At 58.4% G+C, this 56569-nt stretch carries 51 protein-coding genes and 4 pseudogenes; 29 read left to right on the forward strand and 26 right to left on the reverse strand.

The features are described from left to right. Positions 1-441 precede the first annotated feature (441 nt). From ABLV52_RS21200 to ABLV52_RS21215, 4 genes are all read right to left on the reverse strand, one after another. Positions 442-813: a plasmid partitioning/stability family protein gene (locus tag ABLV52_RS21200; RefSeq protein ID WP_348890904.1), complete on the reverse strand. Its 372-nt coding sequence runs from the start codon at positions 811-813 to the stop codon at positions 442-444. 9 nt (positions 814-822) lie between these two features. Beyond that, positions 823-1779, reverse strand: coding sequence for a plasmid segregation protein ParM domain-containing protein (gene parM, locus ABLV52_RS21205; RefSeq protein ID WP_080901628.1), 957 nt, complete (start codon positions 1777-1779; stop codon positions 823-825). A gap of 275 nt (positions 1780-2054) precedes the next feature. Then, positions 2055-3470, reverse strand: coding sequence for a melibiose:sodium transporter MelB (gene melB / locus ABLV52_RS21210; protein ID WP_044525156.1), 1416 nt, complete (start codon positions 3468-3470; stop codon positions 2055-2057). 93 nt (positions 3471-3563) lie between these two features. Then, positions 3564-4916 carry an alpha-glucosidase/alpha-galactosidase gene (locus tag ABLV52_RS21215; RefSeq protein ID WP_065813067.1) on the reverse strand — a complete coding sequence of 451 codons (1353 nt, stop codon included), beginning with the start codon at positions 4914-4916 and terminating at the stop codon, positions 3564-3566. A gap of 239 nt (positions 4917-5155) precedes the next feature. On the opposite strand from ABLV52_RS21215, the gene melR reads away from it, so the two are divergent. Further along, entirely contained in the window at positions 5156-6094 is a 939-nt protein-coding gene (gene melR / locus ABLV52_RS21220; protein ID WP_004206385.1) for a transcriptional regulator MelR, read from the forward strand. 49 nt (positions 6095-6143) lie between these two features. Here the strand turns inward: melR and proP are convergent, their stop codons facing one another. Beyond that, entirely contained in the window at positions 6144-7646 is a 1503-nt protein-coding gene (gene proP, locus ABLV52_RS21225) for a glycine betaine/L-proline transporter ProP (protein WP_023291673.1), read from the reverse strand. Positions 7647-8190: 544 nt separating this feature from the next. Here proP and ABLV52_RS21230 point away from each other — a divergent pair. From ABLV52_RS21230 to phnP, 12 genes are all read left to right on the forward strand, one after another. Continuing rightward, on the forward strand, positions 8191-8526 hold the full coding sequence (locus ABLV52_RS21230; protein ID WP_023291672.1) for a zinc ribbon domain-containing protein YjdM: 336 nt from the start codon (positions 8191-8193) through the stop codon (positions 8524-8526). Between the two features lie 227 nt (positions 8527-8753). Continuing rightward, the gene (gene yjdN / locus ABLV52_RS21235; RefSeq protein ID WP_023291671.1) at positions 8754-9188 is read left to right on the forward strand and encodes a VOC family metalloprotein YjdN; all 435 of its coding nucleotides are present in this window, start codon (positions 8754-8756) and stop codon (positions 9186-9188) included. A 155-nt stretch (positions 9189-9343) separates the two neighbouring features. Then, positions 9344-10069, forward strand: a complete 726-nt coding sequence (phnF, locus tag ABLV52_RS21240; RefSeq protein ID WP_348890905.1) for a phosphonate metabolism transcriptional regulator PhnF — start codon at positions 9344-9346, stop codon at positions 10067-10069. After that, positions 10070-10522: a phosphonate C-P lyase system protein PhnG gene (gene phnG, locus ABLV52_RS21245; protein WP_032454588.1), complete on the forward strand. Its 453-nt coding sequence runs from the start codon at positions 10070-10072 to the stop codon at positions 10520-10522. Beyond that, positions 10519-11103 (forward strand): phosphonate C-P lyase system protein PhnH, encoded by a 585-nt coding sequence (gene phnH, locus ABLV52_RS21250; protein WP_348890906.1) that lies wholly within the window; start codon positions 10519-10521, stop codon positions 11101-11103. Before phnG ends, phnH begins: the two co-directional genes overlap by 4 nt. Further along, on the forward strand, positions 11104-12168 hold the full coding sequence (locus tag ABLV52_RS21255; RefSeq protein WP_023291667.1) for a carbon-phosphorus lyase complex subunit PhnI: 1065 nt from the start codon (positions 11104-11106) through the stop codon (positions 12166-12168). Next, positions 12161-13009, forward strand: coding sequence for an alpha-D-ribose 1-methylphosphonate 5-phosphate C-P-lyase PhnJ (locus tag ABLV52_RS21260; RefSeq protein ID WP_002885202.1), 849 nt, complete (start codon positions 12161-12163; stop codon positions 13007-13009). Before ABLV52_RS21255 ends, ABLV52_RS21260 begins: the two co-directional genes overlap by 8 nt. After that, the gene (gene phnK, locus ABLV52_RS21265) at positions 13006-13764 is read left to right on the forward strand and encodes a phosphonate C-P lyase system protein PhnK (RefSeq protein ID WP_023291666.1); all 759 of its coding nucleotides are present in this window, start codon (positions 13006-13008) and stop codon (positions 13762-13764) included. The genes ABLV52_RS21260 and phnK overlap by 4 nt, the downstream gene beginning before the upstream one ends. 107 nt (positions 13765-13871) lie before the next feature. Beyond that, positions 13872-14552, forward strand: coding sequence for a phosphonate C-P lyase system protein PhnL (gene phnL, locus ABLV52_RS21270; RefSeq protein ID WP_023291665.1), 681 nt, complete (start codon positions 13872-13874; stop codon positions 14550-14552). Beyond that, a complete protein-coding gene (gene phnM, locus ABLV52_RS21275; protein WP_044525153.1) occupies positions 14549-15685 on the forward strand; it encodes an alpha-D-ribose 1-methylphosphonate 5-triphosphate diphosphatase in 1137 nt (378 codons plus the stop codon). The genes phnL and phnM overlap by 4 nt, the downstream gene beginning before the upstream one ends. Continuing rightward, positions 15685-16248, forward strand: a complete 564-nt coding sequence (phnN, locus tag ABLV52_RS21280) for a ribose 1,5-bisphosphokinase (RefSeq protein ID WP_004206368.1) — start codon at positions 15685-15687, stop codon at positions 16246-16248. Before phnM ends, phnN begins: the two co-directional genes overlap by 1 nt. 15 nt (positions 16249-16263) lie before the next feature. Then, the gene (gene phnP / locus ABLV52_RS21285) at positions 16264-17022 is read left to right on the forward strand and encodes a phosphonate metabolism protein PhnP (protein ID WP_023291662.1); all 759 of its coding nucleotides are present in this window, start codon (positions 16264-16266) and stop codon (positions 17020-17022) included. Positions 17023-17044: 22 nt separating this feature from the next. Here the strand turns inward: phnP and yjdP are convergent, their stop codons facing one another. After that, positions 17045-17401, reverse strand: coding sequence for a DDRRRQL repeat protein YjdP (yjdP, locus tag ABLV52_RS21290; protein ID WP_032429059.1), 357 nt, complete (start codon positions 17399-17401; stop codon positions 17045-17047). 70 nt (positions 17402-17471) lie between these two features. Continuing rightward, entirely contained in the window at positions 17472-19757 is a 2286-nt protein-coding gene (locus ABLV52_RS21295) for an ATP-binding protein (RefSeq protein WP_102002454.1), read from the reverse strand. 179 nt (positions 19758-19936) lie between these two features. Here ABLV52_RS21295 and ABLV52_RS21300 point away from each other — a divergent pair, with 179 nt between their 5' ends. The 4 genes from ABLV52_RS21300 (at position 19937) to ABLV52_RS21315 (ending at position 24515) form a co-directional block, all read left to right on the forward strand. Then, positions 19937-21457, forward strand: a complete 1521-nt coding sequence (locus ABLV52_RS21300; RefSeq protein WP_048296446.1) for a sugar ABC transporter ATP-binding protein — start codon at positions 19937-19939, stop codon at positions 21455-21457. After that, positions 21454-22452 carry a ribose ABC transporter permease gene (locus ABLV52_RS21305; RefSeq protein WP_023291658.1) on the forward strand — a complete coding sequence of 333 codons (999 nt, stop codon included), beginning with the start codon at positions 21454-21456 and terminating at the stop codon, positions 22450-22452. Before ABLV52_RS21300 ends, ABLV52_RS21305 begins: the two co-directional genes overlap by 4 nt. A gap of 30 nt (positions 22453-22482) precedes the next feature. After that, entirely contained in the window at positions 22483-23424 is a 942-nt protein-coding gene (locus ABLV52_RS21310; RefSeq protein ID WP_032454582.1) for an ABC transporter substrate-binding protein, read from the forward strand. Positions 23425-23498: 74 nt separating this feature from the next. Further along, positions 23499-24515, forward strand: a complete 1017-nt coding sequence (locus tag ABLV52_RS21315; RefSeq protein WP_348890907.1) for a carbohydrate kinase family protein — start codon at positions 23499-23501, stop codon at positions 24513-24515. Positions 24516-24555: 40 nt separating this feature from the next. Here the strand turns inward: ABLV52_RS21315 and ABLV52_RS21320 are convergent, their stop codons facing one another. After that, positions 24556-25284, reverse strand: coding sequence for a response regulator transcription factor (locus tag ABLV52_RS21320; RefSeq protein WP_023291655.1), 729 nt, complete (start codon positions 25282-25284; stop codon positions 24556-24558). A gap of 273 nt (positions 25285-25557) precedes the next feature. On the opposite strand from ABLV52_RS21320, the gene fdhF reads away from it, so the two are divergent. Continuing rightward, entirely contained in the window at positions 25558-27705 is a 2148-nt protein-coding gene (fdhF, locus tag ABLV52_RS21325; protein ID WP_077598907.1) for a formate dehydrogenase subunit alpha, read from the forward strand. 197 nt (positions 27706-27902) lie between these two features. Then, on the forward strand, positions 27903-28589 hold the full coding sequence (locus tag ABLV52_RS21330; RefSeq protein WP_032454575.1) for a tetratricopeptide repeat protein: 687 nt from the start codon (positions 27903-27905) through the stop codon (positions 28587-28589). 34 nt (positions 28590-28623) lie between these two features. Here ABLV52_RS21330 and gltP read toward each other — a convergent pair whose 3' ends face one another. Continuing rightward, positions 28624-29937, reverse strand: a complete 1314-nt coding sequence (gene gltP / locus ABLV52_RS21335) for a glutamate/aspartate:proton symporter GltP (protein WP_004206354.1) — start codon at positions 29935-29937, stop codon at positions 28624-28626. Between the two features lie 111 nt (positions 29938-30048). After that, positions 30049-30249 (reverse strand): annotated as a pseudogene (locus ABLV52_RS21340) (hypothetical protein). A gap of 100 nt (positions 30250-30349) precedes the next feature. Between ABLV52_RS21340 and acs the strand changes: the two are divergent. The 3 genes from acs to actP all read left to right on the forward strand — a co-directional run bounded on the left by acs (position 30350) and on the right by actP (position 34456). Further along, positions 30350-32308 (forward strand): acetate--CoA ligase, encoded by a 1959-nt coding sequence (acs, locus tag ABLV52_RS21345; protein WP_348890908.1) that lies wholly within the window; start codon positions 30350-30352, stop codon positions 32306-32308. Positions 32309-32492: 184 nt separating this feature from the next. Beyond that, positions 32493-32804: a DUF485 domain-containing protein gene (locus ABLV52_RS21350; protein WP_004206350.1), complete on the forward strand. Its 312-nt coding sequence runs from the start codon at positions 32493-32495 to the stop codon at positions 32802-32804. After that, positions 32804-34456 carry a cation/acetate symporter ActP gene (gene actP, locus ABLV52_RS21355; protein WP_348890922.1) on the forward strand — a complete coding sequence of 551 codons (1653 nt, stop codon included), beginning with the start codon at positions 32804-32806 and terminating at the stop codon, positions 34454-34456. Before ABLV52_RS21350 ends, actP begins: the two co-directional genes overlap by 1 nt. Positions 34457-34508: 52 nt before the next feature. Here actP and ABLV52_RS21360 read toward each other — a convergent pair whose 3' ends face one another. From ABLV52_RS21360 to ABLV52_RS21390, 7 genes are all read right to left on the reverse strand, one after another. Further along, positions 34509-35606, reverse strand: a complete 1098-nt coding sequence (locus tag ABLV52_RS21360) for a type 1 fimbrial protein (RefSeq protein ID WP_348890909.1) — start codon at positions 35604-35606, stop codon at positions 34509-34511. A gap of 20 nt (positions 35607-35626) precedes the next feature. Continuing rightward, positions 35627-36178, reverse strand: coding sequence for a fimbrial protein (locus tag ABLV52_RS21365; RefSeq protein WP_348890910.1), 552 nt, complete (start codon positions 36176-36178; stop codon positions 35627-35629). A 36-nt stretch (positions 36179-36214) separates the two neighbouring features. Then, the gene (locus ABLV52_RS21370; RefSeq protein ID WP_348890911.1) at positions 36215-38806 is read right to left on the reverse strand and encodes a fimbria/pilus outer membrane usher protein; all 2592 of its coding nucleotides are present in this window, start codon (positions 38804-38806) and stop codon (positions 36215-36217) included. After that, complete coding sequence (locus ABLV52_RS21375) at positions 38760-39449, reverse strand: fimbrial assembly chaperone (RefSeq protein ID WP_032454572.1); 690 nt, start codon at positions 39447-39449, stop codon at positions 38760-38762. Before ABLV52_RS21375 ends, ABLV52_RS21370 begins: the two co-directional genes overlap by 47 nt. Positions 39450-39508: 59 nt before the next feature. Beyond that, complete coding sequence (locus tag ABLV52_RS21380) at positions 39509-40066, reverse strand: fimbrial protein (protein WP_348890912.1); 558 nt, start codon at positions 40064-40066, stop codon at positions 39509-39511. A gap of 509 nt (positions 40067-40575) precedes the next feature. Continuing rightward, positions 40576-41265, reverse strand: a complete 690-nt coding sequence (locus ABLV52_RS21385; protein ID WP_004206338.1) for an LrgB family protein — start codon at positions 41263-41265, stop codon at positions 40576-40578. After that, positions 41262-41669 carry a CidA/LrgA family protein gene (locus ABLV52_RS21390; protein ID WP_004206336.1) on the reverse strand — a complete coding sequence of 136 codons (408 nt, stop codon included), beginning with the start codon at positions 41667-41669 and terminating at the stop codon, positions 41262-41264. The genes ABLV52_RS21385 and ABLV52_RS21390 overlap by 4 nt, the downstream gene beginning before the upstream one ends. Positions 41670-41773: 104 nt before the next feature. Between ABLV52_RS21390 and ABLV52_RS21395 the strand changes: the two genes are divergently transcribed. Further along, positions 41774-42655 (forward strand): LysR family transcriptional regulator, encoded by an 882-nt coding sequence (locus ABLV52_RS21395; RefSeq protein WP_017900105.1) that lies wholly within the window; start codon positions 41774-41776, stop codon positions 42653-42655. Positions 42656-42780: 125 nt separating this feature from the next. Here ABLV52_RS21395 and ABLV52_RS21400 read toward each other — a convergent pair whose 3' ends face one another. The 4 genes from ABLV52_RS21400 to soxR all read right to left on the reverse strand — a co-directional run bounded on the left by ABLV52_RS21400 (position 42781) and on the right by soxR (position 47701). Beyond that, positions 42781-44427, reverse strand: coding sequence for a Na+/H+ antiporter (locus tag ABLV52_RS21400; protein WP_004206334.1), 1647 nt, complete (start codon positions 44425-44427; stop codon positions 42781-42783). A 147-nt stretch (positions 44428-44574) separates the two neighbouring features. Next, entirely contained in the window at positions 44575-45924 is a 1350-nt protein-coding gene (locus ABLV52_RS21405) for an NCS2 family permease (protein ID WP_004206333.1), read from the reverse strand. Between the two features lie 390 nt (positions 45925-46314). Next, positions 46315-46983 carry a glutathione S-transferase gene (locus ABLV52_RS21410; RefSeq protein ID WP_023291647.1) on the reverse strand — a complete coding sequence of 223 codons (669 nt, stop codon included), beginning with the start codon at positions 46981-46983 and terminating at the stop codon, positions 46315-46317. Positions 46984-47242: 259 nt separating this feature from the next. Continuing rightward, positions 47243-47701 (reverse strand): redox-sensitive transcriptional activator SoxR, encoded by a 459-nt coding sequence (gene soxR, locus ABLV52_RS21415; protein WP_004206331.1) that lies wholly within the window; start codon positions 47699-47701, stop codon positions 47243-47245. 84 nt (positions 47702-47785) lie between these two features. Here soxR and soxS point away from each other — a divergent pair, with 84 nt between their 5' ends. Then, on the forward strand, positions 47786-48115 hold the full coding sequence (gene soxS / locus ABLV52_RS21420) for a superoxide response transcriptional regulator SoxS (protein ID WP_023291646.1): 330 nt from the start codon (positions 47786-47788) through the stop codon (positions 48113-48115). Here soxS and ABLV52_RS21425 read toward each other — a convergent pair. Then, a complete protein-coding gene (locus ABLV52_RS21425) occupies positions 48100-49704 on the reverse strand; it encodes an EAL domain-containing protein (RefSeq protein WP_023291645.1) in 1605 nt (534 codons plus the stop codon). The genes soxS and ABLV52_RS21425 overlap by 16 nt on opposite strands. Positions 49705-50212: 508 nt before the next feature. Here ABLV52_RS21425 and ABLV52_RS21430 point away from each other — a divergent pair. Further along, positions 50213-50494 (forward strand): YjcB family protein, encoded by a 282-nt coding sequence (locus ABLV52_RS21430; protein WP_002885064.1) that lies wholly within the window; start codon positions 50213-50215, stop codon positions 50492-50494. A gap of 46 nt (positions 50495-50540) precedes the next feature. On the opposite strand, the pseudogene ABLV52_RS21435 reads toward ABLV52_RS21430, so the two are convergent. Further along, positions 50541-50780 (reverse strand): annotated as a pseudogene (locus ABLV52_RS21435) (ABC transporter permease); the annotation flags it as partial. Here ABLV52_RS21435 and ABLV52_RS21440 point away from each other — a divergent pair. Next, a pseudogene (locus ABLV52_RS21440) lies at positions 50780-50884 on the forward strand (LacI family transcriptional regulator); the annotation flags it as partial. The pseudogenes ABLV52_RS21435 and ABLV52_RS21440 sit on opposite strands and share 1 nt — an antisense overlap. 9 nt (positions 50885-50893) lie before the next feature. Next, positions 50894-51151: pseudogene (locus tag ABLV52_RS21445) on the forward strand (inositol monophosphatase family protein); the annotation flags it as partial. Positions 51152-51178: 27 nt separating this feature from the next. On the opposite strand, the gene iraM reads toward ABLV52_RS21445, so the two are convergent. Together iraM and ABLV52_RS21455 are read right to left on the reverse strand one after the other, a co-directional pair. Further along, complete coding sequence (iraM, locus tag ABLV52_RS21450; protein ID WP_032454568.1) at positions 51179-51532, reverse strand: anti-adapter protein IraM; 354 nt, start codon at positions 51530-51532, stop codon at positions 51179-51181. 269 nt (positions 51533-51801) lie between these two features. Beyond that, positions 51802-52749 carry a LysR family transcriptional regulator gene (locus tag ABLV52_RS21455; RefSeq protein WP_182962812.1) on the reverse strand — a complete coding sequence of 316 codons (948 nt, stop codon included), beginning with the start codon at positions 52747-52749 and terminating at the stop codon, positions 51802-51804. Between the two features lie 122 nt (positions 52750-52871). Here ABLV52_RS21455 and ABLV52_RS21460 point away from each other — a divergent pair, with 122 nt between their 5' ends. Continuing rightward, positions 52872-54038, forward strand: coding sequence for an L-dopachrome tautomerase-related protein (locus ABLV52_RS21460; RefSeq protein ID WP_348890913.1), 1167 nt, complete (start codon positions 52872-52874; stop codon positions 54036-54038). Between the two features lie 287 nt (positions 54039-54325). Further along, on the forward strand, positions 54326-55906 hold the full coding sequence (locus tag ABLV52_RS21465) for a lytic transglycosylase F (RefSeq protein WP_032454565.1): 1581 nt from the start codon (positions 54326-54328) through the stop codon (positions 55904-55906). 128 nt (positions 55907-56034) lie between these two features. Here the strand turns inward: ABLV52_RS21465 and ssb1 are convergent, their stop codons facing one another. Continuing rightward, a complete protein-coding gene (ssb1, locus tag ABLV52_RS21470; protein ID WP_251327838.1) occupies positions 56035-56559 on the reverse strand; it encodes a single-stranded DNA-binding protein SSB1 in 525 nt (174 codons plus the stop codon). Positions 56560-56569: the final 10 nt, after the last annotated feature.

Raw genomic sequence — 56569 nt, forward strand, 5'->3', positions numbered from 1 at the left:
AGGCCCACCATTGCACTGGATCCGTAGGCCCGCGCAAGCGTAGCGCCGCCGGGCAAGGCCACAGCCAGGGAGCCGCCTGTATGCCGGGTGGCGGCTACGCCTGACCCGGCCTACAAACTAAGCACAGCGCAAGCCGGGGAATTTCCCGGGTCGCGGCGTTCCGCCTTACCCGGGCTACCGGACCAGGCCCACCATTGCACTGGATCCGTAGGCCCGCGCAAGCGTAGCGCCGCCGGGCATGGCCACAGCCAGGGAGCCGCCTGTATGCCGGGTGGCGGCTACGCCTTACCCGGCCTACAAACTAAGCACAGCGCAAGCCGGGGAATTTCCCAGGTCGCGGCGTTCCGCCTTACCCGGGCTACCGGACAGTGTAAACAGTAGCCCGGCTAAGCGCAGCGCAAGCCGGGGAGTTTCCCGGATAGCGCAAACCGCGAATAGCGCTTAGTCCGGCAGCGAACCGGCGAGGTTGCGCGCCGAAACGCTCTCGCTGACCGGCACGGGCGGCTCCGGCGCCTTAGCCGGGGCGGCCGCTGGTGCGGCTGTCGGGGCGGAAGAGGCCGGCTGGATCTCAAGGAACGAGGCCAGCATCTTGCGCAGCGTTTCCGGTTTAGTGTCTTCCGCCAGCAGCGCCGCCAGCATCGACGGCAAGCGGCTATCGACTTCCCCTAACGCCAGCCCCGCCAGCAGCGCCGTGCGCGACATATCGCCGCGGTCGCCGCGATGGTGGGCTTCAATTTTTGCGTCCGCGAAGCGCTCGCTGGCGCTGATATCCGGGCGCAGGTAAATCAGCACTTTTCTGCGTTCCAGAGTCATAGACGCTCCTTAGCCAATAATTTTCAGACCACGCACCAGGGCGAACTGCGGCTCTTCAGCCACCACGAAACGGTCCTCACGCAGGCCCATACGTTCACGAATGGCATCGGCAACCAGCGGCGCGCCGCCGCCAATCACGATGGCATGCGAGTAGCCTTTAAAGCTATCGATAGCCGTCAGGACGCGGGTGGTCAGACGTTCGATGCTGTTAGTGATCACCTTTTTCACCTCAGAAACCGCATCCGGATCGTTGATGTTATCGGTCAGGTACGCTTCGTCATGGCGATTGATAATGATCTGGTCGACGTTATAGCTTGAGGTATCGGTATTCGCCCGCGCCAGCGCCAGCTTAACGGCGTCGGTCACCAGCGATACGCCCAGCTTCGGGTCGCCGTAAATGCGCGAAACCGAGGTCATCTGCCCGGCGACCATCGAGATATCGAGCGTGGTGCCGCCGAGGTCGACAATCAGCACCGAATGGGAGGGCTTGAGTTCATCGCACAGGCTAATGCCCGCCGGAATCGATTCCGGGCGCACGGTGACTTTGGTGATGTTGAACACCACGCCTTTATTCAGTTTAACTTCGCGCAGCAGGCTCTTTTTCTTACGCTCAATGTTGTCGAGGCGATATTGCGCATCCTCGTCATAAAATTCAGTCAGCGGCAGCGTCACGACTATTTCGACGTCCTGTGGCTCAAGACCGCTGGTCAGCAGCGCGTGATGGACAGCGATGGAGTTCAACGGGCTGTACTGCCAGTCAATATTATTGGTCGGGAGCGCGTCGGGAGTGATCAGGTCGAATGAGTACTTTTCATCATCCACGGTGTAGTTAAAGGGCTTCCCGGAACCGAAGGTGGCAGACCAGCCGCGTTTAAAACTATTGGGGCTGATATGGGTGAAAGTTTCGCCATCTTGCTCCCACAGCATTTTGATATTGGTTGAACCATCATCGATAAAAATGCGCATCGCATTGCTCCATCACTGAGACAAATAAGAGAAAAATGTAACACCCAAAAAGAGTAGCAAGAGTTAAAAAGCAGCGCAAGAGCACGAAAAAGAGACAAATATGAGTTTTAATTGAGAACAATTAGAGCAAATAACAACTTCACGAACCTAAAGAGAGAATATTTTGAGACAAATTAGAGAAATGCGATTTCTCTTTTCGTCCGCTTTCAACGCTCATTTTTGTCCAAAAAAGAGAGCATCCCTCCCCTCTTTCGTCAGCTGTTTTCGAACGCTTTTTACACCTGGTTGGGTACCACAATGGGCCGTTCCGGCTCAGCCACATTTTCCGGTACCCGACGATATTTATCCAGCAGGTGAATCTGAATGCGACGCAGCATATCGCCGTTGAGCTTGTAATAGCGGAAATAGAGAAACAGCGTCAGGGCAAAAAAGAGCGTCGGCAGCGCAATCATAATCGCCTGCATCCCCAGCAGCGTCTGGGACGACTGGGCCACATTCGGCACATAACCGATGATACCGAGCACGATGGCGATAAACCAGGCCGCGAACGCCGAGCCCGCTTTCACCACCAGCGTCTGCACCGAATAGGCGATACTTTCGCAGCGGATGTTCATCGTATATTCGCCGTAGTCGACGGTATCGGCCACCATAATAACCTGCAGCACCCAGAACAGCGCGGTGCCGATATTCAACAGCACGCCGGCCAGCGAAATCAGCGCGACGTTGTAGACCCCGCTCAGCGCCATCAGCAACAGCACGCCGCAGCCCAGCACCGGCATGATCGAAGCGCCCGCCCACAGAATGCGCCGCGACAGCCCTTTCACCAGCCGCGGAAACAGCACTAACGTCAGGAGGTTCGCCGCGCCGGCGTAGGACATGTAATACGGGAACATCTCCGCGCTGCCAATCACGTAGGTAAAGTAGTAAATCGCAAAGCCAGCGATAATATTCGCCGCCGTGTTATAGGCCAGCGCCATGCCCAACAGACAGGCCAGCTGATCGTTTTTATAGATCAGCGCCACCATCTGGCGCAGTGAGAGATGGCTGGCATCCTCGCTCACGCCGCTATCCGAGGAGTAAACCTCGTGGACGTTGCGCAGCGTGACGAGGGTGGAAACCACGAAGAAGGCGATCAACACCAGGGTGAACATCTGGAAACCGAAACCGCGGTCGGCGCCGCCCACGGCGCTGACAAACGGCAGCGTGACGCCGGCAGTGACGAATCCCGCCAGGCTGGCGAAAAAGCGTGGATACGGCACCAGCTGTTCACGTTCGCGTTTATCAAGGGTAATGGTCGGCACCAGCGACCAGAACGGCACATCCATGATGGTGTAGGTGAACCCCCACAGCAGGTAGGTCAGCCACACCCATGCCAGCAGCGCCCCGCCGGAGAAGTGATGGGCGCTGAACAGCATATACAGCACCACCGAGTTGGTTATCGTGCCAATCAGGATCCACGGTTTGAATTTCCCCCATCGCGATCGCGTACAGTTGACGATCCACCCCATGATCGGATCGGCTATCGCATCGAGGATCCGCGCCACCAGAAACAAGGTGCCGACCACCCCAACCGACAGTCCAACAATATCGGTGTAGTAATACATCAGGTACATGTAGACGATACCGATAGCGAAATCTTTACCAAAGGCACCAAATCCGTAGCTGAGCTTTGTTGTCATTGAAATACTCATAGGGTACAGGTCGCTGTCGCCAGCGCCTCCTTCAGTGTTTGATAGAGCATGCAGGACGCCGCCGGGGTCGTTGCCCCCGGCGGCATGAGAAGATTAACGATGCAGCCAGGACGGCAGCCAGTCGCCGTGGCTGGCGATCAGATCGTCCACCAGCGCGTAGATCTCTTCGATCCCCAGCACCGCGGCGGTGTGCGGATCCATCATCGTGGCGTAATAGACGTAATCGCGATTTTCGGTGAGGATCGCCTCCGTGAGCAGCGTCTGCACGTTGATGTTGGTCTGCATCAGCGCCGCCAGATGCGCCGGCAGCGCGCCCACTTTGGTCGGCTGAATGCCGTTGGCGTCCACCAGGCAAGCCACTTCCACGCAGCAGCCCTGCGGCAGGTTGTCGATAAGGCCGTCATTGCGTACGTTGCCATACACCACGCTTGGCTCGCCGGTCCAGATGGCGTTCATGATGGTGCTGGCATACTCACGGGATGGCTTCACCTCGATGCGCTCGCCGCGCTGATAGCTCTCCAGCTCCTGATGCCAGTTGGCCAGTTGCTCGACGCAGCGTTTCGGGTATTCGTCCAGCGGCACTTTATAGCGGGCGATAAGGTCCTCGCGGCCCGGCTTGATAAACCATGGCGTGTATTCGGCAAAATGCTCCGATGACTCGGTCACAAAGTAGCCGAGCTTTTTGAACATCTCATAGCGGACGATATTTTCGCAGCGTGGGTTGCCGTGCAGGTTAGGCTTCGGCGCGCGCCCATCGGCGTAGGCCTGCAGCAGGTCGGGATAGAGGCTGACATAGCTGCCGTCGGCGAGCTTTTTCTCCAGCGAGAGATAGAACGCCATATGGTTAATCCCGGCGCAGCGGTAGCGTAAATCCGCCGGGTTGAGGTCAAGATCGCGCGCCAGTTCTTCCGCCGTTCCCTGCACCGAGTGGCACAGGCCAACCTGTTTAATATGCGGGTAGCGGGCGTACATGGCCCAGGTGTTCATCGCCATTGGGTTGACGTAGTTAAGCAGGGTGGCGTCCGGGCAGACCTCGGTCATGTCGTCGCAGATAGCCCACAGGTGAGGTATGGTGCGCAGGGCGCGCATAATGCCCCCCGGACCCAGCGTATCGGCGATGGTCTGCTCCAGGCCATGGTGTTTACAGACCTCAAAATCGGTGACGGTACAGGGCTCATAGCCGCCAATCTGGAAGGCGACCACAACGAAATCAGCGCCCTGCAGGGCGGTTTTGCGATCGCGATGGCAGCTGATTTCGCCCTTCGCGCCGACGGAATCCATCAGCTTGCGCACCACGGTATGCGACTCTTCCAGCCGGGTGTCATCGATATCCATCAGCGCGACATGCGCCGATTTCAGCGCCGGGCGCTGGAAAACATCACCGAGAATATTTTTAACGAACACCGTCGAACCGGCGCCGATAAAGGTAATTTTTGGGGCGGTCATTACGCTCTCTCCATCTGGTCATTGAACCCTTGCAGAGTGGCACGCCGTTCAGCGTTGCGCTGCCCTGTTCCCACCGGAGCATTCCCGAAAGCTCAGATCGGCCATTAAGCGCCACAAAATCTGAGTTTTCGGGAACAGATTGCGCAAAAAGGAGAGAAAATGGGCCGATTCTTCCGCTAAGCTGTCGTCAGTTCTGGCGAAAAATGCAGCCACTCTGACAATTCAGGAATACGCTAACGATGGAATACCGCTTCACCTCCCTGCCCCCCGATCCCTTTATGTGCAGCAGCGATGAAAAGCAGAGCCGCAGCCCGCTGGCGCTCTACTCTGAGTATCAGCGTATGGATATCGAGCTGCGCCCGCCGCACGCCATGCCTACCAGCCACTGGCATGGCCAGGTGGAGGTCAACGTGCCGTTCGATGGCGACGTGGAATATTTGATTAATAACGAAGTGGTGCGCATAGAGAAAGGCTATATCACCCTGTTCTGGGCCTGTACGCCGCATCAGTTGACCCGCCCGGGGGATTGCCAGCAGATGGCGATCTTTAACCTGCCGATGCATCTGTTTCTCTCATGGCCGCTGGACCGGGAGCTGATCAACCACGTCACTCACGGGATGGTGATTAAATCCCTCGCCGCCCAGCAGCTGAGCGCCTTCGAGGTGCGCCGCTGGCAGCAGGAGCTGAACCACGACAATGAACAGATTCGCCAGCTGGCGATCGATGAAATCGCCCTGATGCTGAAGCGGCTGAGCCTCGCCGGCTGGCAGCCGATTCTGGTCAACAAAACCTCGCGCACCCATAAGAACAGCGTCTCGCGCCATGCGCAGTTTTATGTCAGCCAGATGCTGGAGTTTATCGCCGCCCACTACGACCAGGCGCTGACCGTCAATGCCGTCGCCGAGCACGTTAAGCTCAACCCGAACTATGCGATGGGGGTATTCCAGAGAGTGATGCAGCAAACCATGAAGCAGTACATTACCGCCATGCGCATCAATCACGTGCGGGCGCTGCTGAGCGATACCGACAAGACCATCCTGGATATCGCCCTCACCGCCGGTTTCCGCTCCAGCAGCCGCTTCTACAGCACCTTTACCCGCTACGTGGGGATGCCGCCGCAGCAGTACCGTAAACTCAGCCAACAGCGTCGTCACGGTCTGGCCTTGCCGGAGGCATAAAAAATGCCGCCGGGGTTTCCCCAGGCGGCATGATTAGCAGTGAAAACAGTTAGTCGTTGATACGCGGATGCTGCTGCACCAGACGCGACCGTTTTGCCTGCAGATCGGCGATCTCCTGATCGATATCTTCGATTTTTTGCTCGATATTATCGTAGTGCTCGCCAAGGATTTCTTTCGCTTCCTGAATATCCGACGCCGCCGGGGTCGCCCCTTTCAGCGGACGGTTAGCCGTCTCTTTCATCGACAGACCCGTCGCCATACCCACCACCGCGATCACCATCAGGTAGTATGCCGGCATCATCAGGTTCTGAGTGGTTTCCACCAGCCACGCCGCCAGGGTTGGCGTCAGACCGGCAATTAGCACTGAGATGTTAAAGGCGCTGGCCAGGGCGCTGAAGCGGATATGCGTCGGGAACATCGCCGGCAGCGAGGAGGCCATCACCCCGATAAAGCAGTTCAGCACCACCGCCAGCAGCAGCAGACCGGCGAAGATCAGGCTCGTCACGTTGCTGTTGATCATAATGAAGGCCGGGATCGACAGGGCAAACAGCGCCACGCTACCAATCAGGATAAACGGGCGACGGCCGAAACGGTCGCTAAGCATACCGATAACCGGCTGTACAAACAGCATCCCGACCATGATGGCGATGATGATCAGCACCCCATGGTCTTCCGAGTAGTGCAGGTTATGCGACAGGTAGCTCGGCATGTAGGTCAGCAGCATGTAGTAGGTCACGTTGGTGGAAATCACCAGACCGATACAGGTCAGCAGGCTACGCCAGTGTTTGGTGGCAATCTCTTTAAAAGAGACCTTCGGCCCGTCCTGCAGACCTTCACGGTCGCCCTGCTCCATGGTGTCCACATGCTGCTGGAACGCCGGGGTCTCTTCCAGCGCATGGCGCAGATAGAGGCCGATGATGCCTAACGGCAGCGCCAGGAAGAACGGGATACGCCAACCCCACTCAAGGAAGTTCTGTTCCCCCACTACGCTGGAGATCAGGACCACCACGCCGGCCCCCATCACAAACCCGGCGATGGAGCCAAAGTCCAGCCAGCTGCCCATAAACCCGCGTTTACGGTCAGGGGAGTATTCCGCGACGAAGATCGACGCCCCGGTATATTCACCACCGACCGAGAAGCCTTGCGCCATTTTACACAGCAGCAGCAGGATCGGCGCCCAGATACCTATCGTGGCATACGAAGGAATAAGGCCGATACAGAAAGTACTTATCGACATGATCACGATAGTTATCGCGAGAATTTTCTGCCGACCGTATTTATCGCCCAGCATCCCGAAGAACAGGCCGCCCAGCGGACGAATTAAAAATGGAACGGAGAAGGTACCGAGTGCGGCAATCATCTGCACGCTTGGGTTGGCATCGGGGAAGAAGACTTTACCTAAGGCGTAGGCCACAAAGCCGTAGACGCCGAAATCGAACCACTCCATCGCGTTGCCCAGCGAGGCCGCGGTGATCGCCTTTTTCAGTTTACCATCGTCGATGATGGTCACATCCTTAAGGGTGATGGGCTTTATTTTTTTCCTTTTAAGCATATTTTTCCTCTGCTACTCCGCCTTGAATGCACGTCTCTTCGCCGAATGGCAAAGCCATTCGCAACGTGCGTCAGGAGCGGTGAATTGCTGTGCTCCTCATTTCAAGCGTAGCAGGTTTGCCTGCACTGTCTGCTGACAGAATGTACAACCGAACCTGTTGACGCCTGCTGTGGCTACTGGTGAATAAATGGAGCGGCTCATCGTCATCATTGATGAAATTGACCTGCTCCCCTTTTTTACCCTAACAGTGTTTATATCTGCGATCAACTTCACATAAATTTACCGCCTAATTACAGAGTCCCAGAAAATAAATAAGTTCATTTCCTGCCGATCGCCCGGAAATTATTTCGTCGATGTTGTTCCATCGCCGGCGGTTAATTTCAGCAATTATTCGGTTCTTCCCGGAATAGCGCCCCGGCTATTTTTTAGCAAAAAAACACCCGACAAAAGTGGGTGATTGCGCTATAATCATAGCCACTTTCGGCTCTCAGCCGCTGTTTAAAGGACCAACGTCCTGTTTTTCGACGACATCACGAGGAACGTCATGCAACTGCCACACTGCCCTAAATGCGATTCGACTTACACTTATGAAGACAACGGCATGTACATCTGCCCGGAATGCGCCCATGAGTGGAACCCTGCCGAAGCCACGGAAGAAAACGACGTTCTGATCGTTAAAGATGCCAATGGCAATTTACTGGCCGATGGCGACAGCGTCACGGTAGTGAAAGATCTGAAGGTTAAAGGCAGCTCTTCGATGCTGAAAATCGGCACCAAAGTGAAGAATATCCGCCTGGTCGAAGGCGATCACAATATTGACTGCAAAATTGACGGTTTTGGCCCGATGAAGCTGAAATCGGAATTCGTCAAAAAGAACTGATTTATTTCCGGGCAGGCGACGCGATTATTTTCCCCTATCGCCGTCGCCGCTCCCGATATCCTCACTGCCCTTCGCCTCCCTGCGCATCCGGTTATTTATCCCGCCAGCCGCCGCTATTTACGCTGCCGCCTGCAGCACTATTCCCGCCCCATTTTCGCGCTGCCGTCTGGCTCAATCCCGCTATGGGCGACTACGCTTTACGGGTTACGGTCACTGAGGTATTCACCATGTCCTTAAGTCCCTACCTTGCCTTTGCGGGCAACTGCGCCGAGGCGATCGCCTTCTATCAGCAGACGCTGGGCGCCGAGCTGATGTTTAAAATGACCTTTGGCGAAATGCCGCCTTCGGCGCAGGAAGCCTCTGACGGCTGCCCGTCTGGCCAGAAGATGGCGGATGACGCCATCGCCCACGCCAGCCTGCGCATCGGCAACGGCGAGCTGATGCTAAGCGACAGCGCCTTCGGGCCCGATGTGCATTACGCCGGCTTCACCCTCGTCCTCGATCCCAACGATGTCGCTGAAGGCCAGCGCTGGTTCGACGCGCTGGCGGTCGGCGGGCGCATTGAGATGGCCTGGCAGGAAACCTTCTGGGCCCACGGCTTCGGCAAAGTCGTCGATCGCTTTGGCGTCCCATGGATGATCAACGTGGTCAAACAAGGCTGACCCCGCCAGGGCGGCCTGGCCGCCCTGTCATCCGTCTGGCATTAACTCTTCATCCTTTAGTCATCATCACTTAACAGAACTGCAACATAAACCGGTCAGGATCGGCTCACAACGCGAGGAGGCTCCTCGCCTATGCTGTGTGAGGCTTGATGACCATGCACCTGTCCAGACATCCGACCAGTTATCCCACGCGCTATCAGGAAATCGCCGCCCGGCTTGAGCAGGAGCTGCGCCACCACTATCGCTGCGGCGACTATCTGCCCGCCGAGCAGCAGCTGGCGACGCGCTTCGACGTAAACCGCCATACCCTGCGTCGGGCTATCGACCAGCTGGTTGAGCGCGGCTGGGTACAACGCCGTCAGGGCGTCGGCGTGCTGGTGCTGATGCGGCCGATCGATTACCCGCTCAATGCCCAGGCGCGGTTCAGCCAGAACCTGCTGGAACAAGGCAGCGATCCCACCAGCGAAAAACTGCTGTCGGTACTGCGCCCCGCCAGCGCGCACGTTGCCGAGGCCTTTGGCATTAGCGAGGGCGAGAATGTCATCCACCTGCGCACCCTGCGCCGGGTCAATGGCGTCGCCCTGTGCCTGATTGACCACTACTTTGCCGACCTGCACTTCTGGCCGGTGTTGCAGACCTTCAGCCACGGCTCGCTGCACAACCTGCTCCGCGATCGGCTTGACGTCGAACTGACCCGGGTGCGCACCAAAATCAGCGCCCGTCGCGCGCAGGCGAAAGAGAGCAAGCTGCTGGAGATCCCCAATATGGCGCCGCTGCTCTGCGTGCGCACCCTCAACAGCCGCCAGGGCGAGCAGGCCGTCACCGAATACTCCGTCAGCCTGACCCGCGCCGACATGATTGAATTCACCATGGAGCACTGAATGCACTTCGATACCGCCACCCGCCAGCGCTGGATGTCCGTGCTGGCCCACAGTGAACCGCAAGATCTTCTGGCACGCATGCACGCCCTGCAGCTGGCGCCGGAGTATGAGCTGATCCGCTCTCCCGAGACAGGCCTGGTGCAGCTTCAGGCCCGGATGGGCGGTATCGGCGACCGTTTCTTCGCCGGCGACGCCACGCTCACCCGGGCGGCGGTACGTCTGGCCGATGGTACGCTCGGCTACAGCTGGATCTTAGGCCGCGACCGCCCGCACGCCGAACGCTGCGCGGCCATCGACGCCCTGCTGCAGTCGCCCCGCCATTTTCACAATTTAATGGAAACCCTGATAACCCCGCTGGAAGCGCTACGCAGCGCGCGCATTGAAGCCCGACGCGCCGAAGTCAACGCCAGCCGGGTCGACTTCTTTACCCTGGTTCGCGGAGATAACGCATGACCTTACAACCCGCTTTTACCCTGGCTGTGCAGGATGCCCAACACAGTTTTCGTCGCCTGCTGAAAGCGATGAGCGAGCCGGGGGTGATTGTCTCCCTGCAGCAGTTGCAGCACGGCTGGCAGCCGCTGAACGTCGCCTCCACCAGCCTGCTGTTGACCCTTGCCGATCACGAAACGCCGGTCTGGCTCGCCAGCGCCCTGCATAACGATCTGGTGGGACAGAATCTGCGCTTCCATACCGGCGCGCCGCTGGTGGACCAGCCGCAGCAGGCGATCTTTGCGGTCGCCAATGACGGCATCAGCGCCGAGCAGCTCAACGTCCTCTCCGCGGGCACCGTCACCGCCCCGGAGACCGGCGTCACGCTGATCGTCCAGCTCGCCAGCCTGAGCGGCGGGCGCATGCTGCGCCTGACCGGGGCAGGCATTGCCGAAGAGCGAATGATCGCCCCTCAGCTGCCGGACTGCATCATTGACGAACTGACGGAGCGCCCGCACCCGTTCCCGCTGGGCATTGACCTGATCCTCACCTGCGGCGAGCGCCTGCTGGCGATCCCGCGCACCACCCACGTGGAGGTTTGCTAAATGTACGTTGCCGTCAAGGGCGGCGAGAAGGCGATCCGCGCCGCTCACGCCTTACAGGAACAGAAACGACGGGGCGATGGACGGCTTCCCGAACTGAGCGTTGACCAGATAAGCGACCAGCTCAATCTGGCGGTGGACCGGGTGATGACCGAGGGCGGCATCGCCGACCGCGAACTGGCGGCGCTGGCGCTCAAGCAGGCCAGCGGCGATAACGTCGAAGCGATCTTCCTGCTGCGCGCCTACCGCACCACCCTGCCGCGGCTGGCGGTTAGCGAACCGATCGACACCGCCGGAATGCGTCTCGAACGCCGCATCTCGGCAGTGTACAAAGATATCCCCGGCGGTCAGCTGCTGGGCCCTACCTACGACTACACCCACCGCCTGCTCGATTTTACCCTGCTGGCGAACGGCGACGCGCCGTCTGTGCCGAAAGCCGATAGCGAAGCGCCGACCTCGCCGCATGTTTTCAGCCTGCTCACGCAGCAGGGGCTGGCGAAGGCCGAGGAAGATCGCGGCACACCGCCCGACGATATCACCCGCACCCCGCCGGTCTACCCCTGCTCGCGTTCTTCGCGCCTGCAGCAGCTGATGCGCGGCGATGAAGGCTACCTGCTGGCGCTGGCCTATTCGACTCAGCGCGGCTATGGCCGCAACCATCCGTTTGCCGGCGAGATCCGCAGCGGCTACGTGCAGGTGGAGATTGTCCCGGAAGAGCTGGGCTTTAGCGTCAATATTGGCGAGCTGCTGCTGACCGAATGCGAAATGGTCAACGGCTTCGTCGCCCCGCAGGATGAACCGCCGCACTTCACCCGCGGCTACGGTCTGACCTTCGGCATGAGCGAGCGCAAAGCGATGGCCATGGCCCTCGTCGACCGCGCCCTGCAGGCGGCGGACTATGACGAAGAGATTGCCGGTCCCGCCCAGGATGAAGAGTTTGTGCTGGCCCACGCCGATAACGTTGAAGCCGCCGGCTTCGTCTCGCATCTGAAGCTACCGCACTATGTCGATTTCCAGGCCGAACTGGCGCTGCTGAAACGCCTGCAACGGGAGAACGAACGTGGCTAACCCACTGACTGGCTATAACTTTGCTTATCTCGACGAGCAAACCAAGCGCATGATCCGCCGGGCTATTCTCAAAGCGGTAGCCATTCCCGGCTATCAGGTGCCGTTCGGCGGTCGCGAAATGCCGATGCCCTACGGCTGGGGCACTGGCGGCATCCAGCTGACCGCCAGCGTCATCGGCGAGAACGACGTGCTGAAGGTGATTGACCAGGGCGCCGATGACACCACCAACGCGGTGTCGATCCGCCAGTTCTTTAAGCGCGTGACCGGCGTCGCCACCACTGAGCGCACTGAAGACGCCACCCTGATCCAGACCCGCCACCGCATCCCGGAGACGCCGCTGGTGGAGGATCAGATCCTGATCTATCAGGTGCCGATCCCGGAGCCGCTGCGCTTTATCGAGCCGCGCGAAACCGAAACCCGCACTATGCACGCCCTGGAAGAGTACGGCGTGATGCAGGTGAAACTGTATGAAGATATCGCCCGCTTCGGCCATATCGCCACCACCTACGCCTACCCGGTGAAGGTCAATGGCCGCTACGTGATGGACCCCTCGCCGATCCCGAAATTCGATAACCCGAAAATGCACATGATGCCGGCGCTGCAGCTGTTCGGCGCCGGGCGCGAAAAGCGGATCTACGCCGTGCCGCCCTATACCCCGGTGGAAAGTCTCGATTTCGACGACCATCCGTTTACCGTCCAGGAGTGGGATGAGCCTTGCGCCATCTGCGGCTCGCGCCACAGCTACCTCGACGAAGTGGTGCTGGATGACAGCGGCCAGCGGATGTTTGTCTGCTCCGATACCGACTATTGCCGCCAGCAGAGCGAGGGGCAGAAAAAATGAGCCAGCCGTTACTTGCCGTCAATCACCTGACCCATCTCTATGCCCCAGATAAAGGCTTCCGCGACGTCTCCTTCGAACTGTGGCCGGGGGAAGTGCTCGGCATCGTTGGGGAGTCCGGATCCGGTAAAACCACCCTGCTGAAGGCGATTTCCGCCCGCCTGACGCCGCAGCGGGGCGAGGTGCTGTACCAGCAGCGCTCGCTGTACGCCATGAGCGAAGCCGAACGCCGCCGCCTGCTGCGCACCGAATGGGGGGTGGTGCATCAGCACCCGATGGACGGCCTGCGTCGCCAGGTCTCCGCCGGGGGCAACATCGGCGAACGGCTGATGGCCACCGGCGCCCGCCACTATGGCAACATTCGCGCCACCGCCGAAAAGTGGCTGCAGGAGGTGGAGATCCCGCCCTCGCGCATCGACGACCTGCCCACCACCTTTTCCGGCGGCATGCAGCAGCGTCTGCAGATCGCCCGCAATCTCGTCACCCAGCCGAAGCTGGTGTTTATGGATGAACCCACCGGCGGGCTGGATGTGTCCGTGCAGGCGCGGCTGCTTGATCTGCTGCGCGGCCTGGCGGTGGAGCTGAATCTGGCGGTGGTGATTGTCACCCACGATCTCGGCGTCGCCCGCCTGCTGGCGAACCGACTGCTGGTGATGAAGCAGGGCCAGGTGGTGGAGAGTGGCTTAACCGACCGGGTGCTCGACGATCCGCATCACCCTTACACCCAGCTGTTGGTGTCGTCGGTATTGCAGAACTGACGCTGTTTTGCCGGGCGGCGGCTGCGCCTTACCCGGCCTGCAGATGCGTTATTCGTAGGCCGGGTCAGCGAAGCGCCACCCGGCAACTCAACCCCGTGAGGGCTAACATGATCCGCGTTGAAAACATTCATAAAACCTTTGTTCTGCACCAGCAGCACGGCGTGCGTCTGCCGGTGCTGGCCGACGCCTCGCTGACCGTTAACGCCGGGGAGTGCGTGGTGCTCCATGGCCACTCCGGCAGCGGCAAATCGACCCTGCTGCGCTCGCTGTACGCCAACTATCTGCCGGACAGCGGCCATATTCATATCCGCCACGGCGACGAATGGGTCGATCTGGTCACCGCCACGCCGCGCAAGGTGCTGGAAGTGCGTCAAACCACCATCGGCTGGGTCAGCCAGTTTCTGCGGGTGATCCCGCGCATTTCGGCGCTGGAGGTGGTGATGCAGCCGCTGCTCGACCTCGGGACGCCGCGTGAAGCGAGCGCCGCCAAAGCCGCCCAGCTGCTGACCCGCCTCAACGTTCCCGAACGTCTGTGGCATCTTGCGCCGTCGACCTTTTCCGGCGGCGAACAGCAGCGGGTCAATATCGCCCGCGGTTTTGCGGTCGACTATCCGATCCTGCTCCTCGATGAACCCACCGCCTCACTGGATGCCAAAAACAGTGCTGCTGTGGTCGACCTGATCCACGATGCCAAAGCGCGCGGCGCGGCCATCGTCGGGATTTTCCATGACGAAGGGGTACGCCGCCAGGTCGCCGACCGGCTGCACCCCATGGGAATGACAGCATGATTATCAATAACGTAAATCTGGTTCTCGACGACGACGTGGTACACGGTTCGCTGGAAGTCCAGGGCGGTCGCATTCTCGCCTTCGCGGAAAGCCAGAGCCGGCTGCCGCAGGCGCTGGATGGCGAAGGCGGCTGGCTGCTGCCGGGCCTTATCGAACTGCATACCGATAACCTCGACAAATTCTTTACCCCGCGACCGAAGGTGGACTGGCCGGCCCACTCGGCGATGAGCAGCCACGATGCAATGATGGTCGCCAGCGGCATCACCACCGTGCTCGACGCCGTGGCGATCGGCGACGTGCGCGATGGCGGCGATCGCCTTGAGAATCTGGAGAAGATGGTCAATGCGGTGGAAGAGACGCAAAAGCGCGGCCTCAACCGCGCCGAGCACCGCCTGCACCTGCGCTGCGAGCTGCCGCATCACACCACGCTGCCGCTGTTTGAAAAGCTCATTGACCGCGAGTCAGTGAGCATGGTCTCGCTGATGGATCACTCCCCGGGCCAGCGCCAGTATGCCGATCGCAGCAAGTACCGCGATTACTATCAGGGAAAGTACCATCTGACGCATGACGAGATGGATCGTTTTGAAGCCGAGCAGATGGCCCTGGCCGCCACCTGGTCGCAGCCCAATCGCCAGACCATTGCCGCCATGTGCCGCGCCCGCCGTATCGCCCTCGCCAGCCACGACGACGCCACCGAGGCGCATGTGGCTGAATCCCACCAGTTGGGTAGCGTGATCGCCGAGTTTCCTACCACCCTGGCCGCGGCGCAGGCTTCACGTCAGCACGGGATGCACGTCCTGATGGGGGCGCCGAATATCGTGCGCGGCGGTTCCCACTCCGGCAACGTCGCCGCCCACCAGCTGGCGAACCACGGTTTGCTCGACATTCTCTCTTCCGACTACTACCCCGCCAGCCTGCTGGATGCCGCATTCCGCATCGCCGACGCCGAGGATAACGCCTTCACCCTGGCGCAGGCGATCCGTCTGGTCAGCAAACATCCGGCGCAGGCGCTGGGCCTTGACGATCGCGGCGTCATCGCCGAGGGGAAACGCGCCGACCTGGTGCTGGCGCACCGTCGCGGCGAGCATGTCCACATCGACCATGTCTGGCGCCAGGGAAGGAGGGTCTTTTAATGCCGGGGAAACTGATTTGGCTGGTGGGGCCCTCCGGCTCCGGTAAAGACAGCCTGCTGGCGGCGCTGCGCCAGCGCGAGCACCCGCAGCTGCTGGTGGCGCATCGTTACATTACCCGGCCCTTTAACGCCGGTAACGAAAACCATATCGCCCTCAGCGAACATGAATTTTTTACCCGCGCCGAGCAGCATCTCTTTGCCCTCAGCTGGCACGCCAACCATACTTACTATGGCATTGGCGTGGAGATCGACCTCTGGCTGCACGCCGGCTTCGACGTGGTGGCCAATGGCTCCCGCGCCCATCTGGCGCTGGCGCGGGAACGCTACGGCGAGGTGCTGGTGCCGATCTGTCTCGCCGTCTCGCCGCCGGTGCTGCGCCAGCGGCTGGAGCAGCGCGGCCGGGAAAATGCGGTGGACATCGCCCAGCGTCTGGACCGCGCCGCGCGCTATAAGCCGGACGATTGCCTGACGCTGAATAACGACGGCAGTCTCCGCCAATCGGTCGATGAATTTTTCCGCCTGTTGCGCAGCCACGCGGTGCGCGAAGCGGATCCGCTGGTATAAACACAAGGTGACACGATGAGCCTGACCCTCCGCTTAACCGGCACCGGCGGCGCTCAGCTGGTGCCGGTCTTCGGCTGCGATTGCGCGGCCTGCCGCCGCGCCCGCCGTGAGGAAAGCCATCGCCGCCGCCCCTGTAGCGGGGTGGTGACGTTCAACAGCGCAGTGACGCTGCTGGACGCCGGCAGGCCGGATTTGATGGAACATCATCCCGCCGGCAGCTTTCAGCAAGTGCTGCTAACCCACTATCACCTGGATCATGTGCAGGGGCTGTTTCCGCTGCGCTGGGGCGTGGGCGGGCCGATCCCGGTCTATGGCCCGCCGGACGACGCCGGCTGCGACGATCTGCTCAAGCACCCCGGCCTGCTCGACTTCAGCCATACCGTCACGCCGTTTGTGGTGTTTGAGCTGCAGGGCCTGCGGGTGACGCCCCTGCCGCTCAACCATTCGAAGCTCACCTTCGGTTATCTGCTGGAGTCGGCCCACAGTCGGGTGGCCTGGCTCTCGGATACCGCCGGGCTGCCGGACAAGACGCTGAAGTTTTTACTCAACAATCGCCCGCAGGCGATGATCATCGACTGCAGTCATGAGCCGCGCGCGCAGACCCCGCGTAACCACAACGATTTCACTACCGTTCGCGCCCTTAACCAGGCGATAGGCTGTCCGCGAGTGATCCTCACCCATATCAGCCATCAGTTTGACGTCTGGATGATGGATAACCCGCTACCGGAAGGTTTCGAAGCGGGCTATGACGGGATGGAAATAGTACTGGATTAAGCGTCGGTCTGCAGCGGGGCGATCAATAGTCATCGTCCAGACGACGCTGATCGCTTTCTAACTGACGGCGATCGCGATCGAGCTGGCGCTGGCGTTCATCCAGCTGACGGCGACGATCGTCCAGCTGGCGTTGCCGGTCATCATACTGGCGTTGGCTGTCACGACTCTGCTGGCGGCTCCCTTGATAGCGCCCGTCATCATAACGGCCATCGTCGTTGTCTCTGTCGTCGTCGTCACTGGAACGGCTACTGCCCGGGTTATAGGCGTCGTTAATGGCTTGCTGAATATTGCCGATCGCGTCATCGATAATATCGGCGCGAGCGGCCAGGCTGGTCAGCGACAGAGTGCAAAAGAGCAGTGCGGTTGCGTAACGTTTCATCGGGGCCAATCTCATCAGAGTCCTGCCGCTACCTTAATCAACGGCATGCCGCCCGGGTAGCGGAGGAATCTCAAATCCTCGCGTACGCCGCGCTTAGCGCCTGCGCCAGCTGGGCGCGGGTAAAGGGCTTACGCAGCCACTCCACCTCCGGCAGGGCCGGGTTCTGCGCCGGGCGCAAATCCTGACCGCTGATCAGCAGCACCGGCAGCGCCGGAAAGCGGCGTCGGGCGGTATGGATCACATCGGCGCCGCTCAGCGCGCCGGGCAGCATCAAATCGCTGATCAACAGGGCGATATCCGGCGAGGCCTCCAGCAGCTGCAGCGCCTCTTCCCCGCTGGCGGTTTCCAGCGTCAGCCAGCCCAGCTGATGCAGCTGCTCGCACAGCGTCTGGCGAACATCCTCTTCATCCTCCAGCACCAGCGCCAGCCGCTCTCCCGCCGGGATGGGTTCGTCTTCCACCGGCGCCACCGCCTTCCCGACCTCGGTCATCGCCCGGGGCAGCTGCAGCCGCACCGTCGTCCCCTGCCCCGGCGCGCTCTCCAGCGCCACCCGGCCGCCCGACTGGCGCACAAAGCCATACACCATCGACAGCCCCAGGCCGCTGCCGCTGCCGGTGGCTTTGGTGGTGAAGAAGGGTTCAAACACCCGGGCTTTCACCGCCTGCGACATGCCGCTGCCGTGATCGATCACCTCCAGGGCCACCATATCCTGCCGCTGGCCGCTGCTGCGAGTGACCCGCTGATTCCAGGTGCGAATTTTAATGACGCCCGTGCGCCCGGCCATGGCGTCGCGGGCGTTCATCACCAGGTTGATCAGGGCGTTTTCCAGCTGGCCGACGTCTATCCATGCCGGCCATGCCGGCGACTGCGCCTCAATCTCCAGGCTCAAGGTCGCCGGCAGGGAGTGGCGCATCAGCTCGCTGAGGTTCTCCAGCAGCGGCGCCATCGCCACCGCCTGGGGATGCAGCGCCTGCTTGCGCGAAAAGGCCAGCAGCCGCTGGGTCAGCAGCGCCCCGCGTTCCGCCGCCTTCAGCGCCCTGGTGAGGCGCGGCGCATCCTGCGCATTCGGCTCCACCAGCTCAAGGCTGCCGATGATCACCGCCAGCAGGTTGTTAAAATCATGCGCCAGGCCTCCGGTCAGCTGGCCGACGGCCTTCATCTTCTGGCTGTGCAGCAGCGCCTCCTCCAGCTCCTGGCGCTTAATCCGATCGATCTCCATCTGGGTGGTCTTCTCTTTCAGCAGCCGGGTGGTGTGCTCCAGCGACGCCGTATTGCGGGCGAAAACGTTAAAGGCGCGCGCCAGTTCGCCCAGCTCGTCGCGCCGCTGCAGGGCCGGCACCGAGACGTTCGGCTCTCCCTGAGCCAGCCGCGACATCGCCCGCGAGATAGCGGTCAGATTAGAGCCCAGGTTACGGTAGATGTACCACCCGGCGCAGCCGGTGATCGCCAGCGCCAGCAGCGCGGAAAGCAGAATAAACATGCTGATGGAGCGCAGCTCCCGATGGCTCTGCGCCGCCCGCTGTTCGGAGGCTTCCGCCACCCGGGTCACGTACTGATTGATGTCGTCGTTAAGCAGCGCGACCAGCGCTTTGATGTGGTACATGTACCAGCTGATCGTCAGGTCGCTCTCCTCCAGCTGGGCCGACAGCGGGGCCAGCTTCGCCAGCTCCCGGGTGACGTCGGGGAGAACAAACGCCAGCGCGGGATCGGCGCTATGGGCCGGCAGGTCGCCGCGCAGCTGGTCGAGCTGCAGGACGATCGACCGCGGCGTGACGGTATGGATCGCGGCGACGATCAGCCGGTCCATCTCGGCCAGCCGGCGAGGATCGATCGCCCGCTCCCCGCCGCGATCGTTAAGATCGGCGAGATGGCGCAGGTTGCTCTGATTCTGGTAAAGCGAACTCAGCAGCGCATTGCGCTGCAGATGGCGGCGCTGGCCGCGCTCCAGCATCTCCGCCACGCTCTGCTGCAGCGCGTTGCTGCGGCGAATAATACTGGCCACCAGCGCCTGCTCCTGCTGCGCCAGCGGGGCCGCCGCCAGCTGGGCCAGCGAGTGCTTCAGCGCCTGCTGCGTCGCCAGCAGCCGTTCCGCTTCGCTTTTGTACTCCAGCGCGCCCACCACCTGCGACAGGCGCACCGCCGCCGTGGCGACATTCGCCGTGTCCCGCGCCAGATCCATACTGCCGCGCATATCGTTGAGGGTCTGGCGCTGCACCTGCTCCTGCAGCTGGCTGGCGTGGTGAAAGCCGAACACCGCCACGCCGCTCACCAGCAGGGTGACGACCACCATCAGCAGATTAAAGGAGAGCAGGCGGCCACGGGCGCTGGTGAAAAACGGGTGTCGGCGAGCGGTCATAGCAACTCCGGTGAAGGAACGGTCGGCAGATAAGCGTGACGGTGCAGAAAATGACGCCGCGTAACTGTGATCGCGGTTAACTATTTATCACTATGACAAATATGAATGGATTCTGACATCCTGCATTTATTTTCCGGTGGTGGACTGCAGCTATTGTTCTCGCAGACAGGAGCGCCGTGATGACCGCCACCCCGGTACTGGAAATGCGCCATATCGCCAAAGCTTTTGGCAAATTCTACGCGCTGAAGGGCGTCGACCTGACGGTCTGGCCCGGCGAGATCCATGCCCTGATGGGGGAAAACGGCGCCGGAAAAAGCACGCTGATGAAGATCCTCGCCGGCGCCTATACCGCCACCAGCGGCGAGATCCTGATCGACGGGAAACCGCAAACGATCCGCGGCCCCAAGGACGCGCTGGCCGCCGGGATCACGTTGATCTACCAGGAGATGCAGCTGGCGCCGAATCTGACCGTCGCGGAAAACATTTTCCTCGGCAGCGAGCTGGCGCGCGGTGGCCTGGTGCAGCGCAAAGCGATGCTCAGCCAGGCGCAGGCGGTGATCGACCGTCTCGGCGCCCAGTTCAAGGCCAGCGACCGGGTGATGACCCTGACCATCGCCGAACAGCAGCAGGTGGAGATCGCCCGCGCTCTGCACCGTCAAAGCCGCATTCTGGTGATGGATGAACCCACCGCCGCCCTCTCCTCGCGGGAAACCCAGCGCCTGTTCGACCTCATCCTGCGCCTGCGTGACGAGGGCATGGCGATCATCTATATCAGCCACCGCATGGCGGAAGTGTATGAGCTCTCCGACCGGGTCAGCGTCCTGCGCGATGGGCAGTATGTCGGCAGCCTGGTGCGCGACAAGCTCAATGCGCCGGAGCTGGTGCGCATGATGGTCGGCCGTCCACTCAGCGATCTGTTCAATAAAGAGCGCGATATTCCCCGCGGCCAGCCGCGCCTGCGGGTCGAGGATCTGACCGATGGCGGCAAGGTTAAGCCCAGCAGCCTGGTGGTGCATGCTGGCGAAATCGTCGGCCTCGCCGGGCTGGTCGGCGCCGGACGCTCCGAGCTGGCGCAGCTGATCTTTGGCGTGCGCAAAGCCACCGGCGGGGTGATCGAGATCGACGGCGAGCCGGTGGTGATCCACTCGCCGCGCGAAGCCATCGACCATGGAATCGGCTTTCTGACCGAAAATCGCAAAGAGCAGGGCCTGTTTCTCGAACTGGCGGCCCAGGAAAACATCACCATGGCGACGCTGGAGCGCGACGCGACCTGGGGGATGCTCAATCGCCGTAAGGCGCAAACTATTTCCGATGACGCCATCCAGCTGCTGAACATCCGCGTGCCTCACGCCCAGGTGCGCGCCGGCGGACTGTCCGGCGGCAACCAGCAGAAGCTGTTAATTTCGCGCTGGGTGGCGATTGGCCCACGCATTCTGATCCTCGATGAACCCACCCGCGGCGTCGACGTCGGCGCGAAAAGCGAGATTTACCGCATCATGAACGACATGGCGCGCCAGGGCGTCGCTATTCTGATGATCTCCAGCGAACTGCCTGAAGTGGTGGGCATGAGCGACCGGGTCTATGTGATGCGCGAAGGGACTATCGCCGGCGAGCTGCAGTCCGGCGATATCAGCCAGGAACAGATCATGACGCTGGCCACCGGCGTGAACGATTCTCACCTTAAGGCAGGGCAACTATGAGCATACCGAAAGAGACCTCCGCGCCGGTCGCGACATCCGCTTCGGCGAAAAAAATGCTGATGGGCGACCTGATGCAGACCGTCGGCATTCTGCCGATCCTCATCCTGATCGTCGCCGTTTTCGGCTTTATCGCCCCCAACTTCTTCACGGAAAGCAATCTGCTGAATATCACCCGCCAGGCCTCGATCAACATTGTGCTGGCGGCGGGAATGACCTTCATCATCCTCACCGGCGGCATTGACCTCTCCGTCGGCTCCATTCTCGGCACCACCGCGGTGGCGGCAATGGTGGTCTCGCTGATCCCGGAGTTGGCGTTGCTGTCGATTCCGGCGGCGCTGATGCTCGGCCTGCTGCTTGGGCTGTTCAACGGCGCGCTGGTGGCCTTCGCCGGGCTACCGCCGTTTATCGTCACCCTCGGCACTTACACGGCGCTGCGCGGCGCCGCCTATCTGCTGGCCGACGGCACCACGGTAATCAACTCCGATATCAGCTTCGAGTGGATCGGCAATGACTACCTCGGCCCGGTGCCGTGGCTGGTGGTCATCGCCCTGGCGGTTATCGCGGTGTGCTGGTTTATCCTGCGCCGAACCACCCTTGGGGTGCATATCTACGCGGTGGGCGGCAACATGCAGGCGGCGCGGCTGACCGGCATCAAAGTCTGGCTGGTGCTGCTGTTTGTCTATGGCATGAGCGGCCTGCTCTCCGGCCTTGGCGGGGTGATGAGCGCCTCCCGGCTGTACAGCGCCAACGGCAACCTCGGGGTCGGCTACGAGCTGGACGCCATCGCCGCGGTCATTCTCGGCGGCACCAGCTTCGTCGGCGGCATCGGCACCATCACCGGTACGCTGGTGGGGGCGCTGATTATCGCCACCCTCAATAACGGTATGACCCTGATGGGGGTCTCCTACTTCTGGCAACTGGTGATCAAAGGGGCGGTGATCATCATTGCGGTGCTGATCGACAAATACCGTACCCGACACCATCAAAGTGCATAACAACACCATCTTACCTGCGAGGAAAAGCGAATGCGTTTAAAACCGATAGTCACCGCGCTGTGTGCTGGCGCGCTGCTGGCCGCCTCCCCCTTTGCGTCGGCCAAAGAGCTGAAAGCGATAGGCGTGACGGTGGGCGACCTTGCCAACCCGTTTTTTGTGCAGATCACCAAGGGCGCGGAGCTGGAAGCCCGCAAGCTGGCGGGGGATAACGTCAAAGTGACGCTGGTCTCCAGCGGCTACGACCTGGGCCAGCAGGTGGCGCAGATCGACAACTTTATCGCCGCCAGGGTCGATATGATTATCCTCAACGCCGCCGATTCGAAAGGCATTGGCCCGGCGGTGAAGCGGGCCAAAGAGGCCGGGATCGTGGTGGTGGCGGTTGACGTTGCCGCCGAAGGAGCCGACGCCACCATCACCTCCGATAACACCCAGGCGGGCGAGCTGGCCTGTAAATACATTAGCGACCGTCTGAACAACAAAGGCAACGTGGTGATCATCAACGGGCCGCCGGTCTCCGCCGTACAAAACCGCGTCGAAGGCTGCGAAACGGAGTTCAAAAAACACCCGGATATTAAAATTTTGTCCTCCAACCAGAACGCGAAAGGCAGCCGGGAAGGCGGACTGGAGGTGATGACCTCCCTGCTGGCGGCCAATCCGAAGATTGACGGCGTGTTCGCGATCAACGATCCGACGGCGATTGGCGCCGATCTGGCGGCGAAACAGGCGCAGCGCAGCGAGTTCTTCATCGTCGGTGTCGACGGCAGTCCGGATGGCGAAGAGGCGCTGAAGCGTAAGAACTCGCTGTTCGTCGCGACGCCGGCGCAGGATCCGCAGGTGATGGCGGCGAAGGCGGTGGAAATTGGCTACAACATCCTGCAGGGCAAACCGGCCCCAACCGCGCCGGTGCTGATCCCGGTGACCATGATCGACAAAAACAACGTCAGCTCTTACAAAGGCTGGACCGTGAAATAAGCGCAACCCGGCGCACAATCGTTCCGCCGATTGTGCGCTACGCTTAACAGGTATGACGGCGCGGAGTAGCGATCATGGAACGTAAAGGGATCATTGCCGCAGGCAACATGCTGGTCGATCATGTCCACCAGATCAGACAGTGGCCGGAGCGCGGCTGGCTGGTGGAAATTATTCACAGCGAACGCGCCACCGGCGGCGCGCCGCTGAATGTCCTGCTGACCCTGGCCAAAATGCACGCCGGACTGCCGCTGCAGGCGGTCGGCCTGATTGGCGAGGATAACGATGGCGACTACATTACCGCCATGCTCGATCAGTACCATATCAATCGCCAGCTTGTGCAGCGCACCAGCTCCGCCCCCACCTCGATGACTCAGGTGATGACCGACGCCGAAGGCCAGCGCACCTTCTTTCACTCTCCCGGCGCCAACCGCCTGCTTGACCTTCCGGCCTTTGAGCCGCTGGATGCGCCGCTGAAAATTTTCCATCTCGGCTATCTGCTGCTGCTTGAGAGTCTCGATCGCCCCGACGAAGAGTACGGCACCCGCAGCGCGCGGTTGCTGGCGCAGATGCGCGAGCGAGGCTATGAGGTTTCCCTCGATCTGGTGTCGCGCAAGGGCGACCCGCGCTACCGCCCACTGGTCCTGCCGGCGCTGGCGCATCTTGACTACCTGACCATCAATGAGCTGGAAGCCAGCGAGTTTAGCGGGCTGGAGATTCGTCTACCCAACGGCGAGCCGCACGTCGCCCATATCGCCCGCGCCGCCAGCGCATTGCTTGACGCAGGCGTGCGCCAGCGAGTGGTGATCCACTGTCCGGAGGGGGCATGGGGCGTCTCCCGTACCGAAGCCGGGCGCTGGGTACCGTCATGGCGGCTGCCGCCGGAGGAGATTGTCGGCAGCGTCGGCGCCGGAGATGCCTTCTGCGCCGGCCTGCTGTACGGCAGCCACGAACGCTGGCCGTTAACCGACAGTCTGCAGCTGGCTCATGCCTGCGCCCGCGCCAGCCTGCAGGCCGCCAATGCGATCGACGGCGCCAAAACGCTCTCTGAGCTGCAGGCGTTTATTCAGTTGCAGAATAGTGAGAGTGGTTAACACCGCCAGCAATGGGCAGGCCGGTTAGACAGCCCCCGCCCTACGCCGCCTTCTCGCTGTGGGTCACGTCGGCGGAAAAGACATAGCCCAGGCCGCGCAGCGTTTTAATCAGCGTCGGCTGATGCGGGTTCAGCTCGACTTTGCGCCGCAGGCGCATGATCAGCACATCGATGGTGCGATCGAACACCTCGGTGCTTTCGGTATGGGTTAGCGCCAGCAGCTGTTCACGGTTCAGCACCCGGCGGGCGTTCTGCGCCAGCGCCAGCAGCAAACCGTATTCTCCCTGGGTCAGCGGGATCGCCTGCTGCTGTGGGTTATACAGCTCACAGCGGGTGGTATCCAGCCGCCAGCCGTTGAACGTCAGGCCGGCGACGCCGCCCGGCGCCTCGCTGGCCAGCGCCCCGCTGCGCCGCAGCACCGCCTTCACCCGGGCGACCACCACCCGCGAACTGAACGGTTTGGCGATGTAATCATCGGCGCCCATCTCCAGGCCCACCACCACATCGGACTCGCTGCCCAGGCCGGAGAGCATCACCACCGGCAGCTCAGGCCGCGTGCGCTGCAGCTGCTGGAGCACCTGCAGACCATGGGTATCCGGCAGGATCATATCCAGCAAAACCAGCGCGATGTCCGCCCGCTGCGCCACCGTCGCCAGCGCGTCGCCGCCGGTCTGGCAGACCAGCACCTCAAACGCGTGCGCGCCGAGCACATCGCTGAGCAGCTCGCCCATCGCTATGTCGTCATCAACCACTAAAATGACCGGTTTCATCTTTGCCTCTGCCCGCGGGGGAGTTAGTGTCAGTCTGATCGATTCTGCAAGGCTGCGCCGACAAATTCCTCTTCCGGTGACATTTTTTCAAGCGCCGTCACATCTCCAGGGTATCGACACGTCAAATCTGTCGACAGGCTGTTTTTCGTCAGCATTTCGCCCAAAAAAGCCACGTATCCTCAAGGAATACCCACAATGAAAATATGGCATAGAAGATGCATAGTGACGGCGCGATAGCGCAAACGCGCCCATTGAATAACTGGAGCAAGACCGATGAAAAAAGTCGTCACGGTTTGCCCGTATTGCGCATCAGGTTGCAAAATCAACCTGGTGGTCGATAACGGCAAAATCGTTCGGGCTGAAGCGGCGCAAGGGAAAACCAACCAGGGAACCCTGTGCCTGAAGGGCTATTATGGCTGGGACTTTATTAACGATACCCAGATCCTGACGCCGCGCCTGAAAACCCCCATGATCCGTCGTCAACGCGGCGGCAAGCTGGAAGCTGTCTCCTGGGATGAGGCGCTGGATTACGTCGCCACTCGCCTCAGCGCCATTAAAGCCAAATATGGCCCGGATGCGATCCAAACCACCGGCTCCTCCCGCGGTACCGGTAATGAAACCAACTATGTGATGCAAAAATTCGCGCGCGCCGTTATTGGTACCAATAACGTCGACTGCTGCGCTCGCGTCTGACACGGCCCTTCGGTTGCAGGTCTGCACCAGTCGGTCGGTAACGGCGCCATGAGTAATGCCATCACGGAGATTGATAACACCGATCTGGTGTTTATCTTCGGTTACAACCCGGCGGATTCCCACCCTATCGTGGCGAATCACGTCATTAACGCTAAACGCAACGGGGCGAAAATTATCGTCTGCGACCCGCGCAAAATTGAAACCGCGCGCATCGCCGATATGCACATTGCGCTGAAGAACGGCTCGAATATCGCGCTGCTCAACGCCATTGGCCACGTGATTATTGAAGAGGATCTGTACGATAAATCCTTCGTCGCCAGCCGTTCCGAAGGCTTCGAGGAGTATCGCAAAATCGTTGAAGGCTATACGCCGGAGTCGGTGGAGGAGATCACCGGGGTCAGCGCCCAGGAGATCCGCGCCTGCGCCCGGATGTACGCCAGCGCCAAATCCGCCGCCATTCTGTGGGGCATGGGCGTGACCCAGTTCTACCAGGGCGTGGAGACCGTGCGTTCGCTGACCAGCCTGGCGATCCTCACCGGCAACCTCGGCAAACCGAGCGTCGGCGTCAACCCGGTGCGTGGCCAGAACAACGTCCAGGGCGCCTGCGATATGGGGGCGCTGCCGGATACTTATCCGGGCTATCAGTACGTTAAGTTCCCGGAAAACCGCGAGAAGTTCGCCAAAGCCTGGGGCGTCGACAGCCTGCCGGCACATACCGGCTATCGCATCAGCGAGCTGCCGCACCGCGCGGCGCACGGCGAAGTGCGGGCGGCGTACATTATGGGTGAAGATCCGCTGCAGACCGATGCCGAACTCTCGGCGGTGCGCAAAGCGTTCGACGATCTGGAACTGGTTATCGTCCAGGACATTTTCATGACCAAAACCGCCTCCGCGGCCGACGTCATCCTGCCGTCCACCTCGTGGGGCGAGCACGAAGGCGTGTACACCGCAGCGGATCGCGGCTTCCAGCGCTTCTTTAAAGCCGTGGAGCCGAAGTGGGATCTGAAAACCGACTGGCAGATCATCAGCGAAATCGCCACCCGGATGGGTTATCCGATGCACTACAACAACACCCAGGAGATCTGGGACGAGTTGCGGCATCTGTGCCCGGACTTCTACGGCGCCACCTACGAGAAAATGGGTGAGCTTGGCTACGTCATGTGGCCGTGCCGCGATGAGTCCGACGCCGATCAGGGGACGTCGTATCTGTTTAAAGAGAAGTTCGATACCCCGAACGGGCTGGCGCAGTTCTTCACCTGCGACTGGGTCGCGCCGATCGATAAGCTCACCGACGAGTACCCGATGGTGCTGTCGACGGTGCGCGAAGTCGGCCACTACTCGTGCCGTTCAATGACCGGTAACTGCGCGGCGCTGGCGGCGCTGGCGGATGAGCCTGGCTATGCGCAGATCAACACCGCCGACGCCGAACGGTTAGGCATTGAGGATGAAGCGCTGGTGTGGGTGAATTCGCGCAAGGGTCGGATCATCACCCGCGCGCAGGTCAGCGACCGGCCGAACAAAGGCGCGGTGTATATGACCTACCAGTGGTGGATTGGCGCCTGTAACGAGCTGGTGTCGGAGAACCTGAGCCCGATAACCAAAACGCCGGAGTACAAGTACTGCGCGGTCAACGTTGAGCGGATTGCCGATCAGCGCGCGGCGGAACAGTACGTGATCGACGAGTACAACAAGCTGAAATCCCGCCTGCGCGAAAGCGCGATGGGTTAAGGTTCGGCGGCCTGATCCGGCTCGCGCGATGCGTAGGCCGGATCTGGCGCAGCCGCCACCCGGCATACAAGCGGCGCCGTGTCCGCGTACCTGCGGTAGGTAGAGAGAATCCGCTCCACCTACCGATCCCTGTCATTTTCTTCTTTTTCGCCTCCCTTTATACTGCGCGCTATGTTCCTTGCTGATAATAAATACAAATGAAATACCTCTTTTTATTTTTACTGGTCATTACCAGCGGCGCAGCGGTGGCCACCGAACCGGGTAGCCGGTATCAACAGCAGGCGGAAGCCGGCGATCGACGCGCGCAATATTACCTTGCGGATACCTGGGTGAGCTCCGGCGATTATCAGAAAGCCGAATTCTGGGCACAGAAAGCAGCGGCGCAGGGCGATGGCGACGCGCTGGCCCTGCTGGCGCAGCTAAAAATTCGCAATCCGCAGCAGGCGGACTATCCGCAGGCTCGCCAGCTGGCGGAAAAAGCCGTCGAGGCCGGCAGTAAATCCGGGGAGATCGTCCTCGCGCGAGTGCTGGTGAACCGTCAGGCTGGCCCCACCGACGTGGCGCACGCCATCACGCTTCTGCAGGATGCCGCCCGGGACAGCGAAAGCGATGCGGCGGTAGACGCCCAGATGCTGCTGGGGCTGATCTACGCCAGCGGCGTGCACGGTCCGGAAGATGATGTGAAAGCGAGCGCCTACTTTAAAGGCAGCTCGGCGCTCTCGCGGACCGGCTATGCCGAATACTGGGCCGGGATGATGTTCCAGCAGGGAGAGAAAGGCTTTATCGAACCGAATAAGCAGAAGGCGCTGCACTGGCTTAACGTCAGTTGCCTGGAGGGGTTTGATACCGGCTGCGAAGAGTTTGACAGGATCAGTAAAGGATAAGAAAAAGCCCGGCGCTCGCGCCGGGCTTTGTGTTTTATTGCGCGGTTTTATCAAACTTGCCCAGCACTTCGCGTTCATACGCCAGCGCTTTTTTGCGGTCGAACTTATGCTCCCACTTGGCGATAACCAGCACCGCCAGCGCATTGCCCACCACGTTCAGCGCGGTACGCGCCATGTCGAGGATACGGTCGACGCCGGCGATAAAGGCAAGGCCCTCCAGCGGGATCCCGACGCTGCCCAGGGTGGCCAGCAGCACCACAAAAGAGACGCCCGGCACGCCGGCGATCCCTTTCGAGGTCACCATCAGGGTCAGTACCAGGGTGATCTCCTGCCAGATGGAGAGGTCGATGCCGTACAGCTGGGCGATAAAGATCGCCGCGATGCTCTGATACAGCGTTGAGCCATCGAGGTTAAAGGAGTAGCCGGTCGGCACCACGAAGCTGGTGATCGACGCCGGCGCGCCATAGGCTTCCATTTTCTCGATAATACGCGGCAGCACGCTCTCGGAGCTGGCGGTGGAGTAAGCCAGAATCAGCTCATCTTTCAGGATGCGGATCAGGATCCAGATGCTCAGGCCGCACAGGCGGGCGACAATCCCCAGCACCACCAGCGCGAAAAACAGGATCGCGAAGTAAACCAGCAGCACCAGCTTGGCCAGCGGCCACAGCGAGGCGAAACCAAAGGTGGCGACGGTCACTGAAATCAGGGCGAACACCCCGATCGGCGCATAGCGCATCACCATATGGGTGACTTTGAACATGGTTTCGGAGATGGAGCGGAAGACCGTCACCAGCGGCTCACGGTGCGTCGCCGGCAGCGAGGAGAGCCCCAGACCAAACAGCACCGAGAAGAAAATAATCGGCAGCATATCGCCTTTCGCCATCGACGCCACGATGTTGGTCGGCACCAGCGACAAGATGGTGCCCATCAGGCCATGCGCATGGCTCTGCACCTCAGCGGTGGTGTTCTGGTATTTCGAAATATCAACCGCCGCCAGCTGCGACATATCAATGCCCGTTCCCGGCTGGAAGACGTTGGCCAGGGTGATACCCAGCACGATCGCCACCGTGGTGATCACTTCGAAATAGATAATGGTTTTGGCGCCGATCCGGCCTAACTGTTTGGCATCGCCCACGCCGGCAATCCCGACCACCAGGGTCGAAATAACAATCGGGACTACGATCATTTTAATCAGATGGATAAAGATATCGCCCGCCGGCGTCAGCAAATTGCTAATCAACCAATCGCGACTTTCGGCGTGGTAATGCAGATAACTGCCCAAAAGGATACCCAGCACCAGGGCTAGCAAAATTTGCCAGGCCAGACTGACTTTTTTTGTTTTCTTCACTACTGACTTCCTCAATGAAAGGCACCATTCCTTTTCGTCATGGTACCCACTGCAGGGGGTATGAATTGTGTTGCGTTGCTTTGTGGGGTTATTTAACGCGCAATATCAGTATCATTTGCACGGCATGCTGCGCAAGCCTTTAAGAATAGGGCTTTCTTCTGGTTTTCTGCATAAAGTCACGAATTTTCCCCAGTTACAATGCATAAGTATTTGTAATAAAAAATATTTCACATCTTCCGTTTCTATAAATTCATTTACGCAATTATTTCACTTCAAAGTTTCATTTGACGAAATTTCACTCAGTTGAATCATTGCGTGATCTGCCCCCCAATTAACAAACAAAGCTGCCAAAACCCCTACTCTTAACGTTTGTTTGACATATATTTAACAAGTTCAAAGGAGAAAAAAAGCCATGAGCCAAATACACAAACACCCTATTCCCGCTAACATTGCGGAACGTTGCCTGATTAACCCGGATCAGTACAAGGCGCAGTATCAACAATCCATAACCGACCCTGATACATTCTGGGGCGAGCAGGGCAAAATCCTTGACTGGATGCGCCCCTACACCCGCGTGAAGAATACCTCCTTTGCGCCGGGTAATATTTCCATCAAATGGTATGAAGACGGTGCCCTGAACCTCGCCGCCAACTGCCTCGACCGCCATCTCGCCGAGCGCGGCGATCAAACCGCCATCATCTGGGAAGGCGACGACGCCAGCCAGAGCAAGCACATCACCTACCGTGAACTGCATGCGGACGTCTGCCGCTTCGCCAATGTGCTGCTCGGTCTCGGGATTAAAAAAGGCGACGTGGTCGCCATCTATATGCCGATGGTGCCGGAAGCCGCGGTGGCGATGCTGGCCTGCGCCCGCATCGGCGCCATCCACTCGGTGATTTTCGGTGGCTTCTCGCCGGAGGCGGTGGCCGGACGCATTATCGACTCCAGCTCGCGCCTGGTGATCACCGCGGATGAAGGGCTGCGCGCCGGTCGCGCCATCCCGCTGAAGAAAAACGTCGATGACGCGCTGAAAAACCCGAACGTCAACAGCATTGAACACGTCGTGGTCCTGAAACGTACCGGCGGTAAAATCGACTGGCAGGAAGGCCGCGATCTGTGGTGGAGCGATCTGATGGCGAACGCCAGCGCCGAACACCGCCCCGTCGAGATGAACGCCGAAGATCCGCTGTTCATCCTCTATACCTCTGGCTCCACCGGTAAACCGAAAGGGGTGTTGCACACCACCGGCGGCTATCTGGTCTACGCGGCCACCACCTTTAAATACGTTTTCGATTACCACCCGGGCGATATTTACTGGTGCACCGCCGATGTCGGCTGGGTCACCGGCCACAGCTATCTGCTGTACGGCCCGCTGGCCTGCGGCGCCACCACTCTGATGTTCGAAGGGGTGCCGAACTGGCCAACCCCGGCGCGTATGTGCCAGGTCGTCGATAAGCATAAGGTCAGCATTCTGTATACCGCTCCGACGGCGATCCGTGCCCTGATGGCGGAAGGCGACAAGGCTATCGAAGGCACGGACCGCTCCTCACTGCGCATTCTCGGCTCGGTCGGCGAACCCATTAACCCGGAAGCCTGGGAGTGGTACTGGAAGAAGATCGGTAACGAGAAGTGCCCGGTGATGGACACCTGGTGGCAGACCGAAACCGGCGGCTTTATGATCACCCCGCTGCCAGGGGCGATTGAGCTGAAGGCTGGCTCCGCTACCCGCCCGTTCTTCGGCGTTCAGCCGGTGCTGGTGGATAACGAAGGCCTGCCGCTGGATGGCGCCACCGAGGGCAATCTTGCCATCGCCGACTCCTGGCCCGGCCAGGCGCGTACCCTGTTCGGGGATCATGAGCGCTTTGAGCAAACCTACTTCTCCACCTTCAAAAATATGTACTTTAGCGGCGACGGCGCGCGCCGAGATGAAGATGGCTATTACTGGATCACCGGCCGCGTGGATGACGTTCTGAACGTCTCCGGCCACCGTCTGGGTACTGCCGAGATCGAATCGGCGCTGGTGTCGCACCCGAAAATCGCCGAAGCGGCAGTGGTCGGTATTCCGCACAACATCAAGGGCCAGGCTATCTACGCCTACGTGACGCTCAATCACGGTGAAGAACCGACGCCGGAGCTGTATGCGGAAGTGCGTAACTGGGTGCGTAAAGAGATTGGCCCGCTGGCGACGCCGGATGTTCTGCACTGGACCGATTCGCTGCCAAAAACCCGCTCGGGCAAAATCATGCGCCGCATTCTGCGCAAGATCGCCGCGGGCGACACCAGCAACCTCGGCGATACCTCGACTCTCGCCGATCCTGGCGTAGTGGAAAAACTGCTCGAAGAGAAGCAGGCCATTACCATGCCATCGTAAGCAAGGACAGATTCCCTACACCCTCTCCCCCACCGGGGAGAGGATAAAAATAAGTCCCTCCCCCAGGATTTCACTCGCAGGAACGCCGTCAGCGAACCGTATCCCGGCCATTAACGCCGGAGGGGTTGCTGTCGCCAGCGTCCGCTGCGTGGATGACGAAAGGGAGACCTCTGGAGACGCTAAGATGAATGAACAACTTTGTCAGCGGATAGAAAATAGTGCGCATTTCAGGGAGCTGGTGGCATCACGGCAACGGTTTGCCGCCATTCTGTCAGTGATTATGTTAGTGATCTATGTGGGCTTTATTCTGCTTATCGCCTTCGCGCCAGGCTGGCTCGGCACGCCGCTGCACGCCGGGACCAGCGTCACCCGCGGGATCCCGCTGGGCATCGGGGTGATCGTCATTTCGTTTGTTCTCACCGGTATTTATGTCTGGCGGGCCAACGGTGAATTCGACCGTTTGACCAAGAGCGTTCTCAACGAGGTAAAAGCATGATCAAGAGAGTCCTGACGGCGCTCGCCGCCACGCTGCTGCCCCTCGGCGTTCAGGCCGCAGACGCCATTACCGGCGCGGTACAGCGCCAGCCGACCAACTGGCAGGCGATTGTCATGTTCCTGATTTTCGTCGCCCTGACCCTGTACATCACTTACTGGGCGTCAAAACGGGTGCGTTCGCGCAGCGATTACTACACCGCCGGCGGCAATATCACCGGTTTCCAGAACGGGCTGGCGATTGCCGGCGACTTTATGTCGGCAGCGTCGTTCCTTGGTATCTCCGCGCTGGTGTATACCTCCGGTTACGACGGTCTGATCTACTCGCTGGGCTTCCTTGTCGGCTGGCCGATTATCCTGTTTCTGATTGCCGAACGTCTGCGCAACCTTGGCCGCTACACCTTTGCCGACGTGGCGTCCTATCGTCTCAAACAGGGACCGATCCGCACCCTCTCCGCCTGCGGTTCGCTGGTGGTGGTGGCCCTCTATCTGATCGCCCAAATGGTCGGCGCCGGCAAGCTGATCCAGCTGCTGTTCGGTCTTAACTATCACGTTGCGGTGGTGCTGGTGGGCGTCCTGATGGTGCTCTATGTCCTGTTCGGCGGCATGCTGGCGACCACCTGGGTGCAGATTATCAAAGCGGTTCTGCTGCTGTTCGGCGCCAGCTTTATGGCCTTTATGGTGATGAAGCACGTCGGCTTCAGCTTCAATAATCTGTTTACCGAAGCGATGGCCGTCCACCCGAAAGGCGTGGCGATTATGAGCCCAGGTGGGCTGGTGAAAGATCCGATATCCGCGCTCTCCCTTGGCCTCGGTCTGATGTTTGGTACCGCCGGCCTGCCGCATATCCTGATGCGTTTCTTCACCGTGAGCGACGCCAAAGAAGCGCGTAAAAGCGTGTTCTACGCCACCGGTTTTATGGGCTACTTCTATATTCTGACCTTTATCATCGGCTTCGGCGCCATCATGCTGGTCGGCGCGAACCCAGTGTTCAAAGACGCGGCCGGGCAGCTTATCGGCGGCAATAATATGGCGGCGGTGCATCTGGCGGATGCGGTGGGCGGCAACCTGTTCCTCGGCTTTATCTCCGCGGTCGCCTTCGCCACCATTCTGGCGGTGGTCGCTGGCTTGACGCTGGCGGGCGCCTCGGCGGTGTCGCACGACCTGTACGCCAACGTCTTCCGTAAAGGGGCGACCGAGCGTCAGGAGCTGAAGGTCTCCAAAATTACGGTGCTGATCCTCGGCGTGGTGGCCATTCTGCTGGGCATCCTGTTCGAAAATCAGAATATCGCTTTCATGGTCGGCCTGGCGTTCTCTATTGCTGCCAGCTGTAATTTCCCGATCATTCTGCTGTCGATGTACTGGTCGAAGCTGACCACCCGCGGGGCGATGATCGGCGGCTGGCTGGGTCTGCTGACGGCGGTGATTCTGATGATCCTCGGCCCGACCATTTGGGTGCAGATCCTCGGTCATGAGAAAGCGCTGTTCCCGTATGAATATCCGGCGCTGTTCTCCATCGCTATCGCGTTCATCGGTATCTGGCTCTTCTCCGCGACCGATAACTCACCGGAAGGAATGCGCGAGCGCGAGCAGTTCCGCGCCCAGTTCATTCGTTCACAAACCGGGATTGGTATCGAACGCGGCCAGGCGCATTAATCTTCTCCCCCTTCCCCGGCATCGTCCGGGGAAGGGGCTTATTCTGCCCCCGTCAGTTGTAGGTGAAGGTGATCACCCCTGCTGCGTTTGCTGAACCTGCTGTCACTATACTTCCCGTCTTATAATAGTTTGTGGAAAAAGCGAGCGACTGCTGAGCGGCTGCCCCGCCAGGACTGTCGGGATGGGTGAAATAGCTATAGCTGGCATCTGCGCCGTCGTTCGTTACCGTCGTACGGCTCGAGGTATAGAGGCTGATGTCGGTATTCAGCGGCAGCGCTTCGCCATCCAGATTCAACTGGACCCCCACCCCGGTGGCAACATTCTCTTCTGCCGTTAAGGCCATTACGGTGTTATCAGGATTATTCCCACTCGCTTCCGCCGCCACCACCCGCATCGAAACATTGGTTCCCGGCTCGCAAAAGAGATTCATGGACTGCCGCGCTGATCCTACCTTCGTCGCGCTATTAAACTCGCCGGTATTGATGCTGCCCATGGCAAAACTAAGATTATTGCTACTGACATCGCACCCCATCGGGATCATCTGGATGCTGGTGGTTCCGCTGATATGCAGTTGGGAAATCGCTATCGAGCCTGACTTATCCTTTGCCGATACCGTCGCCACCGGATCGTTAAATGATAATGTACTATTGCCGGCAATCGGGCCGCCAGTCGCCACCAGCTGCAGTTGATACGCCGGGGTGTAATGGGTGGAAGCGTAGTAATCTAAAAAGCCCCGAGGCTCACCGAGTGCAAAGTTGGCATCCCCGATATAATGCACCTGCGAGTCGGGAGCGAAATCATCTGTATCGTTATCATATTCACCACTGATATTAAGCCACATTTTAACGCGTATCCCGACCCCCTGCACCGAGGTGGTATAGATATTATCGCCGACCAACGCCCCGGCATTGCCCGAAGACCAGGCAAACACCGCGTAAATTTTCCCCTCGCAATTGAGCATATACGTTTGCGCGTGATTCAATTTCCCGGAATCATACAGCACCGTACCCGCGGTATAATTTCCGGCATTGATCAGTATTTTTTCAGGCAGCTTAGTCATCGAAATATCGCCATAATTTTTCCCCCCGCATACCGCCCAGCTGTAGGAGGGGACCAGCACGATAATGAAAAATAAAATTAGCTTTCTCATAACACTCCCTGTCGAAATCATTATTTATAGGTCACATCAAACGTGGCGGTAAAACCAACAATACCGGGACTCACCTGGCCATAGGGTGAGTACATCCGCGCCACCATGTTGAACGTGTGGATGTCCGTTTCGCTATCAAAGGTGTAGAGATACTGGTCACCGGGGCCCAGAGGCTGCTGGTCAGCCATGCTGAGCAGTTGCAAACCAATGCCGCTGGCCCCGTTATTGCCTGTCATATAGCTTTTATAGATCGAAGCGTGGGCATCATCGAAATCGGCTCCACTGAATGCGATCGTCACCGCCGACGCAAAGGCGGAACAGTTGGAAAAGAGCAGCTTAACCGGCACGCTGGCGCTGCTCGATCCCGCTTTTCCGGAGAACGTCTGATAGGGAACGGTGCCTAAATCAATCCGATTCGACGGCTCCACGGCCACCTCACAGGAGGGCGCTTCGATCGTGCCCGTAACCTTAAAATTGACCGTGCTGCTGCTCTCGTAAGCCAACCCGGAAGCGGAGAGCAGCAAAAGGCTAGCCAGTACGCAGCCCCCTGTTCCGCAGTCTTTAATCCTCATATCAGCCCTTCTTTTCCTGTTGCGCACGTGCGGCCATTATCGGCAAATGGCCTGATAAAACAGAATATTGTCGCTCAGCGTGGTGCTGGAAAAATCATAATGAGCGGTGCACTGCTCATTGCTTTTTTCCCCCCAGCGCGCTAACAGCTGACCTTTTTTCTGCAACCCCGTCAGGTAAACCTGCCCCTCATCGCCGACGATATTGCTGCGCGAGACGCTGGTGTTAGGCCGCGCATTATCAAGTGTCACCAGCGCGCCGAAGGGCACCACCCCGCTGCGGGTGCGCAGCGTGAGCATCGCCTTATAGCCAATTCGCGTGTCATACTGCACTTTGACGATCGCGTTGCGCGTCGGAACCACCGTTCTGGCAACGTTATCCACTTCAGCGCCGGGAATTTCCTGTTCATCCAGCGCCAGGCTATTACGATGGTACGGACGGACGTAGGGCACCACGGCATATCCGGCGGCATCCGTCGTCACGTTTGTCTGGCCGCGCACCGTCACATCGCTGAGGCCGGGGGTCTCGACCAGCGCCGAACTCTCCCCCAGAAAGCGTGACAGCGTGAGTCCGCCGGAATGGGCAACCATGCCGCCGCGCAGCGAATAGCTGTAGTGATTGCTGTAGCGGTCGTAGCCATAGCCGCCTGCCACGTCGCCTTTTGCTCCCTGGTAGTTGACGCTGAGGTTGCCGGAAGTGCTCTTATCCTGGGTGTTGTACCCTTCAAGCACGCTCCAGTTCAGGGAGCGATCCTCGAACGCCGAGCCGTTGAGTCCCACGCTGTGCGTGGTGTCGTTATGGCGGGCATGGTTCAAGGTGTAATTCGCGGAGAGTGAGTCCCCCAGCGGAATGCTTAACGTCAGGGAGACGACCGTATCACTGGTCGGCCGGTTATAACCGCTGTCATCGGTGTTCTGCACGTTGCGGTTATAGGAATAGTTAATAAAGTAGGAGGCTTTGCCGATTGCTCCGCTATAGCCCACCCCGACCGACGCCATGCGCGAGTTGTCCCAGTAGGTTTCATTGATCAGCGACAGCGAAAGTGAGCCATAGCCAAACAGCGTCTGTGACACCGAGGCGTCAAAACGGCCTTTCGTTCTGCCCTTGCTGGTACAGCAGTCATACTGAGTGGAAGCGTTATCGACAAAATCCTGAAACGAATAGTATCCCGCGGTGGAATAGCGATAACCGGCCACGGAAAAGTTGGTGCCGGTCTGGAGAAAACTTTTGCTAAAGCGGACGCGATAAGATTGCCCCTGTTCTTTACTGGTCGATGTGGCTGCGGCGTTGGCGTTAACATCAGCCCATGACTGAGAACCATCAAATGAGAGGGCGCCGATAGTCCCAAGATTAAAACCAGCGCCTAACAGCAAATTGGTGTACTTATCTTCAGCCTGCTGAAAACCGCTATAAAGAGTAACGTTGCTGGTCACGCCATAAACCAGAGAGGACTGAATAAAGTTATATTCTTTATCGTCGGAGCTACCTGAGCGCGTTCTGCCGCTGCTCAGCGCATAGTCCAGTTGGCCCTCGCGCTGCAGGATCGCCAACGAGGCGAATGGCACCACAAAGTTTTGCTCGCTGCCGTCAGACTCTTTAATGCTGACGTACAGATCGCCGGCGCTGCCGGTGGCGTAAAGATCTTTTATTTCAAAAGCGCCGGGGGCAACGGTGGTTTTATAAATGCTATAGCCATTCTGATAGACCGAGACCTCAGCGGTGGTACGCGCAATACCCTTGATCGTCGGCGCAAACCCGTGAAGGCTATCCGGCAACATCTCTTTATCTGAGCTGAGCTGTAGGCCGGTAAAGCTCATGCTGTCGAAGATTCCGGACGACGTATAGGTGTTGCCCACCACCAGTTGACTGCGCAGGGTTTGGATATCGCGGGTGATATAGGAGTATACCGACTCCCAGCGACTGGTATTGTCGCTGTGGCTATAGGTGCTGTAGTTGCGCAGGCGCCACGGCCCCAGATTCACGCCAGGCTGCAGGCTGATAAACTGACTGTCGATTGTCGCGCCGTTATGTCGCGGGGTATTGCGCTGCCCGGAAATGCTGTAGTTGAGAATACCGGCGTTAATCCCCTGCTGCCACTGGCTCTCCGGCACATAGTCTCTGGGGCGATTCAGCATCGCGGCCTGCGGGACGGTAAAATCTATCCGCTGTTGGGCAAGCGAAACCGTAAACGTCACGCCCGGGATCGCCGACAGCTGAGCACAGGTTTCTCCTGCCTCGAACAGCTTCGGATAGGCGGCGGTATTGATGAGCCACGAATGAAGAAACTCCGAAGAAAGACAGGGAGTCGCCGTTGCGTTTGCACCAGCGTCAGGGTTATTTACCTGGAACAGGAGTGATTCAGAACCGACATACTTATCATTGACGTAAACATCCAGGTGATAGGTGCCCGGCGGTACGCCGTCTTGCGAAAAATAGGACAGATCAACCGAAGTCGCACTATTATCCGTAACTTCGAGTAGATTCGGGTTGAAATATTCATCGGCCTCGGCGCAAGTAGGTAGGGTACTCAGGCACAGAACAATAGCGACGCAGAGACTTTTAGTTGAACATAGCGGCTCAATGCTACTGAATAAGAGCGGTATATTTCTTCCCTGACATACCATAATCATTAATCACGCTCCATGTGATTTCTTTTTTTCCTGCCGCGGACAGGTTATTCCTGACGGGTATTTTTAAAGTAGAAAACGGGGCTGCAAACCATGCACCAGAAATATTTTTACCGTTAAGACTGATCTGTGAGAAATTCATATACAATGGCGAACTATTTTTTACCGTTACCGCCGCCCCTTCTTTACCCCATTGTAATTTGTCGGCATAGCTTTCTGGTGTATTACCTTTTAATGCGGCAGGCCGGTAAATTAATTTTATTTTCGAGTTGATAGCAAACTGCACGACATTTTTATCAGGAGTATATTCTGTTGCCGGGATCCCTTTAATATTAAGCCAAAATATGGACTCGCGGTCGTCTGGTAGCGTCTTTCCTGAACGCACAACGCGCACAAATCCTTTCTCTCCGGCTTTAAGACGAAATAGCGGCGGTGTAATAATAAATGCATCTTTTGCTGGTGAGCGAGCATCAGCCACAGAGAGCCAGGACTGTACGATATTGCTGCTCGGATCTTTATTCTCAACGTTAATGACGGCGTTATTCTTTGTCCCATCAAAGACAAGGCGCGTACCGCCAACTACCACGCTGGCTTGCGCGATAGAGGACGACAGCACTAAACCAACCACAAAAAAAGGATATCTCATACGCTTAAATAAGGGGAATAACAGACGATCCCCCTTTCTCCTTTCAATAAAATGCAGAATTAATGATAGGTCACGTTATAAGTTACCGTTGTCTGAACGGCACCCTTTGTCGGTTCACCAGCGCCCGATTTCACCATCTTAACGGTGAACGGAATCGTTGCGGCACCGGAAGAGATATCGACATCGGAACCTTCTTCGTTATTTTTCATCAGGCTACCGGCTTCGTCATACAGCGCCACAGCGACGCCCGTCGCTGCGTCTTCCGTTGCCTGGTTTTTAAAGTAATCGCTATTCGCGGTATCGGAAACCCCGCCGAAAGTCACGCGGGCGGAGTTATTTCCCCCCTCTTCCAGCGTCGGGCAATCCGCTAAGCTAAAGGAAAAGTTTTTGGCTGCGCCGAAGGTATACGCTTTCAGGTCCGCCACCGAGGTGGTACCCATATCAATGGCAGTCACACCGCCATCGATGGTCGCCGTACAGGTGGTATCTGAAACAACGCCATTAAAGGTAATGGTGTTATCAGCCTGGGCAACGGTAGACAGCGCGCTGCAGGCAGAGAAAATCAGGGCACCCGCCAGAAATTTTTTACTCATCTTCATATTTATTCCCATATCCATTATAAACGACAATCAATCCGTCAATTGCTGTATGCAGCGATATTAGAGAATGAAATTCAATCAGCGCGGCGTCATGCAGGCATTTACATGCTATCGGCTTGATGACAGTCACTATTATGCAGAAATAAACGACCCGTTTTGAATCCATTCAATAATACAAGCTCGCGTAAAGAGAATAACGAACAAAAGGTAAAGTTTCAATTATCAATGGATATATCAATTCTTAAATAAAGTGTATTAGAGGATTAGCGGTGCAACATAAAAATACTTAAAAATCAATTAGATAACAAGTTATATAATTCGCGAAAATAATAAAAACCCTGAATAATATTTAGATTGCAATTAAATAATCGACGCCATTGAAATATTTAGTTACAAATCTAGGGAAAACATAAGAATCGACTTAATATTTTATGATGAGTAATAACGGGTATAAACAAAAACAGGGGAAAATAGTCCATAACTATTCTCCCCCTCAATATTTCATAATATCCGGTTACGGGACCATGTTAAAACAGCAGCCAGCGCACGACCGGCGCAGCCAGCACGACGACCACACCTGAGAGCATCATCACCAGGCTGGCCACTACGCCCTCCTGCTGGCCCAGCTCATAGGAGCGCGCGGTTCCGGCACCGTGGGAGGCCGCCCCGAACCCGGCCCCTTTCGCCATCCCTTCCCGGATAGCAAGCCGTAAAAACAGCATGTCCCCCACCGCCATACCAAAGACGCCGGTGATCACCACAAACAGCGCCACCAGATCGGGTTGACCGCCGAGCGGTTTCGCCGCCGCCAGGGCAAAAGGCGTGGTCACCGAACGCACCGCCAGGCTACGCTGTATTTCGTCAGACAACATCAATCCGCGCGCCAGCCACACGGAACTGGTCACCGCTACCACCACCGCCGTCACCACCCCTGCGCTGAGAGACATCCAGTGGCGTTTGATCACCGCGATATTTTCATAGACCGGGACGGCAAAGGCGATGGTCGCCGGGCCCAGCAGCCAGAGCAGCCAGTGTGTCTCTCCCATATAGCTCTGATAAGAGATATGGCCTGCCACCAGGATCAGCACCAGCAGGATCGGCGTAAATACCAGCGGCATCAACGGCAGTTTATGAAAACGGCGATACAGTTTTTTATTAGCGTAATAGAGGCCCAGCGTCGCCGCCAGACACAGGATGCTTAGCGTGGCATCGCTCATTTTTTTATCCTGTTCACTTCGTAACGATAAACCTTGTCAACGACCCAGGCCGTAGCGCCGAGCACCATCAGCGTGCTCAACGCAATGACCAGGAAAATACGCCATCCGTCGACCATCAACAGCTGGGCATAATTGACCACCGCCACCACCGCCGGGACGAAAAACAGCAGCATCTCCGCCAACAGCCAGCGGGCGCCGGCGCGAACCCAGTTGAGGGGGATCACCCGGCAAACGATCATCAACAGGAGCATCACCATGCCCACTAAGTTGGCCGGCAAGGGTACCTGCCACCTGTTCACTAGATATTGTGCGAAGATGAATAACCCGACGTAGAGCAGTACCTGTATCGGGATCTGAAGTCGCTGCGCCACAGCAGGGGCAACGCGAGCTGGCGCGAAGGCCATGAGCGATAGTCCTGAAAAAAGAAGTCAGGCATGCAGTATAGAGAGCCGCCGACGCGGACAGAAATGAATTAAAATCATCGCAGGTATAGTCTCAGGGAATAATTATGGATATCCGAACGCTGCGCTATTTCGTTGAAGTGGTTCGTCAGCAGAGTTTTACTCGCGCGGCGGAAAAGCTGTTTGTCACGCAGCCCACCATCAGCAAGATGCTCAAAAATCTCGAAGATGAACTGAACTGCACGCTGTTGATCCGCGACGGCCGCAAACTGCTGCTTACCGATACCGGGCGCGTGGTTTTTGAACGCGGCCAGGCGATCCTCGGCGAGTTCAGCCAGCTGGAGTCAGAGCTGAGCGATATCAATCACCTGCATAAGGGGGTGCTGCGTCTTGGCATTCCGCCGATGGTCGGGATGCTGATGGCGGAGCCGATCAGCCGTTTCCGCCAGCGCTACCCGGGCGTCGAGCTGAAAATCGCCGAGTTTGGCGGCCTGACGGTCCAGCAGGCGGTCAGCAATGGCGAACTTGATATGGCGATGACCGCCCTGCCGATCGAAGAGGGTAGCAGCCTCACCACCCTGCCGTTGTTCAACCACCCACTGTGCGTCCTGACGCCCAGGACCGCGGCGTGGGAAGGCAAAACGTCGCTCTCGCCGGCGGAGCTGGCGGCGCATCCGCTGGTTATCTACAACGAGGAATTTGCCCTCAGCCAGCAGCTGATGCGCCTGTTTAGCGAGCACGACGTGAAGCCGCGGATCGCCGTGCGCAGCGGCCAGTGGGACTTTCTCGCCGCCATGGTGCAGGCCGGCATTGGCGTGGCGATCCTGCCGGAGCCGATTTGCCAGCGTCTCGACCCGCAGAACTTTTGCTGGATCCCATTGCAAAGCGAGCTGCGCTGGGAGCTGGGGATGATTTGGCGGGAAGGCGTGTATATGTCGCGTAGCGCTGAGGCCTGGCTGGCGTGCAGTAAAGCGTTCTGGCTGGAATAACGCCTGGCTGGTGCGCATCGGGCGGATACCGCGGAGGTTGTCGGCCCGGTAAGGCGTCAGCTGCCCGCGGGCACACGTGCGTTACGAGAGATCACCCGGCGGCGCTACGCCACCGGGTCTGACGATCACTGATCTTCGATCAACAGCGCTTCCAGCAGGTCGAGGTCGTGCAGCAGCTTCTGCAGCGTCTCGTTACTGATCTGCCGGGTGGCGCGCAGATGGTACAGCTCACCGCGCTCAGAGCGCAGCGCCGCCAGGCGGAAGCGCCGCTCCAGGCTCTCTTCGAGCATCGAGGTTTCCACATCGTTACGACCATCGGCGCGGCGGCGCAGGTTACCGATCACCCGCGAACTGACTTCGGTCAGCAGCTGGTTATCGATATTCTCTTTAGTATCCGCCGCCAGCCGCTCTTCCATCTTCTGGATCGCCACAATCGCCACGTCCGCCGTCGCCGCGCGCGCCAGACGCTCCTCTTTCCGCTGCTGCACATTATCGCTCGATTCAATGTGGCGCAGCAGGATCGGTAGCGCAATCACCCCAACGAACAACGAGAACAGGATCACCCCGGCGGCGAGGAAAATCAGCTCATAGCGCGCCGGAAAGACATTCCCGTCCGGCAGTAGCAGCGGAATAGAGAGCACACCGGCGAGGGTAATCGCCCCGCGCACCCCGGCAACGGAGGAGATCAGCAGCTCGCGCGTGGTCCAGGAGCCAAACTCCATCGGTTTCTTCTTCAGGAAGCGCTGGCTAAGCTTACGCATCGACCACAGCCAGCCAAAACGCACCAGCATCAGCGCGGCATAGATCAGGATGATGTCGGTAAACAGCATCCAGGTCTCGACATTGGGGTCGGCTTCCGCCGCCACCAGCGAGCTGGAGAGGATATCCGGCAGCTGCAGGCCCAACAGCAGAAACACCATGCCGTTAAAGACAAACTCCAGCATCGCCCAGGTGCTGTTGGCGCGCAGGCGCATCGCCAGCGGCGCGGTACGCATCACGCCGGAACGGGTGATGGTCATCCCTGCCGCCACCGCCGCCAGAATGCCGGAGACGCCGATATGTTCGGCAATCAGATAGGAGGCAAACGGCAGCAGGAACAGCAGGACGATCTGCGTGGCGGGCTCGTCACCGCCCCAGCGGCTGAGGAAGCGCATCGAGCGGCCATACGACCAGCTCACCACAAACCCGGCCAGCACGCCGCCAATCGCCACTTTCAGAAACTCGACGGTGGCGCCGCCGACGGTAAAGACCATGGTGCCCATCGCCACCGCGACGGCAAACTTGAGCGAGACCAGGCCGGAGGCGTCGTTCATCAGCGCCTCACCCTGCAAAATACCCATGATTTTTTTCGGTATCCGCCCTTCCCCGACGATACCCGAAAGCGCCACGGCATCGGTCGGCGACAGCACGGCCGCCAGCGCGAACGCCGGGATCAGCGGAATGCCCGGCACAATCCAGTAGATCAGAAAGCCGATGCCGACCACCGTCACGACCACCAGCGCCAGCGCCAGGCCGAGGATCTCGCGCCCGTGCTCAATGAATTCGCGAGTTGGCGTTTTCCAGCCGTCGGCGAACAACAGCGGCGGGATAAACAGGACCAGAAACAGCTCTGGATCAAATTCAACATGCAAACCAAAGGTCGGCCACGCCAGAAGCGCGCCAATGGCGATTTGCATCAGTGGGAGTGGAACCTGAAAGGGCAGTACGCGCGTCACTACCCCGGAGAGTGAGACCACAAGGGTCATGATGAGGATGGTAAAGAATATTTCCATGTGTTCCCTGTTTGCTGCGTTTTCTTTTATACCTGTGAGGCGTCTTGCCTTTGAATCATACGCTACCCAGATTAACGCAAATGGAAACAGGATGTGGCTTAAAAATAAAACGGGCGGCCTGAGCCGCCCGTGAGGAGCACAAAGGGTTTAAATCGCCCACCCGCCGGCGTAGAACACCACCAGCGCCACAGCGATAATCACCGTGCCGAGGTTCAGCTTGCGCCACTCGCCGGAGACCAGACGGCCGATCACCAGGGTCGCGAAACCGATCATGATGCCGGTCACGATGTTGCAGGTCAGCACGATAAACACCGCGGTGATCAGGCCAGCCATCGCGTCAACAAAGTCATTGAAATCGATCTTCGCCACGTTGCTCAGCATCAGCAGGCCGACGTACATCAGCGCCGGCGCGGTCGCGTAGGCCGGCACCAGATAAGAGAGCGGAGAGAGGAACAGGATCAGCAGGAACAGGACCCCTACCGTCACCGCGGTCAGGCCGGTTTTACCGCCGGCTGCCGTACCCGCCGCCGATTCGATATACACCGCCGCCGGCGCCGCCCCGACTAAGCCAGAGAAGACGCTGCTCAGGGAGTCGGTGGTCAGCGCTTTACCGCCGTTGATGATCTGTCCGTCTTTGTCCAGCAGGTTCGCCTGACCGGCCACCGCGCGGATGGTGCCGGTGGCGTCAAAGACCGCCGTCATCACCAGGGCCAGTACGCTGGGCAGCACGACCGGATTCAGCGCGCCGACAATATCCAGACTGCCAATCAGCGAGTTGCCCTGGTCATCGCTCAGGGATGGCATGGCGAAAATCCCGGAGAAATGGACGTTAGGATCGAAAATCAGGCCGACAATCGACACGCCGATAATGGTCAGCAGGATACCGCCCGGTACCTTCATTTTTTCCAGACCGATGATCACCGCGAGGCCAATCAGCGACATTACCACCGGGAAGCTGTCAAAGTTCCCCAACGCCACCGGCAGACCGTCCAGCGGATTTTTGATCACCAGGCCAACGCCATTGGCGGCAATCAGCAGCAGGAACAGACCGATCCCGATCCCGGTACCGTGGGCCACGCCCTGCGGCAGGTTGCGCAAGATCCAGCTGCGGATGCCAGTTGCCGAGATCACCGTAAACAGGACGCCCATCAGGAATACCGCGCCGAGCGCCACCGGAATACTGATGTGCTGCCCCAGCACCAGGCTGAAGGCGGTGAAAGCGGTCAACGAGATAGCGCAGCCGATGGCCATCGGCAGGTTTGCCCATAATCCCATCGCCAGCGAGCCAACGCCCGCCACCAGACAGGTAGAAACAAACACCGCGGCCGGCGGGAAACCCGCTTTTCCGAGCATGCCCGGCACCACGATGACGGAGTACACCATTGCCAGAAAGGTAGTAAGACCTGCAACAATCTCCTGACGCACGGTGCTACCGCGCGCCGAAATTTTAAACCAGGCGTCTAATGAACCGCCGGTACGCGCTGAAGGCGTAGACATAGAAAACTTCCCCTGAAAATTTTTATTGTTCGTTGATATGCGTGGTGGACCTTCCACTGCCAGTTAAACGCGATCTCCTTGTACCGAATCGCAGCGCCAGGGGGGCCGCAAAAAAGCAAACGTTTAACTCCGCGCATACACTACGGTGTGTCAACCTTATCAACTCCCCCCGGCTAGCAGAAAAAAGAGGGAGTAAAACAGAAAGGCAAACGATTATCCGGCCTTTAGATAACCCTTTTCAACCGATGTTTATCGTATTTCGCTAAATTTCGCTTATGACGAACAGAAAATAACCAGCCGATGCGCAAACGTTATCGTCCATGCGCAATCCGCTAACAATTTTTTAGTGAGTTGCTTTCATTTAGCCGCGTCATCGGATCCGCTGATACTTCAGGCGCCGGGTAAGGTGAAGGGGCCGCCGCGCTCGATAGCCCGCTGCCAGGCCGGGCGCTGCTCCACCCGCTGTCGCCAGGCCTCAATATGGCGAAGATCATGCATGCCGCCGCGGGCCAGCAGCGCCATCACCGGGAAGCTCATCTGGATATCGGCCATGCTCAGCCGATCGCCGGCAAACCATGGCCGCGTGGCAAGATGGTCGTCAATGAACCGCGCATGGGTGGCCAGCTGAGGATCGAGCCACGCTTTCTGTATACCTTTGCCCAGCAGCGAGCCCAGCGAGCGGACGCCAAAGGGCACCGGGGGTTTGCCGAGGCTGGCGAACACCAGCTTCATTAACAGCAGCGGCATCAGCGAGCCTTCGGCATAGTGCAGCCAGAAGCGGTATTGCAGTTTGTCATCCGCGCCCTGTGGCTTCAGCAGCCCATCGCTGTCCCAGCTCTCCTGCAAATACTCAAGGATCGCTCCGGACTCCGCCAGCACATAGCCGTTATCTTCCAGCACTGGCGATTTACCCAGCGGGTGGATTTTCTTCAATGCCGCTGGCGCCAGCATCGACTTTTCCCGCTGATAGCGGACTATCTGATAAGGCAGCTGTAGCTCCTCCAGCGCCCACAGTACGCGTTGCGATCGTGACTGATTAAGATGATGTACCGTCAGCATGGGCCTCTCCCGTGGTTTGTTCAAATTAACTATAGGAACAGGCGCTGATTGCCGGGAAAATTTCGGCAAAATAGTGAGGAAAAAACGGCGGCAGATGCCATAGTTAAAGTGTCGACGCAAACCGGAACCTCCATCAACAGATTGCGCAATACTGAGGGACGTCGACGTCGGGGGAAACCCTCTCGTGAACCAACGAGATAATGCGAAAGACCAAGACCGGAAAACAACTAAAGCGCCCAGTTGTGGCGCTTTAGTTTTATCACTCCTCCTCCAGCAGTCGGGCGCCGGTCCCCTCTTCCCCCAGTTTATCGCCCGGGTTGCGTAGCGGGCAGTCGCGCCGCGATAAACAGCCGCAGCCGATACAGCCGTCGAGCTGGTCGCGCAGCGCCGTCAGGGTGTGGATACGCCGGTCCAGCTCCTCGCGCCACTGGGATGACAGCATTTTCCACTCTTTTGCGCTGAGATTGTGCCCTTCCGGCAGCACGCCAAACGCGTCGCCGATGGTGGCCAGCGGGATGCCGATACGTTGCGCAATTTTGATAATCGCCACCGCGCGCAGGACATCGCGCCGGTAGCGCCGCTGATTGCCGGCATTCCGCTGGCTGTGGATCAGCCCTTTACTCTCATAAAAATGGAGGGCCGAGACCGCCACGCCGGTTCGTTTTGCCACTTCCCCGGGCGTCAGCAGCATTTTGATGCGGGGTGATTTCTTTTCCATAAAGCGCTTTACCTCAAGTTAACTTGAGGAATTATACTCGCCCGCAGACAAAACGACGAATCGAGAATTGAGAGAGGCCGCTTTATGTCCCATCAGGATATTATTCAAACACTGATTGAATGGATTGATGAACATATCGATCAACCACTTAACATTGATGTAGTCGCCAGAAAGTCAGGATACTCGAAGTGGTACCTGCAGCGGATGTTCCGCACCGTGATGCATCAGACGCTGGGGGATTATATTCGTCAGCGCCGTCTGCTGCTGGCGGCGGAGGCGTTGCGAACCACCCAGCGGCCGATCTTTGATATCGCCATGGATCTGGGCTACGTCTCGCAGCAAACCTTCTCGCGGGTCTTCCGCCGGGAGTTCGACCGCACCCCCAGCGACTACCGCCATCAGATCTCCGCGTGACGCGACGGCTGAGGCACGTTCACGGGCGCGGGCGCATTGGCTAACCACTGCATAAACTCCCGCGCCGGCATCGCTTTCGCAAACAGCCAGCCCTGGCAATACTGCACGCCGCGCTTGTAGAGCCAGCTTACCTGCTCAGGCGTCTCCACGCCTTCCGCGATAGTCTTTAGACGCAACCCCCGCGCCATCTCGATGATGTGTTCGGCAATCAGGTGGCTGGTGTTGTTGGTGGTCAGCGTATCAACGAAGGTTTTATCGATTTTAAGGATATCGACGTTCAGGGCGTGCAGATTATGCAGATTCGAATAGCCGGTGCCGAAATCATCGATGGCAATTTCATAGCCCGCTTCGCGGAACGCCTGAATCACCGGCGTGGTCTTCGGTACGTCGATAAACCCCCGCTCGGTTACTTCGATTTTGATCTGCCCGATACAGACCGCATAGCTGCGCGCTTTCTCACTGATCTGTGAAATCAGCCGCGCCGAGTGGAAGTCCGACGCAGAGAGATTGATCGCCACGTACAGCTGCGGATGGCTGGCAAGAAACTCTCCCATTTCGTAAAACAGCTCATCCACCACGTAGTCCGTCACCTGGGCAATCATGCCTTCATTTTCCGCCAGTGGAATAAACTCCGCCGGGTTCATCACCGGACCGTCAAACCCTGGCCAGCGCAGCAGCGCTTCCGCCCCGACGCAGCGGTTATTTTTAATATCGATAATCGGCTGGTAGTGCAGGCGCAGCTGGCGGCAGCTCAGAGCCCGCTGCAGCATATTGCGCGGCGAGTGATACTGACGGCGGGTGCGCGACCACACCAGCACCAGTAAAATACTGCAGATGATCCCCAGCGGCAGCGTCAGGCTGGCCTGGTCACAAAAGTTGTGATAATAGCTGGCCCGCGAGGTGGACATAATGACGGCGATCGGCCGGATAGCAGAGCGGGCTATCGTATACACCCGGCCATTCTGATTAAAAAAGGTATCGCCTTCGCGAATTAACGCATGGAGCTCCGCGGGCTCGACATTGTTACTAACCGAGAAAAAGAGGTTGGTTTTGGTATCGAACACGCCATAGGCTAAATCGCGATCGCTGGCGATCACTGAGCTGAACGAGAAGGGATTGACCACCACCACATAGGGCCCCTTCTGCATATAATTCATAGCAAAGCCGGGATAAAACGGCGTGTCCCGGTAATAGTAAATCGCGACATCCGGCTTTTTGGTGTAATTGGCCGCCGGCATCCGCCAGCCGGTTTGCTGATGAACGGACGTTGAACAGATAAAGCGCTGGCCGTTAGCGTAGATCAGATCTTCCACATACAGCAGGCCGCGAACGATATGCAATAAATAACGCTGATGGTCCGCTGAGCACAGCTCCCCGCGATACTGGCTGGCTTTCGCCCGGGCCTGATCCGCTTCGCGGATGACCATTTCCGTTTTTTGCAGCGCCAGCTGCGAAAATGAGTGTAATTGATCAATGGTTTCGGCTTTTGCCCGCAGTTGGGCAAACCACAATGCCAGTACCACTGGCAATAAAATAACCAAACCCGTTCCGATGAGCCTTAGCGCCTTATGCGGCGTACTGTCACCCATTTACGCTTACATCCATGCGATATGCCTTAATTAAGGTAGCCCAAACACGTTAGCAATCGCGACTGTGATAGACATCAGCCGATTTCCGCCAGCCCTCACGGGCGTCAGCTTTACCACTGACAGGGAAGAATAATACTTATTTATCAGGTATTCGGAAGATATTCCGCCAAGATTAAGAATAGACGCGCTTCTGACTCGGTTTCTCCGTGTAATAAACAAGAACAAGTAATAAAACCCGCAGAATAATAATCATTAGCAAGAGAATGAAAATAAGATCATCAGGGGTTACTTACCAATATCCACATAAATAGCAGTGTTATTAAGCGCAGCGAAAGCTCATTTTTTGACTGGTGAATAAAGCGCCAAGTGTGATATAGTTCACACAAGTTGATGAAACAGAAATGGCGTTTCATCACTCTCTAGTACGCCAGTTGAGACCAGAGCGCTATGCCATCGTCAGTCGCGCCAGGTCGTCCATGGCTCCCCGACTTTCTTTGAGGACAGGTTAATGGCTTCCATTACTACCAGTGTTGTGTTGTTGCGCTGGCCCCTGGTGAGCGCGGTACTGATGTTTCTTGCCAGTTCACTGAATATCCAACTTCGCAAAAGCGATTATGCCGGTCTGGCGGTGATCTGCAGCTGCCTCGGCCTTGCCGCCGCCTGCTGGTTCGCCACCGGTTTGCTCGGCATCACCCTGCTCGATATTGCCAAAATCTGGGGCAATATCAAAGATGTGATGATTGAAGTCATGAGTCAGACACCGCCAGAATGGCCAATGATGATGACCTGAGGTAAAAAAGCTTCCCACCGGGAAGCTTTTTCGTTTTCTGCAGCCCTTATTTCCCCAGCTTCGCCATCATCTCCGGACGCATAAATTTATGGATCACCACCATAAAGAGCAGCGATGGCGCCAGCAAAATCAGCGCGGTAATCGACGAGACCTGATAGTTACCCGACATGCTGGCGTTATTGAGCAGCAGCGGTAGCGTAGTGACATCCGGCGCCCCGACGAAAAAGGTGCCGGTAAACTCATCCAGCGACTCCAGAAAAACAAAGATGCTGGCGGCAACGATCCCCCGGGGTGGATTATGTCTGCTCTGATAACGCCGCCGGCGCCGAACTGGCCGCTAACCAGCTGTTGCGCAGCGGCTGGCTCAATACTCTCCCTTCCACCTGGGCCATCACCCCCCTGCTCGACGCCGGCCTGGAATATCGCCGCTTCGGCGCGGGCGCCCTGATGCTGGCGCATGTCGCCGCCGGCCAGCTCCATGCCTATTATGAAGCGCATATGAACAGCTGGGACGCGCTGGCAGGCATGCTGTCGATTGAGGAGGCGGGCGGAACGTGCAATGCGTTTCTCGCCAATGAGGGGCTACGGCGAGGTAACCGCGTGCTGGCCGGCTGCGCAGGCGTCCAGCCACGACTGGCCGCCCTGCTGGAGAAATGACGCTACACCGCCCCCGGCGTGGCCTGACTACCGCCAGGTTTCGCTGCGGGAAATATTATTCGGGCAGCGCTTAATCGCGCAAAAGGACTGGTAAAAACAGGAGTCAGACCGCTCGCCGCCGGCATGGTACGGGCACGATGGCCGCTCGCGTAATATTTCCCACTGCGCCTCGTCGTACACCGCAATATTGTAGATTTTTAATGAATGATACTGGTCATTAATTAAAACTCTTGAGGAATAGAGCTTCATTGTCTCGCCGGGCAGCAGGATCACATCGGCCTCGTACCACATAATAAATTTTAAGAAACGCAGGCTGGATATCGCCGAAAAGGCGATGCCGGATTGCGGGCAGATCAGGGTATTAAGAATAGTCCATTTCATATTCCTTCCTTATATAAATGCTACAAATTGTTACCGTATATAGTGATAGCATTCATTAATATAAACTGCAAGCATCCCTGACAATTATGTGACTTAAGACAATTCCTAACAACATACTCCATTATTAGTAACGTTTACTTTTCGTCGAGAGATTAATGATTAGACCCTATAAAAACAGAAACAAATCAACCTAAAAGAAGAAAATACAATAAAAAATAAGATTAAATAAAAATAACTGACAATATGTATTAGTCCCTTTGGATGAGCCTTCATCCATTCGTATCAGACGATGTGGCGCTGAGCGTCGCCAAAGCTTCCGCCGGCAGGGTCAGCAGCGCAATCAACGCCCGTGCGGCGGCTGACTGGCTTTTATGCGGCGGGTAAACGACCGAGAAAGGCCGTGAGCGTCCGGCGAATGCCGGAAGCACTGGGACCAGCTCCCCACGCGCCACCGCCTCCTGCACAATAAACGCATAGCTCTGGCAGATCCCCGCCCCTGCGAGGGCCAACGAGACTACCCCGAGCACATCATCAGAAACATGCAGGGAGGAAGGCGGTAGCCAGTTAATATCCCGGTCATTTTCACGAAATACCCATTCCGCAACTTTTCCCGTCGCCGGCAAAATAAATGTCAGGCATGAATGATGGCGCAAATCGGCTATTTTATTGAGCGGTTGCGTCGTAGAGCGTAAATAAGCCGGCGAGGCCACCAGACATAGCCCGGCATCCTCCAGTTTTTTTGCCACCAGACCACTGTCGGGTAAATGTCCCTGGCGCACCACCAGGTCGAAACCTTCGGCGATAATATCGACATTACGGTTGGTCATATTCAGCTCAATCTGTACGTCGGGATGTAATTGACGGAACAGCGCCAGGCGCGGCGGCAGACGGTAGTGTCCCCAGGTGGTGGGTACGCTCAGCTTTACGCGTCCGGACAGAGACCCTTTTTGCCCCTGCGCCTCCCGTTCGGCATTATCCAGCACCTCAAATGCCTGGCGGACCTGAATCAGGTAAGCATTTCCGGCCTCAGTCAGGCTGATCCGCCGGGTGGAACGGCGCAGAAGCTGACATCCCAGGCGCGTCTCAAGACGGGTGACGGCCCGGCTGAGCACCGACGGCGTTGACGATAGCGCCACCGCGCCGGCGGTAAATGACCCGCGCTCGGCCACAGCCAGAAACACTTCCACATCCGAAAGATAATCAAACCGCCGGGCCATTTGGTTCTCCAGAGAACAAATGATTGTCATTCCCGGCATCTTATCTTCGCCAGGGGAATTAATAAAATCCTTTACCAGAGCTAACCAACCCTCTCTCGTTTTTCTGCTTCCTGGAGACCATAATGCATCGTTTTTCACTTGTTATTCTCGGCCTACTGTCCCTGGGACAGAACGCGCTGGCGGCAGGAGCCGACGCCCCCGCCCATTTAGCGCTCTGGCGCAGTTATGCCGGGGTAACCTGGGAGCAGCGCGTCGATGCGCGCTCCGTCAATGCCCCCATCGCGGGCTTGCATTTTGACGCCGCTGGCCGGGCGTTTGTCAGTACCCCACGCCTGATCTCGCCCCAGGCGCCCGCTACGCTCAGCCTGCTCGATACCGCGTCGCTGAGCGGCCCCGCACGCCTTACCGCCTTTCCATCCACCGAGGCGAACAGCATCAGCGCCGATCCCCGCACGCACCTGCGCAATGTGCTGGGCTTTTATGTCGACCACCGCAACGGCTGGCTGTGGGCATTAGATCAGGGCTTTGTCGCCGGCGAAAAGACGGCGCCGCCGGAGGCGCAAAAGATCATGATTTATGCGCTCAGCGACGGCAAACTGGTGCAGCGTATTCCGCTCGACAGCGTTGCCGATCGTGAAGGGAGCTTTCTTAACGATATTGTGGTCGATGAAGCGCGCCGGGTCGCCTATATCGCCGACAGCGGCCTGCGCAGCGCGCCGGATAACCAGGCCGGACTGATCGTTGTGGATGCTCAGCGTGGGACGGTTCGCCGGGTACTGAATAAGCACCCGGCGCTGATGCCGGTTGCCGGCCTGCAGGTGACGTCCCATGGGGAAACCGTCTGGCCGGGCAATCCCATTATTCTGGGCATCAACGGTATCGCGCTGTCACCGGACCAGGAAACCCTCTACTGGACGGTCACCACCGGCACCACGGCGCGGACCATCGCCACCGCCGCGCTGCGCGATCCCGCCATGAGCGAACGACAACTCGCCGCCGCCATCCGTACAGCGGGTGAGGTCGGCGGGAATAGCGATGGCATCGTGGTCGATAAGCATGGCGCGCTCTATATCACCGATGTGACCCATAACGGTATTGTCCGGTATCGCCCGCAGAGCGGACAGTTCACCCTGCTGGCCGCTGACGAGCGCGTATACTGGCCCGATACGCCGACTATCGGCCCGGACGGCGCGGTAATGTTCACCGCCAGCCATTTAAACCAGCACTTTGCTCAGGCGGTAAAACCGGGCGAAGAGAAATATACCATCTGGAAAGTGGTGCAGCCCTGATCCACACAGCAGGCAGGCCCAACGGGCCTGCCTGGGGTTTATTCAACCGCAATAATATCTGCCGATAATTAACGCAAACGGAAGCCTTATGACTGGCCCTGAAATATCATCAGATCTTCCTTCTTCGCTATTCTCTTTTCCCTTCCTGCATAGCCAAATAATAATAATCTGCCGAACGATACTCGGCGGCATGTTCAGGTTTATCAGCGTTATTTTCCTGTTATTGAATCCGGCTAACGGCAGCCGTTCTGCTAAAATAAGCCTATTCCCCTGCGGAGTGTTCCTCCATGAACGCCAACTTGCTATCACGCCTGTTTATCGCCTGGCTCACCTGCCTCGCGACGCTGTTATTCGCCCCTATCCTGCTTGCGGCGGAGGCGGAAAAAGCGCCGCCGGTGGCAACCGAAGACAACACGCTGTCGATCCATATCGACGACATGCTGCAGCCGTGGAAAGGCGATCTGCCTGGCATGCTTGATCGGCGCACCATCCGGGTATTAACCACCTACAGCAAGACCTTCTTTTTTATTGATAAGGGAACCCAACGCGGAGCGACGCACGACATTTTCATGGCGCTGGAAAACGATCTGAATAAACAGCTGGCCAGGGATAAAAAGCTGAAACAGCGCCACCTGAAGCTGCATATCGTTTTCGTGCCGGTCAGCCGGGATAATCTCTTCACCGCGCTCAACGAAGGTAAAGGGGATATCGTCGCCGCCAACCTGACCATCACTCCGTCGCGGGAAGCCCAGGCCGCTTTCGCTCAGCCGCTCTACAGCGGCGTCAAAGAGTTGCTGATCTCCGGCCCGGCGTCGCCAAAGGTCGACAGCCTGGAGCAGCTCTCCGGTCAAACGGTCTTTGTTCGCCGCTCCTCCAGCTATTACGACAGTCTGCAAGCGCTGAACGCCCGATTTGCCAGTGAGTCAAGACCGCCGGTTACCCTGGAAGCGGCGCCGGAAGCGCTGGAGGATGAAGATCTGCTGGAAATGCTCAACGCCGGGCTGGTGCCGTTGATCGTCGTCGATCAGCATAAAGCTGTTTTCTGGAAACAGGTGTTTCCGAAAATCCAGGTCCATGACAACGTGGTGCTGCGTGACGGCGGCAACATTGCGTGGGCGGTACGCCAGGACAGTCCGCAGCTGCTGGCGCTGCTGAACAACTTTGTGAAAAAGAATCGTCAGGGCACCACGCTGGGCAATACTCTCCTGCTGCGTTACCTGAAAAACGCTAAATATGTCAAAAATGCCGCAGCGAGTCAGGAACGGCGCAAGTTCCTCGCCATGGTGGACGTCTTCCGTAAATATGGCGATCGCTACGATGTCGACTGGCTGCTGATGGCGGCCCAGGGATACCAGGAGTCGCGGCTGAACCAGTCGGTTCGAAGCCACGTCGGCGCCGTCGGGGTGATGCAGGTGATGCCCAGCACCGGAAGAGAGCTGAAGGTGGGCGATATTAAACAGCTGGATCCCAACATTCATGCTGGCGTGAAATATATGCGCTGGATGATAGATCGATACTATGCTGATGAGCCCATGACCCGGCTGGATAAAGCGCTATTTACCTTTGCTTCCTACAACGCCGGTCCAGCGCGTATCGCCCGCCTGCGCACCATGACCAAACAGCGCGGGTTTGATCCAAACGTCTGGTTCGGTAATGTCGAAAATCTGGCGGCAGAAAAAATCGGCGCGGAAACGGTGACCTACGTCAGCAATATCTATAAGTATTACATCGCCTATCGGCTGATCGTCGATGACATGGCCCGCAAACAGAAAGCGACGGCCGCGCCGCGGCAAAGGCCAGCGACACAGCCCGCCGCACCGCAGCCAGGCGTGGCGACGCCCGCAACCGCTCAGGTGCCCGCGGCCTGAAGCGCTCGCGATCCGCGATCAGTGGTCAAAACGACTCCTGAGGCGGTGGTGGAATAATCATAAAAAAAGCCCCGGCGAAACCGGAGCTTTCTGTTTTAACTACGCGAATGTTACGTCTAAGGCAAGCCTTAGAACGGAATATCGTCGTCGAAGTCCATCGGCGGTTCGTTGGAAGGCGCTGCCGGAGCCTGCTGCTGCGGACGGGACTGCGCGCCGCCGCTGAACTGGTTGCCGCTCTGCGGCTGCTGAGGCTGACCCCAACCGCCCTGCTGCTGGCCGCCGCCTGCCGGTGCGCCGCCGCCCTGACGGCCGCCCAGCATCTGCATGGTGCCGCCAACGTTCACCACCACTTCAGTGGTGTATTTGTCCTGACCGGATTGATCGGTCCACTTGCGGGTACGCAGCTGGCCTTCAATGTACACCTGAGAGCCTTTACGCAGGTACTCACCAGCGACTTCCGCCAGTTTGCCGAACAGCACAACGCGGTGCCATTCAGTCTGCTCTTTCATTTCGCCGGTCTGCTTGTCACGCCAGGATTCGGAAGTTGCCAGCGTGAAGTTGGCGACTGCGCCGCCACTTGGCATGTAGCGTACTTCCGGGTCCTGCCCCAGATTACCGACGAGAATCACCTTGTTTACGCCTCTGCTGGCCATGATCGAATCT

This window comes from Klebsiella sp. GB_Kp056, from assembly GCF_040064755.1.
Lineage (GTDB): Bacteria > Pseudomonadota > Gammaproteobacteria > Enterobacterales > Enterobacteriaceae > Klebsiella > Klebsiella quasipneumoniae.

What these genes read in the sequence shown, in the direction of transcription:
- phnL (WP_023291665.1), top strand. Translation starts at nt 13,872, where the DNA reads ATGATCCGCGTTGAAAACATTCATAAAACCTTTGTTCTGCACCAGCAG.
- ABLV52_RS21230 (WP_023291672.1), top strand. Translation starts at nt 8,191, where the DNA reads ATGCAACTGCCACACTGCCCTAAATGCGATTCGACTTACACTTATGAA.
- phnN (WP_004206368.1), top strand. Translation starts at nt 15,685, where the DNA reads ATGCCGGGGAAACTGATTTGGCTGGTGGGGCCCTCCGGCTCCGGTAAA.
- ABLV52_RS21350 (WP_004206350.1), top strand. Translation starts at nt 32,493, where the DNA reads ATGAATGAACAACTTTGTCAGCGGATAGAAAATAGTGCGCATTTCAGG.
- ABLV52_RS21465 (WP_032454565.1), top strand. Translation starts at nt 54,326, where the DNA reads ATGAACGCCAACTTGCTATCACGCCTGTTTATCGCCTGGCTCACCTGC.
- melB (WP_044525156.1), bottom strand. Translation starts at nt 3,470, where the DNA reads ATGAGTATTTCAATGACAACAAAGCTCAGCTACGGATTTGGTGCCTTT.
- ABLV52_RS21460 (WP_348890913.1), top strand. Translation starts at nt 52,872, where the DNA reads ATGCATCGTTTTTCACTTGTTATTCTCGGCCTACTGTCCCTGGGACAG.
- phnK (WP_023291666.1), top strand. Translation starts at nt 13,006, where the DNA reads ATGAGCCAGCCGTTACTTGCCGTCAATCACCTGACCCATCTCTATGCC.
- ABLV52_RS21405 (WP_004206333.1), bottom strand. Translation starts at nt 45,924, where the DNA reads ATGTCTACGCCTTCAGCGCGTACCGGCGGTTCATTAGACGCCTGGTTT.
- ABLV52_RS21380 (WP_348890912.1), bottom strand. Translation starts at nt 40,066, where the DNA reads ATGGATATGGGAATAAATATGAAGATGAGTAAAAAATTTCTGGCGGGT.
- ABLV52_RS21300 (WP_048296446.1), top strand. Translation starts at nt 19,937, where the DNA reads ATGACCGCCACCCCGGTACTGGAAATGCGCCATATCGCCAAAGCTTTT.
- ABLV52_RS21320 (WP_023291655.1), bottom strand. Translation starts at nt 25,284, where the DNA reads ATGAAACCGGTCATTTTAGTGGTTGATGACGACATAGCGATGGGCGAG.
- ssb1 (WP_251327838.1), bottom strand. Translation starts at nt 56,559, where the DNA reads ATGGCCAGCAGAGGCGTAAACAAGGTGATTCTCGTCGGTAATCTGGGG.
- ABLV52_RS21385 (WP_004206338.1), bottom strand. Translation starts at nt 41,265, where the DNA reads ATGAGCGATGCCACGCTAAGCATCCTGTGTCTGGCGGCGACGCTGGGC.
- yjdN (WP_023291671.1), top strand. Translation starts at nt 8,754, where the DNA reads ATGTCCTTAAGTCCCTACCTTGCCTTTGCGGGCAACTGCGCCGAGGCG.
- proP (WP_023291673.1), bottom strand. Translation starts at nt 7,646, where the DNA reads ATGCTTAAAAGGAAAAAAATAAAGCCCATCACCCTTAAGGATGTGACC.
- soxS (WP_023291646.1), top strand. Translation starts at nt 47,786, where the DNA reads ATGTCCCATCAGGATATTATTCAAACACTGATTGAATGGATTGATGAA.
- ABLV52_RS21310 (WP_032454582.1), top strand. Translation starts at nt 22,483, where the DNA reads ATGCGTTTAAAACCGATAGTCACCGCGCTGTGTGCTGGCGCGCTGCTG.
- ABLV52_RS21390 (WP_004206336.1), bottom strand. Translation starts at nt 41,669, where the DNA reads ATGGCCTTCGCGCCAGCTCGCGTTGCCCCTGCTGTGGCGCAGCGACTT.
- ABLV52_RS21455 (WP_182962812.1), bottom strand. Translation starts at nt 52,749, where the DNA reads ATGGCCCGGCGGTTTGATTATCTTTCGGATGTGGAAGTGTTTCTGGCT.
- soxR (WP_004206331.1), bottom strand. Translation starts at nt 47,701, where the DNA reads ATGGAAAAGAAATCACCCCGCATCAAAATGCTGCTGACGCCCGGGGAA.
- phnM (WP_044525153.1), top strand. Translation starts at nt 14,549, where the DNA reads ATGATTATCAATAACGTAAATCTGGTTCTCGACGACGACGTGGTACAC.
- ABLV52_RS21425 (WP_023291645.1), bottom strand. Translation starts at nt 49,704, where the DNA reads ATGGGTGACAGTACGCCGCATAAGGCGCTAAGGCTCATCGGAACGGGT.
- ABLV52_RS21305 (WP_023291658.1), top strand. Translation starts at nt 21,454, where the DNA reads ATGAGCATACCGAAAGAGACCTCCGCGCCGGTCGCGACATCCGCTTCG.
- ABLV52_RS21360 (WP_348890909.1), bottom strand. Translation starts at nt 35,606, where the DNA reads ATGAGAAAGCTAATTTTATTTTTCATTATCGTGCTGGTCCCCTCCTAC.
- ABLV52_RS21410 (WP_023291647.1), bottom strand. Translation starts at nt 46,983, where the DNA reads ATGCTGACGGTACATCATCTTAATCAGTCACGATCGCAACGCGTACTG.
- ABLV52_RS21365 (WP_348890910.1), bottom strand. Translation starts at nt 36,178, where the DNA reads ATGAGGATTAAAGACTGCGGAACAGGGGGCTGCGTACTGGCTAGCCTT.
- phnG (WP_032454588.1), top strand. Translation starts at nt 10,070, where the DNA reads ATGCACTTCGATACCGCCACCCGCCAGCGCTGGATGTCCGTGCTGGCC.
- yjdP (WP_032429059.1), bottom strand. Translation starts at nt 17,401, where the DNA reads ATGAAACGTTACGCAACCGCACTGCTCTTTTGCACTCTGTCGCTGACC.
- ABLV52_RS21295 (WP_102002454.1), bottom strand. Translation starts at nt 19,757, where the DNA reads ATGACCGCTCGCCGACACCCGTTTTTCACCAGCGCCCGTGGCCGCCTG.
- ABLV52_RS21215 (WP_065813067.1), bottom strand. Translation starts at nt 4,916, where the DNA reads ATGACCGCCCCAAAAATTACCTTTATCGGCGCCGGTTCGACGGTGTTC.
- parM (WP_080901628.1), bottom strand. Translation starts at nt 1,779, where the DNA reads ATGCGCATTTTTATCGATGATGGTTCAACCAATATCAAAATGCTGTGG.
- iraM (WP_032454568.1), bottom strand. Translation starts at nt 51,532, where the DNA reads ATGAAATGGACTATTCTTAATACCCTGATCTGCCCGCAATCCGGCATC.
- ABLV52_RS21330 (WP_032454575.1), top strand. Translation starts at nt 27,903, where the DNA reads ATGAAATACCTCTTTTTATTTTTACTGGTCATTACCAGCGGCGCAGCG.
- phnH (WP_348890906.1), top strand. Translation starts at nt 10,519, where the DNA reads ATGACCTTACAACCCGCTTTTACCCTGGCTGTGCAGGATGCCCAACAC.
- ABLV52_RS21200 (WP_348890904.1), bottom strand. Translation starts at nt 813, where the DNA reads ATGACTCTGGAACGCAGAAAAGTGCTGATTTACCTGCGCCCGGATATC.
- phnF (WP_348890905.1), top strand. Translation starts at nt 9,344, where the DNA reads ATGCACCTGTCCAGACATCCGACCAGTTATCCCACGCGCTATCAGGAA.
- melR (WP_004206385.1), top strand. Translation starts at nt 5,156, where the DNA reads ATGGAATACCGCTTCACCTCCCTGCCCCCCGATCCCTTTATGTGCAGC.
- ABLV52_RS21370 (WP_348890911.1), bottom strand. Translation starts at nt 38,806, where the DNA reads ATGATTATGGTATGTCAGGGAAGAAATATACCGCTCTTATTCAGTAGC.
- ABLV52_RS21375 (WP_032454572.1), bottom strand. Translation starts at nt 39,449, where the DNA reads ATGAGATATCCTTTTTTTGTGGTTGGTTTAGTGCTGTCGTCCTCTATC.
- ABLV52_RS21255 (WP_023291667.1), top strand. Translation starts at nt 11,104, where the DNA reads ATGTACGTTGCCGTCAAGGGCGGCGAGAAGGCGATCCGCGCCGCTCAC.
- phnP (WP_023291662.1), top strand. Translation starts at nt 16,264, where the DNA reads ATGAGCCTGACCCTCCGCTTAACCGGCACCGGCGGCGCTCAGCTGGTG.
- ABLV52_RS21315 (WP_348890907.1), top strand. Translation starts at nt 23,499, where the DNA reads ATGGAACGTAAAGGGATCATTGCCGCAGGCAACATGCTGGTCGATCAT.
- acs (WP_348890908.1), top strand. Translation starts at nt 30,350, where the DNA reads ATGAGCCAAATACACAAACACCCTATTCCCGCTAACATTGCGGAACGT.
- ABLV52_RS21430 (WP_002885064.1), top strand. Translation starts at nt 50,213, where the DNA reads ATGGCTTCCATTACTACCAGTGTTGTGTTGTTGCGCTGGCCCCTGGTG.
- ABLV52_RS21395 (WP_017900105.1), top strand. Translation starts at nt 41,774, where the DNA reads ATGGATATCCGAACGCTGCGCTATTTCGTTGAAGTGGTTCGTCAGCAG.
- ABLV52_RS21400 (WP_004206334.1), bottom strand. Translation starts at nt 44,427, where the DNA reads ATGGAAATATTCTTTACCATCCTCATCATGACCCTTGTGGTCTCACTC.